Here is a 55,781-nt window from a genome sequence, read left to right on the forward strand (position 1 = left end):
GCCTGGGGTATCGCTTCGATTCCTACCGTGATCGTTACCAGGCCATGTTCGCCGTGCTTCGCGAACGCCTGGGCCTGCCGCAAACCGATGTGCAAGCCTGGCTGGAACTAAGCGCTGAAGCACGACGCCCCTGGATCGAGCAGGCCGACCTGCGCGCCAGCGCGGCGCTGCTGTTGGTGGAGCAGGCCGCACTGCGCCGCCACCTGCTGTTGGCTCAGGAAGAACTGAAGAACCGCTACCTGAGCGGCCGCCAACAGGGCGACCAGACGCTGAATAAGGCGGACGAGACCCTGCAGGGCATTCTCGCCAACAGCGGTTATCTGAGTCAGCCAGCGCAATTGCTGGACGGAAGCGGCTACGGGTTGCCGCAGGCCAGCGAATGGCAACGCCTGGAATCTGAAAGCAGCCAACGTCAGGCTCGCCTCAACCAGCTCACCGATGCGCTGAACGCCGAGGTGCGGCTGTTACTCGGCGAAGAGCGGCGGCTGGAGCTTGAGGGCGTCGAAGCCAACCTGGCGCAGATCGGCCAACATCTTCGCGAGCTGCACAGGGCCGGAGGCGGACTGCAGTTGCCTTGACGCAACTATCTGGCGACGCGCAACGCCCATGATCGCGAGCAACTACTGGGTGCCCCTCGCCCGTACAAGAGCAGTGCGGGTCGGCATGACCATTGGGCGCGCCTGGAGCCGTGAGCGTTGAGCAACCGCCTGCAGCGTACCGGCACTTTTCTCAAGGCAAAAAAAACCTCGAACTTCGTTGGGGGAGGGGGAAGTTCGAGGTTTAAATCCGGAACGCCAGAGGCGTATCCAGAGATCTGCCAACACTTAACACAACAAGGAGCATCGAAGGGCTTTTACACCCTTCGTAGCCTATGACCGAGCTTTCTATCCATGAGTTCAATGCCGAACGGAAAATATTTCCATAACGGAGCGTAGCCGCTCTAAGACGGGGCATTTAGCCCAACGACAGTTTCGTCAAACGTTTTCGCCTGCACCCATAACGTGCAGCGCGAACGCCCTTCAGCTACTGATGCAGCGGCGCCCCGGTAAGACAGTCTCCAGCGCAGCCCGCTGGTGCCTGTTCTTAGTGCGCTTCGTCCCAGTTGTTGCCCACCCCGGCTTCGACCAGCAGCGGCACATCCAGCTCAGCGGCCCCGCTCATCAACGGAAGGATCTGCGCGCGCACCTGTTCGAGCAGATCCTCACGAACTTCCAGCACCAGTTCATCGTGGACCTGCAGGATCACACGCGCATCCAATCCGCTCTCCTGCAGCCAGTTATCCACGGCGATCATGGCGCGTTTGATGATGTCCGCCGCGGTGCCCTGCATCGGTGCGTTGATGGCGGTGCGCTCGGCGCCTTTGCGCATGGCGCCGTTCTTCGAATTGATCTCCGGCAAGTACAGCCGACGGCCAAACAGCGTTTCCACAAAACCCTGCTCCGCCGCTTGCGTGCGGGTGCGCTCCATGTAGGCGAGCACGCCAGGGTAGCGAGCAAAATAGCGGTCGATGTAGGCCTGCGCCTCGCCGCGACCGACGTCTATTTGCTTGGCCAGGCCGAAAGCGCTCATGCCGTAGATCAGTCCGAAATTGATCGCCTTGGCGCTACGGCGTTGATCGTTGGTGACCTGATCCAGTTCGACACCGAACACTTCCGCCGCCGTGGCGCGGTGCACGTCCAGGTCATTCTGGAACGCGTGCAAGAGGCCAGCATCCTGGGCCAGGTGCGCCATGATGCGCAATTCGATCTGTGAGTAGTCGGCTGCCAGCAGCTTGTAGCCCGGCGCCGCGATAAAGGCCTGGCGGATACGCCGGCCCTCGGCCGTACGGATCGGAATGTTCTGCAGATTCGGGTCGGACGATGACAACCGCCCGGTGGCCGTCACGGCCTGGTGATAGCTGGTGTGGATACGCCCGGTGCGCGGGTTGATCTGCTGCGGCAGCTTGTCGGTGTAGGTGCCCTTGAGCTTGCTCAAGCTGCGGTGCTGCATGATCACCTTCGGCAGGGGGTAATCCTTTTCAGCGAGCTCGGCCAGCACGCTTTCGGCGGTAGACGGCTGACCGCCTGCGGTCTTCGACAGCACCGGGCAGCCGAGCTTGTCATAGAGAATCGCGCAGAGCTGCTTGGGCGAGCCGAGGTTGAACTCTTCACCCGCGATGTCGAACGCCTCACGCTCCAGCTCGACCAGTTTGTTGCCCAGCTCGACGCTCTGCAGTCCGAGCAGGTTGGCGTCGACCAGCGCGCCGTTGCGCTCGATGCGCGCCAGCACCGGCACCAGTGGCATCTCGATCTCGTTCAGGACCTTGAGCAGCGAAGGCGTGGCCTCCAGCTTGTTCATCAGGGTCTGATGCAGGCGCAGAGTGACATCAGCGTCTTCGGCGGCATAAGGACCAGCCTGCTCGACCGCAATCTGATCGAAGGTCAGCTGTTTGGCGCCCTTGCCGGCGATGTCTTCGAAACGGATGGTGCCGCGGCCAAGGTACTTGAGCGCCAGGCTGTCCATGTCGTGGCGCGTGGCCGTGGCGTCGAGCACATAGGATTCGAGCATGGTATCGAACGTCATGCCGCGCATCTCGATGCCGTAATGCATCAGCACATTCATGTCGTATTTGCCGTGCTGGCAGATCTTGCGCTTGCCCGGGTCTTCGAGCAGCGGCTTGAGCGCGGCCAACACCGCGTCACGATCAAGCTGCTGCGGCACGCCCATGTAGCTGTGGCCGAGCGGCACGTAGGCGGCCTGGCCTGCTTCAATGGCGAAGGAGACGCCGACCAGCTGGGCTTTCTGCGCATCGATACTGGTGGTCTCGGTGTCAAAAGCGAAGCAATCCGCAGCCTTTAGCCGTGCGAGCCAGGCGTCGAATTCGGCCAGATCGAAAAGGGTGCTGTATTCGGCTTCGGCCTGGATCGAGCAGCCCTCGGGCTGCACCTCGCAGTCTTCACCGGCGGCCTTGGCCTCGCGTAGCAAATCGTCGAGCCAGTTCTTGAACTCCAGCTCGCGGTACAGCGCAATCAGCGCTTCGCGGTGCGGCTCGCCCGGCATCAGATCGCCGACCTGAACATCCAGCGGTACGTCGATCTTGATCGTGGCCAGCTCATAGGACATGAACGCCGCGTCGCGATGTTCTTCAAGCTTGGCGGCCAGCGACTTGGCGCCGCGGATCGGCAGGCCAGAGACCTTGTCGAGATTGTCGTAGAGCCCTTTGATGCCGCCTTCGATGCCGTTGAGCAGGCCGCACGCGGTCTTCTCGCCAACCCCGGGCACACCGGGGATGTTGTCGACCTTGTCGCCCATCAGCGCGAGGAAGTCGATGATCAGCTCCGGGCCGACGCCGAACTTGTTCTTCACGCCTTCGATGTCATAGACGCTACCGGTCATGGTGTTGACCAGGGTGACGTGCGGGCAGACCAGCTGGGCCATGTCCTTGTCGCCAGTGGAGATGACCACGTCGCGCTTGAGCGCGGCACACTGTCGCGCCAGTGTTCCAATCACGTCGTCCGCCTCGACGCCTTCAACGCACAGCAGTGGCATACCCAGCGCACGCACACTGGCATGCAGCGGCTCGACCTGGCCACGCAGGTCGTCGGGCATCGGTGGACGATGGGACTTGTATTCAGCGAACAGCGTGTCTCGGAAGGTCGGGCCCTTGGCGTCGAAAACCACCGCGAAGGGGCTGTCCGGATACTGCCGACGCAACGACAACAGCATGTTCAGCACGCCCTTCACGGCGCCGGTGGGCTTGCCGGTAGAGGTGGTCAGCGGAGGCAGGGCGTGGAAGGCGCGGTAGAGGTAGGACGAACCGTCCACCAGAACGAGGGGCGCTTGGCTCATGAGCAGGATCAACCTTTTCGACGGGTCCGCAGCTAAAATGCACAGGACCACTTGACGACAAAGGGACAAGGTTATCATGCGCACATTCAAACCTTTGCTGCTGGCCGGGCTGCTGGCAATGATGCCGCTGAGCGGTTTCGCCCAGGAATCGGTCGATGGCGAGCCTGACGTCACGATTCGCCAGGACGGCGACCGTACGGTCGAGGAGTATCGCGTCAACGGCTTCCTCTATGCGGTGAAGATCACGCCCAAGACCGGCAAGCCGTACTTTCTGGTCCGTGCCGATGGCGACAGCAACTTCATCCGCGCCGACCGCCCGGACATGCTGATCCCGGCCTGGGAAATCTTCAGCTGGTAACCCAGCCTAGACACTAACGGAAGTCATTCATGTCGGTTTTCACGCCCCTGCAACGCGAAGAACTCGAAGCCTTTCTGGCGCCTTACGGGCTGGGGCGCCTGCGTGACTTCGAGGGCATCGCCGCCGGCAGCGAGAACAGCAACTTCTTCGTCAGCCTGGAGCGGGGCGAGTACGTTCTGACGCTGATCGAACGCGGCCCGAGCCAGGACCTGCCGTTCTTCATCGAACTGCTCGACGTGCTGCATCGCGCCGGTCTGCCGGTGCCCTATGCGCTGCGTACGGATCGCGGCGACGCCTTGCGTTCACTGGCCGAGAAGCCGGCGCTGCTGCAGCCCAGGCTGTCGGGCAAGCACATCACCGCACCCAATCCGCACCACTGCGCGGAGGTCGGTCGGATGCTGGCGCGGCTGCATCTGGCCACCCGCGAGCAGATACTGGAACGCCGCAGCGACCGCGGCCTGGACTGGATGCAGCAGGAAGGCCCGAGCCTGGCACTGTCTCTCGGTGAGGATCAGCTGCCGCTGCTGCGCGACGGCCTGGCAGAAATCGCTGAGCTGAAGCCAAAGATTCTGGCCCTGCCGCGGGCCAACCTGCATGCCGACCTGTTTCGTGACAACGTGCTCTTCGATGGTAACCACCTGACCGGCGTGATCGACTTCTACAACGCCTGCTCGGGGCCGATGCTCTACGATCTTGCGATCGCCGTGAACGACTGGTGCTCGCACCCCAACGGTGAACTCGACGAAGAGCGCAGCCAGGCGCTGCTTGCCGCCTACTCCAGCCTGCGCCGCTTCACCCCGGCCGAGGCCGAACTGTGGCGACCGATGCTGCGCGTGGCCTGCGTGCGGTTCTGGCTGTCGCGCCTGATCGCCGCCCAGCGGTTCGCGGGGCAATCGGTTCTGATCAAGGATCCGGACGAATTCGGCAGGCTGCTGCAGGTTCGCCAGCGATGCCACAGCGCTCTGCCGTTTGCCTTTTGACGAACGCAGCAACCTGAAGGCCTTGATGGCGCCCGTCACGGAAAAACCATTTGCTCCGTGTGCAATCAAACAGCCATGCTCGCTGTCAAAACCCCTGATACCTACGACCGTACGGGATGTACGCATGAGCAGAGCCACGCCCCAGGAGGGGCTGTCAGGAACATTTTCACCGTTTGAACGTCAAGTACTGCCCGTCCAGCCGCACCGTTGTGCCTGCATTGATAGCGCCAGCTCCAGCGAGCAGCGTACAACGACGGGTTTAGCCGCTGCGCCCGGTAGCATCCCTGCCCAGTCGCGCAATGCCCGTTCGGACGGCCCTTTCCATATGTCGCTGCCCCGGGCTGCGGCGCTCAACATCCTGATGCACCTGCCCGTCCCGGCCAGGCCGCATTGCTTTCAGGGAAAACAAGCATGACCTCACGCTATGTAATCAATGCCTCGGTTAGCCCGAAAGGTAGCCTGGAGACACTGTCCCAACGGGAAGTCCAGCAACTGAGCGAAGCCGGTTGTGGCAGCACTTACACGCTGTTCCGCCAGTGCGCCCTGGCGATCCTCAATACCGGCACGCGCATCGATAATGCCAAGACCATCCTCGAGGCCTACGACGACTTCGAAGTTCGCATTCATCAGCAGGATCGTGGCGTACGCCTGGAATTGCTCAACGCACCGGCCGATGCCTTCGTCGACGGCGAGATGATCGCCAGCACCCGCGAAATGCTCTTCAGCGCGCTGCGCGACATCGTCTACACCGAAAGCGAGCTGGGCAGCCCGCGCATCGACCTGAGCAGTTCCCAGGGCATCACCGATTACGTCTTCCACCTGTTGCGCAACGCCCGCACCCTGCGTCCTGGCGTCGAGCCCAACATGGTGGTGTGCTGGGGCGGGCACTCGATCAGCACCGAGGAGTACAAGTACAGCAAGCGTGTCGGCCACGAGTTGGGCCTGCGCAACCTGAATATTTGCACCGGCTGCGGCCCTGGCGTGATGAAGGGTCCGATGAAGGGCGCAACCATCGCCCATGCCAAGCAGCGCATCGTCGGCGGCCGGTATCTGGGCCTGACCGAGCCGGGCATCATCGCCGCCGAGGCACCGAACCCGATCGTCAACGAGCTGGTGATCCTGCCGGATATCGAAAAGCGCCTGGAAGCCTTCGTCCGTGTCGGCCACGGCATCATCATTTTCCCCGGCGGGGTCGGTACGGCAGAGGAATTCCTCTACCTGCTGGGCATCCTGCTGCACCCGGACAACCGCGACGTGCCCTTCCCGGTCATCCTCACCGGGCCTGAAAGCGCTGCGCCCTATCTGGAGCAGATTCGCGAATTTGTCGGTGCCACGCTCGGGGAGAAAGCCCAGGGGCTGTACCAGATCATCATCGACAACCCGACCGAGGTGGCCCGGCAGATGTCCGAGGGGCTGAAAGCCGTCAAACAGTTCCGTCGTGAGCGCAACGATGCCTTCCATTTCAACTGGCTGCTTAAGATCGAGGATGGCTTCCAGCACCCCTTCGATCCGACTCACGAGAACATGGCCAGCCTGCAGCTGACGCGCGATGTGCCGCCCCACTTGCTGGCGGCGAACCTGCGCCGCGCCTTCTCCGGGATCGTCGCGGGCAACGTCAAGGACAAGGGCATTCGCCGTATCGAGCAGTTCGGCCGCTACGAGATACACGGCGACCAGTCGATCATGAAGCCGCTGGACGCGCTGTTGCAGGCGTTCGTCGAACAGCATCGGATGAAACTGCCCGGCGGCCGCCCGTACGAGCCCTGCTACCGCGTCGTGACTTGATGAGATGGGTTGAGCCGATGGGCGCGCCCCGCCCGCCGGCTCGATCCTAGCGGCTTAGCCGCACTTGGAATTACCGCAATTCAGGCAGGTAGCGCAGCCATCCATCTGCACCACCGCCTGGGTGTTGCACTTGCTGCACAGCTGCGCGCCGGCTGGAAATCCTTCGCCCGGCTCCACCGTGACCGCACCCTGGCTGGCCTCGTAGGCGGCGCGTTTTTCCGCCAGGTACTTGAGCTGGGTTTCGTCCAGCGCATGCCCTTCGAGCATGCCGATATGGATCAGGTGGCGCTCCAGCACACCGCCGATCTCCGCCACGATGGACGGCATATAGACGCCGCCTTTCTTCAGGTAGCCGCCACGCGGATCGAACACCGCTTTCAGCTCCTCGACGAGAAAGGTGCAATCACCACCCTTGCGGAACACCGCGGACATGATTCGGGTGAGCGCGACGATCCACTGGAAGTGGTCCATGTTCTTCGAGTTGATGAAAATCTCGAACGGCCGGCGCTGCTCGTGGGGCGTGCCGGCGTTGAGCACGACGTCGTTGACGGTGACGTAGAGCGCATGTTCGAACAGCGGCGACTTGATCTTGTAGGTCATCCCGACCAGGGTTTCCGGGCGCTGCAGGCTCTCATCCATCTCCACCACGTTGGCCTTGGCGGTGGGTTGGTCAGCGGTGACGGCAGGCCGCTCGAGGGTCTCGTCGACGACCTTGAAGCCCTTGATGCGCTGAGTGATCTTTACGGTCATTGCGGGTTCTCCATCCGGACGACAGGTGCCGCCCGGCTATCAGTCGGGGCTCAATATTTGCCGTAATAGCCTTCTTTGAGGGCGTCGAACAGGTTGGCGGCGGAATTGACTTCCCCGTCATATTCGACCTCTTCGTTGCCTTTCAGCTCGACCACGCTGCCGTCTTCGAGAATGAAGCGGTACAGGGTCTTTTCCAGATCGGCCTCCTTGACCAGCACGCCCTGGAACGCCGCCGGATTGAAGCGGAAGGTGGTGCAGCCCTTGAGGCCCTGGCGCCAGGCGTAGCGGTAAATGTCCTTGAAGGCCTCGAACGGATAGTCGGTGGGCACGTTGGCGGTCTTGGATATCGACGAGTCGACCCACTTTTGCGCCGCCGCCTGGATGTCCACGTGCTGGGTCGGGGTGACGTCGTCGGCGGTGATGAAATACTCAGGCAGCTGCTCGCCCGGCTCGGTCGAGCCGGGTTTGGCGCGCGAATTGATCAACGTGCGATAGGCCAGCAGTTCGTAGCTGAACACCTCGATCTTTTCCTTGGCCTTGCGCCCGGCGCGGATCAGGTTGCGCGAGTAATGATGCGCGAAGCTCGGCTCGATACCGTTTGAGGCGTTGTTGGCAAGGCTCAGGCTGATGGTGCCGGTGGGCGCGATCGAGCTGTGGTGGGTGAAGCGCGCGCCCTGCTCGGCCAATGCCTCGATCAGCTCCGGCGCGTATTCGGCGAGCTTCTGCATGTAACGGGAGTATTTGGCGTGCAGCACGCGCCCCGGCACCTGGTCGCCGATCTGGTAACCGTCCTTGGCCATTTCCGGGCGCTTGCGCAGCATTTCAGCGGTCACTTCAAAAGTTTCCGCGAGCAGCGGCGCCGGCCCCTTTTCCTTGGACAGATCCAACGCCACTTCCCAGCCAACCAGCGCCATCTCCCGCGCAACCTCTTCGGTGAACACGCAGGCTTCGGCGCTGCCATAGCGCAGCTTGAGCAAGGTCAGTGCCGAGCCGAGCCCGAGGAAACCCATGCCGTGGCGGCGCTTGCTCTCGATTTCGTGACGCTGCTGCGCCAGCGGCAGGCCGTTGATCTCCACCACGTTGTCCAGCATGCGGGTGAACACGCGTACCACTTCACGGTATTTGTCCCAGTCGAAGCGCGCGTCGGCGCCGAAAGGGTCGATGACGAAATGGGTGAGGTTGATCGAGCCCAGCAGGCAGGAGCCATAGGGCGGCAGCGGTTGCTCGCCGCAGGGGTTGGTCGCGCGAATCGCTTCGCACCACCAGTTGTTGTTCAGCTGGTTGACCCGGTCGATAAGGATGAAGCCCGGCTCGGCGTAATCGTAGGTGGAGACCATGATCATGTCCCACAGATGTCGCGCCTTGACTTGCCCGTAGATCTTGCAGGCCACCAGTCCGTCATCGCGCACGATGTAGCCGTCATGGCTCGGCCATTCGCGCCACAGCACCTGATCGGCGTCGGCCAGATCCAGCTCGGCTTCTTCCTTCAGGTGCAGCGGAAAGATCAACGGCCAATCCGCCTCGGCTTCTACCGCCTGCATGAATTCGTCGGTGATCAGCAAGCTGAGGTTGAACTGCCGCAGGCGGCCGTCTTCGCGCTTGGCGCGGATGAATTCGCGCACGTCCGGATGACCGACATCAAAGGTGCCCATTTGCGCACCCCGGCGCCCACCGGCAGAGCTGACGGTAAAGCACATCTTGTCGAAGATATCCATGAACGACAGCGGGCCGCTGGTATGCGCGCCAGCGCCGGACACAAAGGAGCCGCGCGGGCGCAGAGTGCTGAATTCGTAACCGATGCCGCAGCCGGCCTTGAGCGTCAAGCCAGCCTCATGGACCTTGCCGAGAATGTCGTCCATCGAGTCGGCAATGGTGCCGGAAACGGTGCAATTGATCGTCGAGGTGGCCGGTTTGTAGTCCTGCGCGCCAGCGTTGGAGATGATCCGCCCGGCGGGGATGGCGCCATTGCGCAGCGCCCAGAGAAATTGTTGATACCAGAGCTCGCGGGTTTCCGCATGTTCGACATCAGCGAGTGCCCGCGCGACCCGCTGCCAGGTGTCGTCGACGCTGTCGTCGACGGCGCTGCCATCTTTGCGGGTTAGCCGGTATTTCTGCGCCCAGATGTCTTCGGAGGCCACCTGCAGGGCTATTTCAGGGGTGGTTTTCGTCTCTGCCGCGATGGGCCCGTCCGTCTTCGCCATGCGCTGCGCATCCTCGTGTCGATGGAGTGGAAACCAAAGCACGAAGCATAGCCACGGGCGCCAGAAGCACTATGACGCGCATCAAGTCGGCCGACGGACGACCCGCAAAGGCGCCCGCCGGCGCGAGGCCTCTGGGCGCTGCGAGCTGAGGGTCAGAGCGATTCCAGACATTCCGCCAGCGAGCTGCCGAGATCCTCGATCAACTGCTCGTAGCCGCCCGCTGAGGCGTCGATGCCATAACCCAGCGCGTCCAGCTCGGTGACCGTCACTGGTAATCCACGGATCAGGCTATCCGCCAGGCGCGGACGAACCGGAGGCTCGTAGAACACGCAGCTCGGACCGGCCTGCTCCAAGCGCTCACGCATGGCGGCCACATGCCGCGCGCCGGGCTGGGCTTCGCCGCCGGCACTAAAGACGCCGGCGTGTTTGAGCCCATAAGCGGCTTCGAAATAATCGAAGGCCTCGTGAAAGACGAAGAACGGCTTGCTTCGGGTTTCGCTCAGGCGCTGGCTGAGCCGCTTATCGAGCGCATCCAGCCGCTGCTTGAATGCGGACAGGTTGGCTCGGTAGCGCTCGGCGTTGGCCGGATCAGCCTCTACCATGTCCTGCGCCATGCCTTCGGCGATGGTTACCGCATTGGCAGGCAACAACCAGAGGTGCGCGTCCAGGCTGCCGGGACGATGGGCGTGGTCGTGTTCGTCGTGGTCAGCGGTCTGAGCGTGAGTGGCTTCATGAGCGTGATCGTCATGCTCATCATGGCCCTGTTCTGAATGCTCGGCGTGCTCATCGTCGTGCGCATCATATGCATGCTCGTCGTGGGCATCCTCGCTGGCTGCCTCGCCGAAATGGCGCAGGGTCAATCCGGGCAGCGACTGTATCGCCACGCTCGGCCGCTTGCGGCCCTCCAGCACCGGCGCGAGAAAGCCCTCCATGTCCGGACCGATCCAGTAGAACAGGTCGGCGCTGCGAAGCTGCCGTACGTCGGACGGTCGCATCGCATAATGGTGAGGCGAGGCACCCGGCGGCAGCAGAACGGCGGGCTTGCCAACGCCGTCCTGAACGGCAGCAGCGATCAGCTGCAGCGGCTTGATGCTGGTCAGCACCTCGATTTCAGCATGGGCCTGGGCGCTGCTGAAAAGACTGGCGGTCACTAGAAGCGGTATCGAAAAAAGACGAAACACGGGCAACACTCGATTGAACTGAATGGGTAACATAATAACGTCTCTCAGCCACATCGTCTTCGCTCATGCCCAAGTCTCCGCTGGCCTGCACGCCCCACGATCACCACCACTGCGTCAGCAATGCACTGGCCGAAGCCGACCTCCTGTGCGAGCGCTCGGGCGTGCGCCTGACCGCTCTGCGCAAGCGTGTGCTGGAGCTGGTCTGGCAAAGCCACAAGCCGCTCGGCGCCTACGACATCCTCGCCGAGCTGACGGCGCAGGACGGCCGCCGCGCCGCGCCGCCCACGGTATACCGGGCGCTGGATTTTTTGCTCGAGAACGGGCTGGTGCACCGCATCGCTTCGCTCAACGCGTTCATCGGCTGCAATCACCCCGAACACCCGCACCAGGGCCAGTTTCTGATCTGCCGCAACTGCCACACCGCCATTGAGCTTGAACAACCTGCCATCAGCGAGGCCATTGACCAGGCCGCGCGCAGCGTCGGCTTCCAGGTCGAAGGCCAGACGGTCGAGGTGGTCGGCCTCTGCGCATCCTGCAGGAACGCGGCATGAACGAAGCGCTGATCCGCCTGGACGATATTCATGTCCGCTTCGCCAACCAGGCGGTGCTCGAAGGCGCTCAGCTGCAGGTTCATCGTGGCGAGATCGTGACCCTGATCGGCCCCAACGGCGCCGGCAAGACCACCCTGGTGCGTGCCGTGCTCGGCCTGCTCAAGCCGGACAGCGGCACGGTCTGGCGCAAACCCAAACTGCGCGTCGGCTACATGCCGCAGAAGCTGAACGTTGACCCGACCCTGCCGCTGTCAGTGCTGCGCTTCCTGCGCCTGGTGCCGGGTGTGGACCGCGCCGCGGCACTGGCGGCACTCAAGGAAGTGGGCGCCGAGCATGTCATCGACAGTCCGCTGCAATCGGTTTCCGGCGGCGAAATGCAGCGGGTGATGCTGGCCCGTGCGCTGCTGCGTGAGCCGGAGCTGCTGGTGCTGGACGAGCCGGTGCAAGGTGTCGATGTGGCCGGCCAGGCCGAGCTCTACCGACTGATCGGGCGGCTGCGCGAGCGCTACGGTTGCGGCGTATTGATGGTCTCCCATGACCTGCATCTGGTAATGAGCGCCACCGATCAGGTGGTCTGCCTGAATCGCCACGTCTGCTGCTCCGGTCATCCGGAACAGGTCAGCGCTGACCCGGCGTTCGTCGAACTGTTCGGCCAGGATGCGCGCAGCCTGGCCGTCTATCACCATCAGCACGACCACAGCCACGACCTGCACGGCAGCGTGGTTACCGCCAAACCCCATATTCACGGCCCGAACTGCAAGCACTGATGCCTGACTTTCTTCTCAACGCCCTGCTCGCCGGCCTCGCGCTGGCGCTGGTCGCCGGCCCGCTTGGCTCGTTCGTGGTCTGGCGGCGCATGGCCTATTTCGGTGACACCCTGTCGCATTCTGCGCTGCTTGGCGTTGCGCTGGGCTTGATGCTGGAGGTCAACCTGACCCTGGCGGTCATCGTATGCTGCGTGCTGCTGGCGGTACTGCTGGTGACCCTGCAACAGCGCCAGCCACTGGCCTCCGACACGCTGCTGGGCATCCTCGCCCATAGCACGCTGTCGCTCGGACTGGTGTCGCTGAGCTTTATGCAGGATGTGCGCATCGACCTGATGGGCTATCTGTTCGGCGATCTGCTGGCGGTCAGCCCCAGCGACCTGGCCTGGATCGTGGGCGGCAGCGCGCTGGTGCTGCTGGCGCTCATCCCGCTGTGGCGGCCCCTGCTGGCGGTGACGGTGCACGAGGAGCTGGCCAAGGTCGAAGGCCTGCCGGTGGCGGCCATCCGCCTGGCCCTGATGCTGTTGATTGCGATGGTGATTGCCGTGGCGATGAAAATTGTCGGGGTGCTGCTGATCACTTCGCTGCTGATCATCCCGGCCGCGGCGGCCCAGCGCCATGCCCGCACGCCGGAACAGATGGCCCTGGGTGCCAGCCTGATCGGGCTGCTCGCCGTCTGCATGGGCTTGTCATTGTCCTGGTACGAGGACACCCCCGCCGGCCCATCCATCGTGGTCTCGGCCGCGGCGCTGTTCCTGCTCAGCTTTGCCTGGCGGCGCAGGACCTGATCGGATGACGCCTCTGAAATACCTGAGCGGCTACCCCGAGTCGCTGCAGCAGCAGATCCTCCAGCTGATCGCCGAAGGACGCTTGGGCGACTACCTCGAGCGCCGCTACCCGCAACGCCACCAGGTACAAAGCGACAAGGCGCTGTACGGCTATGTGCAGCAGCTGCGCCAGAGCCATCTGAAAAGCGCGCCGAACATCGACAAGGTGCTCTACGACAATCGCCTTGACCTGACCCACCGCGCCCTCGGTCTGCACACCGCGGTGTCGCGGGTGCAAGGCGGCAAGCTCAAGGCCAAAAAAGAAATCCGTGTCGCCGCGCTGTTCAAGGAAGCGGCGCCGGAATTCCTCCAGATGATCGTCGTGCACGAGCTGGCGCATTTACGCGAGAGTGATCACAACCGCGCCTTCTACAAGCTCTGCGAGCACATGATGCCGGGTTACGCGCAGACCGAGTTCGACCTGCGCTGCTACCTGCATTGGCGTGAGCTGAGCTAACAGCACGGCCGACACCCACCGTCCAGACGCAAAGAAGGCGGCCCGGGATCAACCGAGCCGCCTTTTTTAACGCTATTGCGATCAGGCTGGCACTTGCTCCGCAGCCGCCTCGCGCGCCCAGACACGGTGCTGCGAGAGCGCCTGAGCAAAGGCCGAGAACACCGTCGCGACATCGCCGGAGTCACCGGTGACCAGACCGGCATCTTCCGGCAGATTCAGCGCCGTGAGCAGCTGCCGCGCCTCGCCCAGTACGGCAATTGGCTTGAGGTGCTTGTAGGCTTCGAGCAGGTAATGCTTGGCCACGCCGTTCTTGGCCATGGCCTGCACGCTCTGCGCGCCACCGGGCACGAACACTGCGTCGAAGGCAATCGAAGGCATGCCGTCCATTGCCGCGTCAGGCGTGAGCATCTTGCCATCGGCCGTCTTGACCGGCGCCGGTGACGGACCGATCAACTTGGCCATCGCGCCTTCGTCAGCCAGCTTCTGCTTGAACGCCTCGATGGCATCACCGTCGACGCCATTGGCAATGAGGATCGCCACCTTGCGCGACTTGATATTGCCGGACAGGTGATTCATCAGGCTCAGCGCGGGCGAACTGGCTGGTGTCGGCTGTTTCAGGGACATTGTCGGCGCCGTCGGCGGCGTTACGCCGATGTTCTCGGCCACCCGGCGCGCCAGCTCAAGATCGATATTGGCAAGGATCTCGTTGACCTGACGCTCACGGATGAACACCCGCTCGACCTTACCCAGCTCGAAGCTGTAGGCGCCGATGATGTGCTCCTTCTCTGGCGCGCTCATGCTGTTCCAGAACAGCGTGGCCTGGGAGAAGTGATCACCGAACGATGGGCTGCGCGCCCGTACCTTGTGACCTTCCATGCGCTCGGGATAGCTCTCGAAGCCGCCACCGCTGGCAGCTGGCGGGGTTTCTTTCGGCCAGCCGCTGTCGACAGAGTTGGGCTCGTAGTTGGCGCGGCCCTTGTTGATCGTCTGACGGTGGAAGGCATCACGCTGGTTGTTGTGCACCGGCGCAATGGAACGGTTGATCGGAATCTCGTGGAAGTTCGGCCCGCCCAGGCGCAGCAGCTGGGTATCGGTGTAGGAAAACAGCCGGCCCTGCAGCAACGGATCGTTGCTGAAATCGATGCCCGGGACGATATGGCCGATATGGAAGGCAGCCTGCTCGGTCTCGGCAAAGAAGTTGTCGGGGTTGCGGTTGAGGGTCATCTTGCCGAGCTTCTGCACCGGCACCAGTTCTTCGGGAATGATCTTGGTCGGGTCGAGCAGGTCGAAGTCGAACTTGTGCTCGTCGGCCTCTTCCACCACCTGCACGCCGAGCTCCCACTCGAAGTAGTCGCCCATTTCGATGGACTCCCACATGTCACGGCGGTTGAAGTCCGGGTCCTTGCCGGCCAGCTTCAGCGTCTCATCCCAGACCAGCGAGAAGGCACCGGCGACGGGCTTCCAGTGGAATTTGACGAAGCGGCTGGTGCCCTCGGCATTGACCAGGCGGAAGGTGTGCACGCCGAAGCCTTCCATGGCCCGCAGGCTGCGCGGGATGCCGCGGTCGGACATGGCCCAGATGACCATGTGCGCCGACTCCGGCGTCAGCGAGACGAAATCCCAGAAGCTGTCATGCGCCGACTGACCCTGTGGGATTTCATTGTGCGGCTCGGGCTTCACCGCGTGGACAAAGTCGGGAAACTTGATGGCGTCCTGAATAAAGAACACCGGCATGTTGTTGCCGACCAGGTCGAAAATGCCTTCGTCGGTGTAGAACTTGGTGGCGAAACCGCGTACGTCGCGCACGGTATCAGCCGAGCCACGCGAGCCCTGTACGGTGGAGAAACGCGTGAATACCGGCGTCTCCTTGCCCTTGCTCGCGAGAAAAGACGCCTTGGTCAGGGCGCTGTGGTCGTCGTAGCTGACGAACACGCCATGAGCGGCCGAACCACGGGCGTGAACGATACGCTCGGGAATGCGCTCGTGGTCGAAGTGCGTGAGCTTCTCGCGCATGATGAAGTCTTCGAGCAGCGAGGGGCCGCGTTCACCGGCACTCAAAGTGTTCTGGTTATCAGCGATTTTCACGCCCTGGTTGGTGGTCAACGCTTCACCGGTGGCGTCGCTGCGTGCGCCCTCGAGCTGATCGAGCTTGGCGTTGTGGTTCTTGCGGTCGACGGTGTCGGTACCGGCAACTTCGCTGTGTTTTGGATCTTTGTTGTCCGTCATCTTGGGCCTCGGTTGAGCGTATGTGCCTAACCGCGAAGGGACCTGGCCGATCTGGGCCGGATGCATCAATTCACGGCATACCGGTTAGTGACCCTATAAAGCCTCTCAAGGTTGCGCCTTACGTCGATTAGCTCCCGCTATCGCACCGATGGCCTACCCCAATCGCAGCAGTTCCCTACGCCCAGATGCCGCAAACGCGTAGAATGCACGCCTTTCGCCACTACCCAGGCACATACGACCGCACCCACAAGGTTCGCCCGTGATCGAATTTCAGCAAGTCCACAAAACCTATCGGGTTGCCGGCCGGGGCACCGCTCGTGAAGTGCCTGCGCTCAAGCCGACCGAACTGACCATCGGTGCCGGTGAAGTGTTCGGCCTGATCGGCCACTCCGGCGCCGGCAAGAGCACCCTGCTGCGCCTGATCAACCGTCTGGAAGAACCGTCTGGTGGGCGCATCCTGGTCAACGGAGAAGACGTCACCGCGCTCGACGCCAATGGCCTGCGCCGTTTCCGTCAGCGGGTCGGGATGATCTTCCAGCATTTCAATCTTTTGATGTCCAAGACCGTCGCCGACAACGTTGCCATGCCACTGCGGCTGGCCGGCAACCATTCCCGCAGCGAGATCGATAGCCGCGTAGCCGCCCTGCTCGAACGCGTCGGGCTGAAAGACCAGGCGCGCAAATATCCGGCGCAGTTGTCGGGCGGGCAGAAGCAGCGCGTTGGTATTGCCCGCGCGCTGGCGACAGAACCGGACATCCTGCTCTGCGACGAAGCCACCAGTGCCCTCGACCCGCAAACCACCGCCTCGGTGCTGCAGTTGCTCGCTGAGATCAATGCCGAGCTAAAGCTGACCATCGTGTTGATCACCCACGAGATGGACGTGATTCGCCGCGTGTGCGACCGCGTCGCGGTGATGGACGGCGGCGCCATCGTCGAGCAGGGCCCGGTGACGGACGTATTCCTGCACCCGAAGCACCCCACCACCCAACGCTTCGTGCTTGAAGACGAAGCGGTCGACGAAGGTGAGCAGCACGACGATTTCGCCCATGTGCCCGGCCGGATTCTGCGCCTGACCTTTCAGGGTGATGCCACCTACAAACCGCTGCTCGGCACGGTCGCACGGGAAACCGGTGTGGATTTCAGCATCCTCTCGGGGCGCATCGACCGTATCAAGGACACGCCCTACGGCCAGCTGACCCTGGCCCTGGTGGGCGGCGACATGGCCGCGGCCCTGGCCCAGCTGGATGCCGCTGACGTTCACGTGGAGGTACTGCGCTGATGGACGCCTTGTTCAGCTCTTTATTGGGGAATGTCGACTGGTACGAGATCTGGCTGGCGACCCTGGACACCTTGCTGATGCTCGGCGGATCGCTGCTGTTCACCATCATCCTCGGCCTGCCGCTGGGCGTGCTGCTGTTTCTCACCGGCCCGCGCCAACTGTTCGAGAACGGCCCGCTGTACGGCTTTCTGTCCTTTGTGGTGAACGTGCTGCGCTCGTTGCCGTTCATCATTCTGCTGATCGTGATGATCCCCTTCACGGTGCTGGTTACCGGCACCTCGCTGGGGGTGGCCGGGGCGATCCCGCCGCTGGTGGTGGGCGCGGCGCCGTTCTTTGCGCGACTGGTGGAAACCGCGCTGCGCGAGGTAGATCGGGGCATCATCGAGGCCACCCAGGCCATGGGCGCCACTACCCGGCAGATCATCTTCAACGCCCTGTTGCCGGAGGCTCGTCCAGGCATCATTGCCGCCGTGACCGTCACCGCCATTACCCTGGTGTCCTACACCGCCATGGCCGGCGTGGTGGGTGCGGGCGGACTCGGCGATCTGGCCATCCGCTTCGGCTATCAACGTTTCCAGACCGACGTCATGGTCGTCACCGTGGTGTTGCTGCTGGTCCTGGTTCAGGTACTGCAGAGCGTCGGTGACAAGTTGGTAACGCATTTTTCACGAAAATAACTGCCTAACCGGCACCGCTACAGGAACCCACAAGGAACCCTCCATGAAAAAACTGCTTGCTGCCTTTGCCGCTGTCGCGGCCTTCTCCGCCCAAGCCGCCGACGAACTGAACGTCGCCGCGACGGCTGTTCCACACGCGGAAATCCTCGAATTCGTCAAACCTCAGCTGACCGAACAGGGCGTAGACCTGAACGTGAAAGTCTTCACCGACTACGTGCAGCCGAACATCCAGGTGTCCGAGAAGCGCCTGGACGCCAACTTCTTCCAGCACCAGCCGTACCTGGATGAGTTCAACAAGGGCAAGGGCACCGAACTGGTCAGTGTGGCTGGCGTACACATCGAGCCCTTCGGCGCTTACTCGAGCAAGCACAAGTCGCTGGACGAGCTGCCCAAAGGCGCGACCGTCGTGATCCCCAACGACGCCACCAACGGCGGCCGTGCGCTGCTGCTGCTGCAGAAGGCCGGCGTGATCACGCTGAAGGACGGCGCCGGGATCACTGCCACGCCAAAGGACATCGCCGAGAACCCGAAGAACATCAAGATTCGTGAGCTGGAAGCCGCGACTCTTCCGCGCGTGCTGACCCAGGTCGACCTGGCGCTGATCAACACCAACTACGCCCTCGAAGCCAAGCTCAACCCCACCGAAGACGCCCTGTTCATCGAAGGCAACGACTCGCCGTACGTGAACATCTTGGTTGCCCGCCCGGACAACAAGGACAGCGCCGCCATGCAGAAGCTGATCGAAGCGCTGCACAGCGAAGAGGTGAAGCAGTTCATCAATGAGAAGTACGAAGGCGCAGTGGTTCCGGCGTTCTAATCGCGACGGAAGAGGAGCGGCGTACAGCGTCGCCCCGTTTGCACTTGAGACAGGCCCGCCACGTGCGGGCCTTGTTGTTTCTGTTAGCAGCACACTGGGGCAGCAGCTGAGCTGCGGGTAAATGGTTACTCCAGCGCCAGCACTGCCGGCAGCTGCTCGGCCAGCTTTTCGGTACGCAGCGGCGCACGGACGAAGCCGCGCAGGCGGCCGTCGGGGCCGATCAGGGCGAGGTTGCCGCCGTGGTCGACCGTGTAGTTGTCCTTCGAGGTGTCGGCCGGAATGAAGGGCACACCGGCAGCATTGGCCAAAGTCTGAATGTCGTCCAGCGAGCCGGTCAGGCCGATGAACTCGGCTCCGAAATACTCCAGATACTTTTTCAATTGCGCGGGCGTGTCACGCTCGGGATCGACGCTGACCAGGATCGGCTGCATTCGCTGCCGTGCCGCTTCCGGTAGCTGGCCGCGCAGCTGACGCAGCTCAGCCAGGGTCGCCGGGCAGATATCCGGGCAGAAGGTGTAGCCGAAGAACAGTAGATTCCAGCGTCCTTCAAGGCTCTTCATCGACACGGGCTCGCCGTTCTGATTGGTCAGCGTCAGGTCAGGCACGTCGCGGCCCTGGGGCAGCATGACGATACCGGCATCGAGCAGGTCGGCGGTGTCGAGCTGCTGCTCGGTGTTGAGCACCTTGTAAACCGTTAGGCCGATGACCAGCGCAACCAGCGCTACGAGAATGAATACGGTTTTCTGGATGCGTGTCATGTAGGTCCTTGTCGGCCGGCTTAAAAGGTCAGCGGCAAATAATGATCAACCAGCAAGGCGATGAACAGCGCGAACAAGTACCAGATGCTGAATTTGAAGGTCTTGATGGCGGCATGAGGGCGGCTGTCGCGATAGAGCACGACTGTCCAGAACAGGAAGCGTGCGCCCAGCAGCACGGCGGCAGCGAGGTACAGCGGGCCACTCATGTGGATGGCAAAGGGCATGACGCTGACCGCCAGCAACATCGCGGTATAGAGCAAGATATGCACCTTGGTGTAGTGCTCGCCGTGGGTCACCGGCAGCATCGGCACGTTGACCTTGGCGTACTCATCCTTGCGGTGGATGGCCAGCGCCCAGAAGTGCGGCGGGGTCCAGGCGAAGATGATCAGCACCAGCAACAGCGGTTCGGCCGTCACCTGACCAGTCACCGCGACCCAGCCCAGCAGCGGCGGCGCAGCGCCGGCCAACCCGCCAATAACGATGTTTTGCGGCGTGGCGCGCTTGAGAAAGCCGGTATAGATCACCGCATAACCGATCAGCGAGGCCAGCGTCAGCCAGGCTGCTAGCGCATTGGTAAAGGTCAGCAGCAGCGCCATCCCGGCAACACTGAGCACTAAGGCGAACAGCAACGCGGCGGCCGGCGCGACTCGGCCTTGTGCCAACGGCCGCTTATGGGTGCGCGCCATTTCCAGGTCGATGCGCCGGTCCACCACATGGTTGATTGCCGCCGCGCCACCGGCACAGAGCGCGATGCCCAGGTTGCCGAATAACAGAACCGTCCACGGCACACCCGAGCGTGTCGCGAGAAACATGCCCACCAATGAAGTGATGAGCATCAGGACCACCACCCTGGGCTTTGTCAGCTCGAGGTAGTCGCGCCAGATGGCCTGGGCGCCGCGTTCGCTGATGAGAGTGGCCATGGGATTCTCCTTATGCGCGAGGCAGGTCGAGCCTGCTCGTCGTGTTCGAATTCAGATGTGGCTGATGAGCCGCTGCGGTGGCAACCGTCGGGTGTAGACGCAGGCGATGGTTGATCAGCACGGTGACCAGCAGCAGCAGCGCACCGCCGCCGTTGTGAGCGACTGCAACCGCCAGCGGGAGATTGAGCAGCACGTTGCTGATGCCCAGCCCGATCTGCAGGGCCAGCGCGGCGACAAGCAGCGCGGCCAGCCGCGACAGGCCGTTGCGCCAGAGCTGCCAGGCCAGCACCAGCAGAATCAGCGTCACCGTGAGCGCGCCCAGCCGATGAGTCAGGTGAATGGCGGTACGCGCTTCGCCATAGAGCATGCCGCCGAGGTAGTTGGGGCCGATGTCGTGATGGGTCAGGTTGAAGGCGTTGGCGAAATCCATCTGCGGCCACCACTGGCCGTGGCAGGTCGGAAAATCGGTGCAGGCCACCGCCGCGTAATTGCTGCTGACCCAGCCGCCCAGCGCCACCTGGACGATCACTGCGAGCATGCCGATCAGCGCGAACGTTCTGAGCTTGCCCGGCACGCTCGGAATCAACGGCCGCCGACCGGACAGGCGCAGCGTCAGCAGGAACAGGAGACTCAAGGTGGTGAAGCCACCCAGCAGATGCGCCGTGACCACCTGCGGCCAGAGTTGCAGGGTCACCGTCCACATGCCGAATGCCGCCTGGGCGATGACGACCGCGAGCAGCAGCAAGGGAAGTTTGAGCGGCTGTCCCGGCTCGTTGCGTCGGCGAAGCGCCTGCACCGCAAGCCCGAGAATGACCAGCCCCAGCGCACCGGCGAAGTAGCGATGCACCATTTCGTTCCAGCCCTTGTGCACCTCCAGCGGCGCATCGGGGAAGCGCATCGCCGCGAGGCTCTGCTTGTCCTCGCTCATGGGTACGCTAAGAAAGCCGTAGCAGCCGGGCCAGTCCGGGCAACCGAGGCCGGCATGAGTCAGCCGTGTATAGGCGCCGAGCAACACCACCACGACAGCCAATAGCGTGGCGACAAAGGCGAGGCGGTAGCCGGGTTTTGCCATCTGCTTCTCCTTGAACGACCTCTTTGGGACTCCAGCGAGGCGGCTGAGTGCCTTGGATCAACCGATCTGGGAGATTTTCAGCAGGTGTTTGAGGTCATCGAGGATCGCCTTTCCGTTGGCCTTGCCGTCATAACGCAGCACCAGATTGCCGTGGGGATCGACGATCCACAGCTGCGCACCCTGCGGTAAATCAGGATTGGCGCCGTAAACGTCAGGGTTCAGGGCGTAGCGCTGCAGCTGCGGATACTCTTGCTGCAGGCGCTGGTCGTACTCGGCAGCCAAAGGCTGCGCACTGGCGAGGACATGGCTGGCCCGGCCTGCTTCGCGGGCCAGGCCGATGTTGATCTGGCGGGCCAGGTAGACCAGCTGCTGACAGTCCTCAGCGCAACCCTGCGGTGCGGTGACCAGCAATTCCCAGCGCGGCTCGGCAGCCACCGGCGCGGTGACACCCAGAGCATCGCGGCCCTGGCCGGTGGCAACCAGCGCACCGTCGTAGGTACGGGTTTCGGGCACCCAGAAACCGAAGCGGTACATGGCGCTCGCCAGCAGCATGGGGCCGATCACCACCGCAAGGATCAGCAGCAATTGCAAACGTCCCCGGCGCCGTTGTGCCGGTGCAGCCTTGAAGGTCGGATTCATCGCGGTCACTGCTTGCTCCCCCGTGCCTGATGCACGCCGAAGTAGATGAACAACGCCAGCAGTGCCGCTGCCAGCGCAAACCATTGCACGGCATAGCCGACATGTTGCTGCGGCTGCATGAAGGTCACCGGCCAGTCGGCGCGATAAGCCGCGGGGCCCGGGTCCAGCCGCAGCTGATATTTGATGCCGTCGCGGTCGAGCAACTGCCAGATATCTTTCACGTCGACGTGGTTGATCAGACGCGGCCAGCCTTCTGCCATCCGCCGGTTGAGAATGAACGGGTCGCCGGAGGGCGCGTAGATCCAGGCGGACAGCTTCAGCGGGCGATCCGGGGTGTCGAATTTCGGGGGGATGCGCCGGTCCGGCCAGGGCAACCAGCCGCGGTTGACCAGCACCCAACGGCCGCTGGGCTGATCCTGAAACGGCTGCAGCAACTCGACACCAACGCGACCATCGCGGGTGCGGCTGTCCAACAGGAAGCTGTGCTCGGCGTCGAAGCTGCCCTGCAGGTTAACGCGTGTATAGGCCGGCTCCTGGAGCGTGTCGATCTGCTCCGGGCCGATGGGAGCAGCGGCCTCGCGCGCTTCCTGACGAGCCAGCATGTCGCGCTTCTGCTCACCGCGCTCCAGCTGCCAGAAACCCAGCCAGACCAGTAACGGCAACAGACACAGCACCACAAGCGTGGGTATGACACCCGGCTTGAAGCCGTTCATACCCTGCCCCGCGGCGTATTGATCGGGCTGGCTATACTGCACCCCCACTTCTCCCAGTTCCCCTGTTACGGCGGACCGCTCATGCTCAAGGCGGCAATTGTTCTGTTATTAGTAGCCACACTGGTCAGTCTGTTCAGTGGTCTGTTTTTTCTGGTCAAGGACGAAGGCCGAACCTCACGCGTGCTCACCGCCCTCTTCGTTCGTGTCTCCCTCACGGCATTGACGGTCGCCCTGATTGCATGGGGCTTCTATAGCGGGCAGCTGCAACCCGGTTTCGGCGCCTGATCGGCTTAAATCACGTAGACGAATACGAACAAGCCAATCCACACCACATCCACGAAGTGCCAATACCAGGCCGCCGCCTCGAAGCCGAAATGCTGCTCAGCCGTGAAGTGACCGCGGAAGCTGCGCACCAGCATCACCGTCAGGATGATTGCGCCCATGGTCACGTGGGCGCCGTGGAAGCCCGTGAGCATAAAGAAGGTCGCGCCGTAGATGCCCGAGCCCAGAGTCAGGCCCAGCTCGGTGTAGGCGTGTATGTACTCTTCGATCTGCAATGTCAGGAAGGCGATGCCCAGCAGCACGGTGATTCCCAGCCCCAACTTGAGCTGCTTGCGGTGTGCCTTGCGCAGCGCGTGGTGCGCCCAGGTCAGGGTGAAGCTGGAGGTCACCAGCAGGATGGTGTTGATCAGTGGCAGGCCCCACGGGCTGATGGTGCCCTCCGGCGCGGGATAGACACCCGGGTCGGGGTTGTTCAGCAGCGGCCAGCTGTACTCGAAGTTCGGCCAGAGCATGGCGCTGACGCCCTTGTCGCCTTCACCGTCTAGCCAGGGGCCTACCCAGTAGCGGATGTAGAACAGCACGCCGAAAAAGGCGAGAAAGAACATCACCTCGGAAAAGATGAACCAGCTCATGCCCCAGCGGAACGAGCGGTCCATCTGCGCGCTGTACAGTCCCGCGCGGCCCTCACGGACCACCGCCCCGAACCAGCCGAACATCATGTAAGCGATCAGCAATGCGCCGATAAAAAAGATGATCGGACCGCTGATCTCGTCGCGGCCGGCCTTGAGGTCGTTGAACCAGCTGCCCAGGCCGAAGACGGTAGTCAGCAGCGCCAACGTTCCCACAATCGGCCATTTGCTCTGGGCGGGAACATAGTAGTTCTCGTGCGTGGTGGTCTGTTGGCTCATTGCAGACTCTCCTTGGTCGCCACCAGATGCGCCGGATCAACGAGGGCGACGGGAGGTTGGCGGGACGTGATGTCGAACAGGGTGTAGGCGAGCGTCAGGTGACGCACATCCGCAGGCAGATCACGATCGACGATGAAACGCACCGGCATTTCGATACGCTCACCGGGTTGCAGCACTTGCTGGGTAAAGCAGAAACACTCGGTCTTGTGGAAATAGGCCGCCGCCTTTGAGGGCGACACACTGGGCACGGCCTGCGCCGTCATCGGCTTGTCGGTCGGGTTGTAGGCGATGAAGCGCATCTCGCGGCTGGAGCCGGGATGAACATTGAGCTGGTCTGCCACCGGCTTGAATTCCCAGACCATGCCCGAGGCGTTGGTGGCGAGAAACTGCACCCGCACCTCACGCGCCTCGTCTACGGTCTGCGCCCCTTCATAGGCACCCGCCGTCTTGCCGTTGATGCCGAAGGCCTTGCACATGACGTCGTAGATCGGCACCAGCGCGAAGCCGAAGGCGAACATCGCCACGACCACCAGCAACAGTCGACGTACCAGGCGGCCCAGCGGCAGCTCAGTGTTCATGGCGAGTCCTCAGAGCCGGCAGGCTAGTCATGTTTCGGACCTGTCCGATGCTCGTGCAGCTCCTCCACCGAAGGCGGCACGCTGAAGGTGTGGTACGGCGCAGGTGACGGCACACTCCACTCCAGGCCCTCCGCACCGTCCCAGGGCTTGGCAGCAGCAATCGGGCCGCCACGGATGCACTTGATCACGATGAAGAGGAACAACAGCTGCGTTGCGCCGAACATGAAGGCCCCGATGCTGGAGACCATGTTGAAGTTGGCGAACATCATGTTGTAGTCCGGGATCCGTCGCGGCATGCCGGCGAGCCCGACAAAGTGCATCGGGAAGAACGCCAGGTTCATGCCGACGAAACTCATCCAGAAATGCAGCTTGGCGAGGGTTTCGTCATACATGTGGCCGGTCCACTTCGGCAGCCAGTAGTAGGCCGAGGCGAAGATGCCGAAGATCGCCCCCGGCACCAGCACATAGTGGAAATGCGCCACCACGAAGTAGGTGTCGTGGTACTGGAAATCCGCAGGGGCGATGGCCAGCATCAGCCCAGAGAAACCGCCAATGGTGAACAGGATGACGAAGGCCACGGCGAACAACATTGGCGCCTCGAAGGTCAGCGAGCCGCGCCACATGGTCGACACCCAGTTGAATACCTTCACCCCGGTGGGCACCGCGATCAGCATGGTGGCGTACATGAAGAACAGCTCGCCGGTCAGCGGGATGCCGACGGTGAACATGTGGTGCGACCAGACAATGAACGACAGGAAGGCGATCGCGCCGGTGGCGTAGACCATCGAGGTGTAGCCGAACAGCGGCTTGCGGCTGAAGGCTGGAATGATCGAGCTGACCGCGCCGAACGCCGGCAGAATCATGATGTAGACCTCCGGATGCCCGAAGAACCAGAACACATGCTGGAACAGCACCGGGTCGCCGCCGCCGGCCGCGCTGAAGAAGCTGGTGCCGAAGTGGATGTCCATCAGCATCATGGTCACCACGCCGGCCAGCACCGGCATCACCGCGATCAGCAGAAAGGCGGTGATCAGCCAGGTCCAGACGAACAGGGGCATTTTCATCAGCGTCATGCCCGGCGCACGCAGGTTGAGCACGGTGGCGACCACGTTGATCGCCCCCATGATCGAACTGATGCCCATCAGGTGAATGGCGAAGATAAAGAAGGTCACCGATTCCGGCGCGTAGGTTGTCGACAGCGGCGCATAGAAGGTCCAACCGAAGTTCGGCCCACCGCCCTCCATGAACAAGGTGGAGACCAGCAACCCGAACGCTGCCGGCAGCAGCCAGAAGCTGAAGTTGTTCATCCGCGGCAAGGCCATGTCCGGCGCGCCGATCATCAACGGGATCATCCAGTTGGCCAGCCCGACGAAGGCCGGCATCACCGCGCCGAACACCATGATCAGCCCGTGCATGGTGGTCATCTGGTTGAAGAATTCCGGCTGCACGATCTGCAAGCCCGGCTGGAACAGCTCGGCGCGGATCACCATCGCCATCGAACCGCCCAGCAGAAACGCGCAGAAGCTGAACCACAGGTACATCGAACCGATGTCCTTGTGGTTGGTGGTCAGCAGCCAGCGTGAGAGGCCCTTGGCCGGGCCGTGGTGATGGTCATGCCCGGCATGACCATGATCGTCGATCACTGCACTCATCACCTGATCCTCTTACTGGGTGGCTTCTTCGGCCTGTTTGAAGATGAGCACGTCTCTCGGCGTGACCATGTCGCCGGTGTCGTTACCCCAGGCGTGACGCTCGTAGGTCACTACTGCAGCGATATCGACTTCCGAGAGTTGCGGGCCGAAGGCAGGCATCGATGTGCCGGGAGAGCCCTTTACGACGATGCTGATATGGTTTTCCGCATCCCCCGTCGCTATCGGCGAGCCCTTGAGTGCCGGGAACATAGGCGGCAGCCCTTCGCCCGAAGCCTGGTGACAGGCCGCGCAGTTGGTTTGGTAGACCTTTTCACCCCGAGCGGTCAGCTCTTCGAGCGTCCATTCCTTGCTAGTCAGTTCGGCCAGCTTGGCGGCTTCAGCCTTCTTCTCGCCGAGCCAGGTGGCATAGTCCTCCTGGGATTTCACCTCGACCACCACCGGCATGAAGCCGTGGTCCTTGCCGCACAGCTCGGTGCACTGGCCGCGGTAAATGCCGGGCTGCTCGACGCGAGTCCAGGATTCGTTGATAAAGCCGGGGATGGCGTCCTTCTTCACCGCCAGATCCGGTACCCACCAGGAATGGATGACGTCCGCAGCAGTGATCAGGAAGCGCACCTTGGCACCTACGGGAATCACCAGCGGCTCGTCTACCTCCAGCAGGTAGTGCTCGCCCTTGGGGGCCAGGTTGTTGATCTGATCGCGGGGGGTGGTGAGGTTGCTGAAGAACTCGACGTCCTCACCCAGGTATTTGTAGTGCCATTTCCACTGATAGCCGGTGATCTGGATGTCCACGTCCGATTCGGTGGGATCGTAGATATGGATGAGCGTGCGGGTGGCGGGCACGGCCATACCGACCAGAATCAGCAGCGGAATGATGGTCCAGAGCACCTCGACCTTGGTGTTCTCGTGGAAATGTGCCGAATCCAGCCGCTTGGAGCGGCGGTGGGCGAACATCGACCAGAACATCACCGCGAACACCAGCACGCCGATGATTACGCAGATCCAGAAGATGGTCATGTGCAGATCGAATACGGAGCGACTGACGTCCGTGGCGCCGGCGCGCATGTTCACGTCCCAGGCTGCCTGGGCCTGACCGAACAGCGACCACAGCCCCATCCCCATCCAGACTCGTGGATGTCGCGACATTGCGGGTTCCCCTTATGGTTCTTGTTATCCCGCCGACTACCTGTCCGGCCGCAGAGCGGAGCGAAACGCTCGCTAGGACGGCCTGACTACGCTCTGATCTGGCTCCCCCCAATGCCTGGTTGCCAGTCCTCGCTTTGCACGCGCAGTCGGATTCAATCGGTACGCTTACGATCGGAGTATAGACAGCGATGCAAGACTGGCAATTTCGTCAGGATCAGGCGCTGGCTTCTGCCGTGTGGTCGTTCTTTTTCACGCCGCGGATGTTCATCAACGCCAGACACACCTGCAGCGTGATCAGCGCCCAGGCTTCGGCGGACCAGCCCCAGATGACCCAGAGCAGGTTGCTGAGCAGGAAGCACCAGAAGCCCACCGTTCGCCGTTGCGGTTTGAGCGAGCCAATCAGCCACGCCGCCAGAACCGTGACCACCATTGCCGGCCATTGCAGAAGATCGATCCAGTCCACCTTGCCTCCAGAAACGAATGCGCACCGGACCATACCGGCGCCGCAGCGATACCTGGATTGGTGCGCCGAGCGCTTCGTATAGTTCCGGTGATCCGCCCTGCGGGCCCGGGCATGACTAGAGCAGGTTCATCTGCTGCCCGGGCGGCGCGAAGCAAGTGCAATCGAGTCCGTAATTCTGGTCGCGGCGGTTGTAGCCCAACCGCTTGCAGGCCAGCTGGAAGCGCTGCGCCAAGAGCTGGGCGAACTGCCCTTCGCCGCGCATGCGGCTGCCGAAGCGGCTGTCGTAATCCTTGCCACCGCGCGACTGCCGTACCAGGCTCATGACATGCGCGGCACGCTGGGGGAAATGCTCCTGCAGCCACTCATCGAACAGAGTCGCCACTTCGTGCGGCAGGCGAAGCAGCACATAACCGGCCGAGCGCGCGCCGGCTTCCCGGGCGGCTTCGAGCATGCGCTCCAGCTCCATGTCGTTGATCATCGGAATCATCGGCGCACACATCACGCTGACCGGCACACCCGCCTCATGCAGGGTCCGCAACACCCGCAGCCGTGCCGAGGGGGACGCGGTACGAGGCTCCATGATGCGTTTGAGCTCGTCGTCCAGGCTGGTCAGGCTGACCGAGACGCTGACCAGCCGTTGCTCGGCCAGCGGCACCAACAGATCCAGATCGCGCAGCACCAGCGAGCCCTTGGTGATGATGTGCACCGGATGCTTGAAGCGCAGCAGAATCTCCAGCGCCTGGCGTGTCAGCTGTTGTTCGCGTTCCAGCGGCTGATAGGCATCGGTGTTGACCCCCAGCGCAATGGGTTGCGGCACGTAGCCGGGCTTGCTCAGCTCCTGCTCCAGGCGCTCGGCAAGGTTGGTCTTGGCGATCAACCGTGTCTCGAAATCAATCCCTGGCGACATGTCCCAATAGGCATGGCTGGGCCGCGCGAAGCAGTAGATGCAGCCATGTTCACAGCCGCGATAGGGGTTTACCGAACGATCGAAGCCGACATCCGGTGACTGGTTGCGGGTGAGCACGATCTTGGCTGTTTCGAAGCGTACCTCGGTGGCGCGCGTCGGTGGCACATCCTGTTCCCAGCCGTCGTCATATGCCTCGCTACGGGTCGGGGCGAAGCGGTTGTCCGGATTGATTGCGGTGCCACGGCCACGCGGCGTGCTTTTCGGCGGGTACATGACAGGCTCCGAGATACTGTATATGAATACAGTATCAGAACTTCCTCAAGCGTCGCTAATGTCGACGAGCCCGCCCGTCGAGTGGGGTGGACCGAGGCAGCCGCAGCCGCGATCTGGCAGCGCTATCTCGTCCAAAGCAATCGGTGAAAGTAAACGCTCCCTACAGAGCTGATCTCGAGGCTCAGCGGCACACATCATGTGTGCTGTGAGCAACCGGAGCCATACGGCTCATGCATGCGACAACTAGCATGTCAGCTGGACCGTCGCACCTGCACCTTGCTGTACTCGGCTTCTGCGACGTCACTGATGAGGCGAATGACGCCGCTTCTCGCCAGCTCCCGTGCGCGCCAGTAAAGGTACAGGTCCGTAGGGAAGAAGCCGTCGCAATGGCCCATGACTTCAGCCATGGCGCGGGCCAGCGGCATCCAGTCGTCGCCGCAGGCGGCGACTAACTCGCCGTCGATCCGTGACTGGTCTTCGCCGACAAACCGACCCTCGACCCAGCGACGTATCGCAGCGCTTTCCCGTACGGTGGCACGCCATTGGCCGGCGAGTTCGACGAGGCGTTCAGGGCCGACGAGGCGCGGTTGATAAAGCGCTGCCAGGGCGTCCGGCGCATTCATGGATACGGCCATGCGACTGCCAACCCGACTGTCGCCGGTGCCGCAGGCCACCTCATGAAGCGCGATTGACGAGCCTTCCAATGCCGCCGCCACACGCGCCAGCATCAGCTGTTCGGAGGCGCTATCGCCATGCCAGACCGTGACTTGCCGTGCCTGCTCAGACAGCCGCGCCAGCCACTCGGCATCGGCGGCAATGCCGGAGAAATCCGGCCGAGGCTCCAGCCCGGCAGGCCAGACGGCTTCCCAGAAGACCATACGCATTCTGCAAGGCGGAGACTCGATATCAGCCAGCGGCCCGACGGCCAGGTCGTCGCGCAGCACCCGCACCTCGCTGCCGTCAGCCAGCAGGGGCCGAACGCTCTCCGCGGCGAGGTCGCCGCAGGTGATGTGCCACATGGCGAGCCTCCCTTGGATCAGTCGGGTTTTTTCTTCAGCTTGGGATTGGGGAAAAACTGCACGGCTTGCACCTGCGGATCGGGGGCCTTGGGCTTGGCCTGGTTGACCCGCGTACCCAACTCCGAGGGCACGGATTGGCCCTGGGCGTTGAGGGTGTCAGCGTAGCCGCACTCAACGCATTCGCGATGTGGAACGCCATCGACGTCCCACATCTTGATGCTGTCGCTGGCGCTGCACGCCGGACATACCGCCCCGGCGATGAAGCGCTTGGTGGTCACCTTCGGCTCGTCGCTCATGCCACTTCCTCGGTCAGACCGAGATGGCGCAGCAGCGCATCGGTAGACGGCTCACGACCACGGAAGTCGACGAACAGCACCATCGGCTCCTGCGAGCCGCCGCGCGCCAGGATGGCCTCGCGGAAGGCGCGCCCGGTGTCGGCGTTGAATACGCCCTCTTCCTCGAAGCGCGAGAAGGCGTCGGAGGACAGCACCTCAGCCCACTTGTAGCTGTAGTAACCCGCCGCGTAACCACCGGAGAAGATGTGCGCGAAGCTGTTGGGGAAGCGGTTGCTGGCTGGCGGACGCATCACCGAGACCTCGTCGCGGATGCTTTCCAGCACCTGGAGCACGCTGCGGCCGTCTCCGTGAGTGGCGTGCAGTTCGAAGTCGAACAGTGAAAACTCCAGCTGACGCACCATCATCAGGCCGGACTGGAAGTTCTTCGCCGCCAGCATCTTGTCGAGCAGATCCTGCGGCAGGGTTTCGCCGGTCTGGTAGTGGCCGGAGATCAGCGCCAGACCTTCGGGCTCCCAGCACCAGTTCTCCATGAACTGACTCGGCAGCTCGACCGCATCCCAGGCCACGCCATTGATGCCTGATGCTCCGGCATGCTCGACCTGGGTCAGCAGGTGATGCAGTCCGTGGCCGAACTCGTGGAACAGCGTGGTGACTTCATCGTGGGTCAGCAGCGCCGGGCGCTCGCCCACCGGCGGGGTGAAGTTGCAAACCAGATTGGCCACCGGCGTTTGCAGCGTGCCGAGGCAGGTGCGGCGCTTGTCGCGTGCGCCATCCATCCAGGCACCACCGCGCTTGTTGGCCCGCGCATAGAGGTCGAAGAAAAATCGCCCGACGTGCTCGCCTTTCTCACGGATTTCAAACAGACGCACGTCCGGATGCCAACCGTCGAAGCTTTCCAGCTCGTGAATCTCGATGCCGTACAGGCGCTTGACGATGGCAAACAGGCCGGACAGCACCTTGTCCACCGGGAAGTAGGCGCGCAGCTCTTCCTGGCTCAGGCTGTAGCGGGCCTGGCGCAGCTTCTCGCCGAAGTAATTGACGTCCCAGCTCTGCAGATCGGAAACGCCCTGCTCGGCGGCAAAGGCGCGCAGCTCCTTCAGGTCGCGTTCGGCAAACGGCTTGCTGCGCTTGGCCAGGTCACGTAGGAAGCCCAGCACCTGATCGGTGCTGTCAGCCATTTTGGTCGCCAGCGACAGCTCGGCGTAGTTGCCGAAGCCCAGCAGCTTCGCCAGCTCCTGACGCAGATCGAGGATCTGCTCCATCACCGGTCCGTTGTCGAACTGGCCGGCATTCGGGCCCTGATCGGAGGCGCGGGTGGAATAGGCGACATACACCTCTTCACGCAGCGTACGGTTGTCGGCGTAGGTCATCACCGCGTAGTAGCTGGGGAATTCGAGGCTGATCAGCCAACCGTCCAGCTCCTTGGCCTTGGCCGCTTCGGCCATCTGCGCCTTGGACGACTCGGTAATGCCGGCCAGCAGGCTTTCGTCGGTGACGTGCTTGGTCCAGGCCTGGGTCGCATCGAGCAGCTGGTTGGAGAAGGTGCTGCCCAGTTCGGCGAGCTTCATGCTGATCGCGCCGAAGCGCTGCTGCTCGGCCGGCGGCAGGTCGATACCGGACAGGCGGAAGTCACGCAACGCGTGTTCGAGAATGGTCTTCTGCGCCACATCGAAGCCGTCGGCCTCGGCGCTCAGCGACAGCGCCTGGTAGGCGGCGAACAGGTCGGCGTTCTGACCCAGCTCGGTGGCGTAGGCGGACAGTTTGGGCAGACAGGCCTCGTAGGCGCTGCGCAATTCGGCATTGTTGCGGACCGCATTGAGGTGGCTGACCGGACCCCAGGCGCGGCTGAGGCGCTCGTTCATTTCGTCGAGGCCTATCACCAGGGTGCCCCAGTCGAGGCTCTCGGCGGGGCGGCTGAGCAATTCCTGCAGGGCGACGCGGTTCTCGCCTAGGACGGTATCGACCGCCGGCTCGACGTGCTCCGGACGAATCTCGGAATACGGCGGCAGGTCGAATTCCCGAAGCAGCGGATTGGTATCGGTCACGGCAGTTGCCCCTTCTGAATAAATGATCACCGGTGCATGTTAAAGACAAATGCCCGACCGCGCAGCTGGGGAACGAAGCGATAGAGCGGCTCTATTCACAACGAAACGGCGCGAGTGACGGGCATCCGTAGCGGTTATTGGACCGCCGTCTGCTCGGGCAATTCGGGGCGTCGCGCATAGCGCTGGGCGAGCACCGTGCAGACCATCAGCTGGATCTGATGAAACAGCATCAGCGGCAGGATGATCATGCCGACCGCACTGGTGGCGAACAGCACCTGCGCCATGGGCACGCCGGTCGCCAGGCTCTTCTTCGAGCCGGCGAAGAGGATGGTGATGCGGTCTTCGAGATTGAAACCAAACACCTTGGCCAGCATGGCCGTCAGCCACAGCACGATGGCCAGCAACAGACAGCAGGCCACCACCAACCCGATCAGGTGCCCAACCGGCACGATCTGCCAGAGGCCATCGACCACCGCACCGCTGAACGCGGTGTAAACCACCAGCAGGATCGAGCTCTGGTCCACGGTTTTCAGCCAGGTCTTGTTGCGCGTCACCCAGGCGCCGATCCAGCGGCGGGCGATCTGCCCGGCGATAAAGGGCACCAGCAGTTGCAGCACGATCTTGCCGATGGAATCCAGCGTCGAGCCGCTCTCGCCTTCGACACCCATCAGCAGCAATACCAGCAGCGGCGTGAGGAAGATGCCGATCAGGCTGGACGCCGCGGCGCTGCAGATGGCCGCGGGCACATTGCCGCGCGCCAGCGAGGTAAAGGCGATGGCCGATTGCACGGTGGCGGGCAGCGCGCAGAGGTAGAGCATGCCCAGGTACAGCTCGTCACCGACCATAGGGGTCAACACCGGCTTGAGCGCCAGGCCCAACAGCGGAAACATGACGAAGGTGCAGGCGAACACCAGCAGGTGCAGGCGCCAATGGCCGGCACCGGCGAGGATCGCTTCGCGCGACAGCTTGGCGCCGTGCATGAAGAACAGCAGCGCGATGGCGGCTGCCGTCAGCCACTCGAAGAACACCGCGCCGCGCCCTTCGCAGGGAAACAGCGTGGCAATGGCAACCACGGCGAGCAGGGCCAGGGTGAAGTTGTCGAAGAGCAGGCGGAGCTTGGCCATATGGATTTCCTTAGGACTTGCAGGCGACAGGGATCGACCTTAACGTGAGCGCCTACTTCCGACTAACGCCAAGCAGGCACGAAATGTCGTCAATCGGACAAGAAGCCGCACTGATTACCCGCCTTGGCGCACTCAAAGCGCTGCCGCGGCCGGTCTATGGTCAGCTCGACTCGCCGCCCAACCTCAAGCTGGGCTACCGCCACAGCCATCCCTGGGTGCAGCTGTCCCATGCGGTGGAAGGCGTGCTCGAAGTGCGCACCGACAATGGCCGCTTCATCGCACCGCCGCTGCGCGCGGTGTGGATTCCGGCAGGGGTGACGCATCAGGTCTTCTGTGCGCCGGACACCTGCATTCGCAGCCTGTATATCGACCGAAGCGTAGCGGGCGATGCGCCCGAGCATTGCCGCGTGCTGCAGGTCAGCCCCCTGCTACGCGAACTGATCCGGCATTTCAGCACCCTGCCAGAAGCCTATGCCGAAGACGGTGCAGAAGGACGACTGGTACAGGTGCTGCTCGATCAACTCGGCTGCGCACCGGAGGTCGAACTGGTGCTGCCGCTGCCCGCCGAGCCACGTCTGCATCGGCTGTGCAAAAGCCTGCAGGCGCAACCGGAGTCGCAGGAAGGTCTGGCCGACTGGAGCCGCACCCTGGGCGTATCGGAACGCACCCTGAGCCGGCTGTTCCTGCGCGAGACCGGCCTGACCTTTCGCGCCTGGCGCCAGCGACTGCGGCTGCTCAGCGCCCTGCCAGCACTGGAGCGCGGCGAGCGGGTAACCGACGTGGCGCTGGGCTGTGGTTATGAGTCCTTGTCGGCCTTTATCGCCGCCTTTCGCGAACAGTTCGGCGCCACGCCAGGCGAATTCTTCCGTCCCGGCAGCAACACACTCGATGGTCGGGTCTATCAGTGACCGGCCACCCACACACATGCGCTTACAGGAGCCACCCATGAGCATCCGAACCTTCCAGGAACACACACCGGCACTTGGCGAGCGCGTCTTCGTCGACCCCAGCGCCGTGCTCATCGGCGATATCGAGATCGGCGAAGACAGCTCCGTCTGGCCACTGACCGTGATCCGCGGCGACATGCACCGCATCCGCATCGGCAAACGCACCAGCATTCAGGACGGCAGCGTGCTGCACATCACCCATGCCGGCCCGTTCAACCCGGACGGTTTTCCGCTCACCATCGGCGACGAAGTCACCGTTGGCCACAAGGTCACGTTGCATGGCTGCACCCTGGGCAGCCGGATTCTGGTGGGCATGGGTTCGATCGTGATGGACGGCGCGGTGGTCGAAGACGAGGTCATCATCGGCGCCGGCAGCCTGGTGCCGCCGGGCAAGACGCTGGAAAGCGGCCACCTCTACGTTGGCAGCCCGGTGAAGCAGGCCCGCCCGCTCACGGAAAAAGAGCGCAGCTTCTTCAGCTACACCGCCGGCAACTACGTGAAGTTGAAGGATCAGCACTTGGCAGAAAAGCCTGAAGCCTGAAGCCTGAAGCAAAAAAATGTGCGCGAGCCGATTGTCGAACCGCGCCCCCACAGGAAATTACCGAGCCCTGCGATGCACCACTCAACCATCCTCTTCGACCTCGACGGCACCCTGACCGACCCACGCGAAGGCATTACCCGCTCGATTCAGCATGCACTGGCGCAGCTCGGCATCGACGAGCCGGATCTGGCCAAGCTGGAACCCTTTATCGGCCCACCGCTGCTGCAAGCGTTCATGGAGTTCTACGGCTTCGACGAAGCGCGGGCCTGGGAAGCGGTCGGCTATTACCGCGAGCGCTTCAAGACGATCGGCCTCTACGAAAACCTGCTGTTCGACGGCGTGCTGGAGATGCTCGAACACTTGCGCGGGCAAGGCCGGACGCTCTATGTGGCGACCTCGAAACCCTCGGTTTTCGCCCGCGAAATCGCGCGGCATTTCGCCTTCGATCAGCACTTCAAGGTCATCTATGGCAGCGAGCTGGACGGCACCCGCACCAATAAGGTCGAGCTGATCGCCCATGTGATCGCCGAAGAAAGGCTCGATCCCGAGCACACGCTGATGATCGGCGACCGCAAGCACGACCTGATCGGCGCGCACAGCAACGGCTTGCAGGCGGTCGGCGTGGGTTACGGCTTCGGCAGTCATGCCGAGCTGATGGCGCAATCGCCGGCCTACTACTACGCCACGCTGCCGGAGCTGCGCGCGGCGTTCGGCTAGCGCGCCGGGTCGCGCTCGGGGGCGAAGCTCACCGGTGGCGACCCATCGGCGTTGATCTGCTGAACCTGCGACGGTCGGCCCTTGGCATCGAGCCGGATGCGACCAATACCCGAGCCGTTCCATAGGCGTTCGCCAGACCGGCTGCGGCTCGGCAGCCACGGCTGCACCCGCACCCGGCGGCGTTTGGTGAACCAGTTCAGGGGCGAGCGCGGCGAATACAGCCAGCGGTTGAGCCGGTCGAACAGGTCGAGCAAGCGCGGCGGAAACTCATTCTTCACGCCGCTGCTGGTGATCTGCCATAACCGCGGCCCCTCGGCACGGCCGCGAATGCGTACCTCATAGGCGAACGAGTAATGCACGTCGCCGGAGAGGATCACGTAGTTACCCGGCGTGCGGGTGTGGCGGAAGATGTTGAGCATGACCTGCGCCGCGCCGCGATGGGCCATCCAGTTTTCGGCGTCGACCAACAGCGACAGGCCGGCCCAGCTGAATACGCGTTGCACAGTCTCGATCAGCTTGACGCCGAACATCGGCGCCGGCGAGACGATGATCACCGAACGATGGTCGAGCAATTCCTGCTGAAAATCCGTCAGCGCTTCCCAATCCATTAGCCCCGAAGGCCGGCTCAGGTTGCGCTCGCTGCGCCAGCGTCGGGTACGAGTATCGAGCACCACCAGCGCCGGCTCGCTGGGTATGACATAGCCCCAGTCGCCGCGCTCCAGCAGCTCGTCAACCACTTGATCATGCAGCGCGCAATCGAGTCGCCCGTCTTCGCCGCTATTGAACAACGCCTCAACCGCGCTCAAGGACGTGACGCTGGCATCCGGCGCGTTGCCCCAGGCCTGGCACAGCAGATAGCCGAGCAAGGCGTTGCCGATGATGCGCCGGGAAAACGGATGGCCGTAGGCGGTCTGCTCCCAGCGGGCGCTGAGGTTCCAGTCATCGGTGATGTCGTGGTCATCGAAGATCATCAGCGACGGCAGGTGCGCCAATGCCCGCGCCACCTGCGGCAGGCCGGCCTGGAAAGCATCGATGCAGCTCCGTTCACGCGCCCAGCGCTTGGCCTGCTCGCCGTCCAGCGCTGGCCGCTGAAGCGCGATCAGGCCCCAGGGCACGGGTGACCAGACCAGCAGGTACATCGCCAGCACCTCGCCCAGCGACACCAGATGGTTGTGCGCGCTGGAGGTGGTGAACACCGGTTTTTCCACGCCGCCAAAGAAGCGCTCACGCAGGTCTTCGTTGGATTTGAACGCAGGCAACAGTTCCGCGCGCCGGTAGTAGGTGGCTGGATGCGCCAGCAGCTCATCGCTGTCGGCGACGGTGGCGCCCTCGAGACATTCGCCATACAGCCCGAGCCGGCGAATCAGCGCATGAATGGCTACCAGAGTGGGCCCGGCCACGTCGTCGGCGTAGATCTGGTCGCCGGTCATCAGCAGCGCGGCGGGCCAGCGCTCGGGGGAGCGGCGGGTCTGGGCCACCAGCGAATCCACAGTGACCAAGCCGTCCGCCGAGGGGTGGTGAGGCTTGCGGCAGGAGCCATGCAGCAGGTCGTCGTAGCGCGAACGGACCACGAATGCCGGACGCTCGAACCCGTTATGGATCAAGTGCGGCGCCCACTCGGCGATGCCTTGTTCTCCGCCGTCGCGCTGGATCAGCAGGTCGTATTCGATCAACCGATCCACCGGCAGCGGCGTTTCCAGCTTGAGATCGATCAGGTGCAGCCAGGCTGAGGTGCCAACGCGCAGCTGACGACAGCATTCGCCGTCCAGGGCCAGCGATACCGGAGCCTCCTCTTCGGGCTGCATGGCCAGGCGCAACTGCAGCGGCTCGCTGGCCACCAGCCAGAGCACCAGCCGCCCCGCCTCGAGCCGGCGCAGCATGGGCCCGGCAAGCACAAGGGGAAGGGATGCAGCGGTGTCGGATGATGCGGGGCTGGGCATGCAACAGCTCGATGGACGGCAATGGAGCATCAGAGTGTAACGAATGGCGCCGGTTCGCCCCGGTTTGTGGGTCTGAGTCGCTCCACGGAACCGGTGGATGAAAAGAGCGTCATCCACCCTGCTCAGTGATGAGGCTCAGCCTTGTAGGGTGGATCGCGCTTCACCGATCCACCGAGCGGTGGCGAATAGCGACTGAACGAAGGGGCACTCGCCCAAAGGCCCGGGCGCCATCAAGCGCGCCGTCTTGACTGGTCGTTGAGCAGCGATTGCAGGCGGTCGAGAAAGACCAGCCCCTCTTCCCAACGATGGTGCCCCGAAGCCACGTTGATGTGTCCGACACCATTGAGCACGCTCACTTCGCTGCCCCAGGCCTTGCCCATGGCACGTGCACGGTCGGCGCTGGCGGCCGGATCATTGTCGGACCCCACCAGCACGCTCGGAAACGGCAGCGGCGCCAAGGGCAACGGCGCGAAGTTGCGCAGCGGCTCAGGGCACCCCGGTCGCTCCACATCCGCTGGCGCGACCAGCAGCGCACCCTGCACCCGCCGCAGCGCTTCGGGCGCTGTCTGTGCCACCCAATGTGCGACAGTCGGGCAGCCGAGGCTGTGCGCGATCAGCACCACCGGTTCTGGCGCGCCGGCGATGCCTCGACTCAGTTCGGCCACCCAGTCAGCACGCTGCGGCTGAAGCCAATCGGCCTGTTCGACGCGCTGGCTGTGAGGCAGGGTGCGCTGCCAGTGGCTTTGCCAATGATCCTCAGGCGAGCCGTGCCAGCCGGGGACGATCAGGTAATGAAACGATCTACGCCGCATGGGATGGCCTCTCGATGGTCACTGAGCCGCGAGTCTATAGCCCGCACGACTGCTACCAGAAAGAATAAGAATTCATTTGCTTATGCACTAAAAGCGTTTAATCAGCCGCCTGCTTGTCGTACCCGCAAAAAAAGACGCGCCCGAAGGCGCGCCAAGGTTTGAAGCGCACGCGGTATTCATTGCACCTGGCTGAGCAGGTCCTTGCGCAGGAGCGACTTGATCTTCACCACATGGTCATCTTCCTGCGCCTTGGCCTTGTGGAAGCCCTTGGCGATGCGCGGGTGACCACCGGCCTCGGCCAGCTCGATCAGCAGCTCCCAGGCGGCGTTGTCCTCAAGTTCGAGGGTCAGCAGTGCGTTGATGCCTTGAGCGATGTTGGTGCGCGGATCGGTGAGCACCTGCATCACCCCCATCGACTTGACCCCTACGACGTCGGCAGATGGCGTCTGCGCGGTAGGGTCGGCGCCTAGCGTTTCGATCGCTTCGGCGACGATGTTCATGTGCTCGAACTCTTCGTCACGGATGTGCTGCAGCACCTGGACCAGGTCCGATTGGGCGGTTTCGAGTCCCTTGGCCTTGGCGATCATGGCGTCGTACATGCGCACGCCGCTGCGCTCGAATGCCAGGCGCTCGCCGAGCTTGTCGACCAGCAGTTCAGGGCTCTTGCCCAGCGCCATGTCGAACGTCGACTTGAGCATGCCCTTGGCAGAGCCGGGAACCGGTACCGAACCAATGCGATCGGCTTCTTCGGCGCGGGTTGCGCGCTCCATCATCAGGCCTTTGGAATCGCCCGGCACGTCCGGATGGATTTCGTTGACGGCGTCGAGCAGGCGCTTGGTGTCCTTCGGAGACATCTGCACGCCGGTGAAGTTGGTGCCCAGTTTTGCTGAATTAGCCATGTCCTTCTCTCCTCAAGAAACCTTGCGCATCTGCATAAGTTCGCCGCCCGGCGCCCACTGGTAACCGGCCGATACGATGTTCGACGCGATGCCTTCGGAATTGAGCTGAGCGCGGTAGTCCAGGGAGTTCTGCGGCTCCTGGCTCTTGTCGACGTACTCGGTGCCGCTGGTGCGCAGGTTGACCTCGGCGGCGAGGACCTGACGGACAAACTCACGCTGGCTCTTGAACTCGATCATCTTCGGCAGCGGACCTCCGAGGATTTCCGCTGGATCACGGCGCTCCAGCTTCTTGAAATACTCGCAAGCGATATTCAAATGGCCCAACTCGTAATCGAGGAAGCGTTCCCACATGGCCTTGATGCGCGGGTTGGTTTCCTGCTCGGCGCAGCTGGCGTAGGCATAGACTTCCATCGCCTCGTGCACCAGCCACTTCTCCATGAAGGATTCCTGCGGGTCGGCCAGCGAGCCGTACTGCGTGACATGCTGCTCTTCGACCAAAGCGATCTCGGCATAGAGCTGACGCGCCAGCGGATCGGCGAACAGCGGGCCGATGTTCATGTAGTAATCATGGGTCTGGTACTCGGCTGCAGTAATCATCGCTGCATGGATCTTGGTGATCAGTGCGGCCTGCTCTTTCTCGTAGCTTTCGCGCAGATCATTGTCCGGATGACGATGATGCTCGGAGGTCTGCCGACCCGGCACGATGTCGGTGTAGCCCTGGAGGATGTTGTTCGCATCCTTGCCTTCGAGGCGATCGAGCATCGCCGAATAGCGGTACAGATGATCGAAATCCTCCAGCAGACCGAAGCGATAGGTCTGCGCCTGATAAGGATCGGGCTCGGTCTGGGCAACCGCGGCTGTCACCTCGATGGCGACCTGCTCGTAGGCGACAGTGGTTTCCAGCGGCGAATGGTCGGCGGAGATCAGCCAGTTGACCATGGTCGCCTGATGCTGCTCGACGCGACGGATCTCGGCGAGCGGGCCGCGCAGCTGGCCGGTGATGCGGGCGATGCCGTGCTTGAGGCGCAGCGCATCGGTTTCGATCCCGTTCATCAGGATGATCCGCACGCGGGTAAAAGCGTCGTCATCCAGCTTGCTGATCGGCTTGCCCGCCATCTCTTTCCAGGTGAACTTTTGCTTCTCAAGGGGCGTGCCCTTGTTATCGAGGATGCCGGTTAGGTTATCCATGGAGCCTCCGTTTAAACGGCTTGTATTGGCTGGACGTACACATTCGTACGGCCAAATCACGGGTCAGGCTGGGCTGACGGTCTAGAAAATGGACGGAGGCAAGCGGAAAACAATTCCGTGAAATCTGGTGCGAACATGCAAGGACTCGACAAGCGGCAGCGCCCAACCCCTTCGAACAGGCTCCGATTCAGCGCAGCGTGAGCAGCCGCGACGCCTTGCCGCATCGCGCTTCAAACGAAGCGGCGAGCGGTTTCAGCGGAGCGCGTCCAGTTGCCGTTTCCGCTCGTCGGCAGGCAGGCGACCCAAGGAGGCCACCGCGGCATAGAAGCGCGACCAATCGCCGCCGACCTGCTCATGTAACGCGGCGAAGGCAGGCACCCATTGGTCGTAGAGGCCAAACGGAACCAGGCTGGCATTGTTCAGCGGCTGGTTCATCCAGCGATCGAAGCGGTCGTCGCCTTTCCACGGGCCGCCGCGCAGCTGCAGATAGGTCTGCCGCATGCGCATGAACTCGTCACGTTTGGCAGCGCGCATTGCGGACTCGCTCAGGTCGGACGCGTAAATCACGGCCAATCGATCGCGGGTCGCCAGGGCCAGTTTGCTGAAGTCGGCGTAATGCTTGCGCGCGGTCTCGTTCGGCGCTGGCAGGCCACGGCTGGCACGCCACTGCCGCAGCCCTTCGCGCTCGACAAAGGAAGCGAAGGACTCGTTGAACGCCGTGTCGTCAGCGACATACAGCTGCTGGTGCGCCAGCTCGTGGAAGATCAACCCGGCCAGGCGATCATCATCCCAGCGCAGCATCGAGCTGAGCAGCGGATCGGCGAACCAACCCAGGGTCGAATAGGCCGGTACGCCGGACACCAGCGTGTCGTAGCCCTCGGCTTGCATCAGCGCCGCGGCGCCGCGAGCGCGGCCCTGCTGGTAGTAGCCGCGATAGGCCACACAACCGGCTATCGGAAAGCACTGGGTCCGCTGCTCCACCGAAAACTCCTCGGCGACGAACAGATTCCACATCACATACGGCCGCTGGATCTCGGCGTAGACCCGATAACTCTGGTTGTCCGGTAGTGCCAGCGCATCGCTGGCGAAGCCTCTGGCCTGCAGGGCAAGGGCCAGTCGCTGGCGCAACTGCGGCGCGCGTTGCGGATCGTCGACGATTGCCACAATGGGCTCGCGCTGGCGCAGCAGCTCGAGCTGACCGACCGCCAGTTGCCCGTAATAGCTGCTGCAACCAGTCAGACCCACCGCCAGCAGCAGGGGAACCCAGCGCAATATTCGGTTGTCGACTGCGGCGATTTTCGGCTTCGACATGAACACACGCTGACCTGTCTGCTGGCCCCACGGGGCGATGCGCTGAGCCTACAACGAGTTCGAAGCCCACCCAAACACCGAACATGCCGGTGCCAAATCGCCAGGCCGCTACCGATCGGAGATCCAGTTACATGCGAATCCTGATGCTTGTTGTTGCGCTATCCAGCCTTGGCGGCTGCGCCTTGTGGATGCCCCAGCCCGATCCGAACCAGGCCTGGATCGAGCTTGATCCCCACGGAGAAACCGAATTGATGGCCGTGGCGGTCGATGAGCGACCGCTGAAGGATGATCGCTACTTTCAGGTCGCCCCCGGCAGCCATCAGCTGGGTATGCGCTATCGCTTCGAAGTCGGCCCGGCCGATGTGGGTCGTGACAGCGAAGCGCTGGCACGTGACTGCCGCCTGACCCTCAGTTATGACAGCTTCAACGCCGGCGCCCGCTATCGACTGGTGGCCGGCGGCTACGGTTTCCGCCCCTGGGCCAAGCTGTACGACCAGCATGACCGCATGCTGGCCAAGGCCACCGAGCGCGGCTGCGGCGGGGTCGCGACCCGCTAGCGTTTCGGTAGTGAACCGTTCTGTCGCGGTGCAGTCGTTGAAAAAGAGCCCCAGGTGGCTCAGGCTCATTGGCTGACCGCGACAGCAGAGGCTGATCCTGCGGTTATCCGGAGGACTCATCATGCGTCTGTTCATCGCTCCATTGCTGGCGCTCGGCCTGATCGGCTGTGCCGGCCCCCTGCCTGCACCTGATCCGGACATGGCCTGGGTCGAGCTGAGCGCTCAACCCAGCGACATCTTCATGTCCGACCAACTGGACGGCGAGCGCACGCCAGACGGTCGCTATTTCCAGGTCAGCCCCGGTGCGCATGAACTCGAGGCACGCTACGAATTCGAAATCAGTAGCGGTGGCTTCGGCGATTTCGGCGATACCCAGTACCTGCGCTGCACCCTGGTGATCAACTACGACGATTTCCAGCCCGGGCGGCGCTATCTGTTCCAGGCCCGCTCGCTGGGCTTCACCCCACAAGGCTGGCTGCGCGACGAAGACCGTAATGTCCTGGCGCGTGCCGAGGCCGAGCACTGCTACTGAGCAGCCGTCAGCACAGAGGTAGACGATGTCCCGTATCGAACACACCCGTTTCTCCACCCTCGACCTCGCGCCGATCCGCGATGACGGCGATGCCGGTCTGGCCCTGCGCAACTCGCTGGCGCTGGCCCAGCACGTGGAGAAGCTAGGCTTCGAGCGCTTCTGGGTCGCCGAGCACCACAACATGGACGGCATCGCCAGCGCCGCCACGTCCGTGCTGATCGGCTATCTGGCGTCCGGCACGTCGCGGATTCGCCTGGGCGCTGGCGGCGTCATGTTGCCCAACCATGCGCCGCTGGTGGTCGCCGAACAGTTCGGCACGCTGGAAGCGCTCTATCCCGGGCGAATCGAGCTGGGTCTGGGTCGCGCGCCGGGCGCCGATCAATTCACCGCACACGCCTTGCGCCGCGACCGCATGGGCAATGCCGATGACTTTCCGGCCGATGTGGAAGAACTGCAGATGCTGCTCGGCCCGCGCCAGCCCAATCAGCGGGTCATCGCCATGCCAGGCATGGGCAGCAACGTGCCGATCTGGTTGCTCGGCTCGAGCCTGTTCAGCGCCCAGCTGGCGGCGGCCAAGGGCTTGCCTTACGCCTTCGCCTCGCATTTCGCGCCGCGCTACATGCATGAGGCGATTCGTCTATATCGCGAGAACTTCCGCCCGTCCGAGGTGCTGGACAAGCCCTACGTGATGCTCGGCGTGCCGCTGATGGCCGCCGATACCGACGAGCAGGCCGAATACCTGGCCACCACCGCCTACCAGCGCATCCTTGCCCTGATCCGTGGCCAGAGCCTGGTGCTGGTGCCACCGGTCACCAGCATGCAGGGCAAGTGGCTGCCCCATGAGCAGGACGCTGTCGGCAGCTTCCTCGGCATGGCCCTGATTGGCGGGCCGGAAAAAATCCGCGCGCGGCTGGAGATCCTTCTGGAGCAGACAAGCGCCGATGAACTGATCTTTACCTGCGACCTCTACGAAACCACCGACCGCCACCGCGCCTTCGACATCCTCGCCGGGTTGCGTTGACCTAAAGAGCGCATCGAGGCGATACCCATCGCTCCGAACACTCTGCGACAACATTCCACAGCAAAGTCTTGTAAGCGCGACGCAAGCGCACAGCTCTGCGACGGCCTCTCAACGAGGCTCGCACCCTGTGTCCTTTGCGCGCCTGGGCCAGCGGCCGCCCCGCTCGACGAACGCAGCTGAACCCCGTCCAGCCGCGTCGATCAAACCAACAGCTTATGCGTACTTCGGCGCGTCACGCTTGTTTGCGGAAGACTGAATGAATTTTCTTGAATGGATGGCCGTGCTCGGCATCCTGCTGTTGATCCTCGCCCTGGCATCGGCCTACCTGCGCTGGCTGCCGGTCACTACCTCATTGATCTATCTGGGCTTCGGTCTGCTCATCGGCCAGCTCGGCGTCGGCTTGTGGGAGATGGAGTTCATTCACATCGCCAGCTGGATGGAGCACCTCACCGAAATCGCGGTGCTGGTGTCCCTGTTCGTCAGCGGTCTCAAACTGCGCATGCCGCTGGGTCATGCGGCCTGGAAAGGCGCCTACATTCTCGCCGGCCCGGTGATGCTCGCCTGCATCGCGGGTGTTGCCGCACTCTGCCATTACCTGCTCGGGCTCAGCTGGGGCATCTCAGTGTTGATCGGTGCCATCCTTGCCCCCACGGACCCCGTGCTCGCCAGCCTGGTGCAGGTGAGCAACTCACGCGACAGTGATCACGTGCGCTATGGCCTGTCCGGCGAAGCCGGGTTCAACGATGGCACGGCCTTCCCTTTCGTAGTGTTCGGTTTGCTGCTGATCGAACAGGAAACCATGGCCACCGGCTGGGTCAGCGAATGGGCGTTGCATCGACTGGTCTGGGCCGTGCCGGCCGGGTTGGGCTTTGGCTATCTGCTCGGGCGGTTGATCGGCAGGCTGGCGATCTTCCTGCGCGCTCGGCACGCTGATACGTCCATGTCGCCGAACGATTCGCTGGCGCTGGCGCTGATCGCCCTGGCCTACGTTGGCGCCGAGCTGATCGGCGCCTGGGGCTTTCTTGCGGTATTCGCGGCCGGGCTGGGGCTGCGCCACGCGGAAAAAGACGCCGCGGACGAATCGGAAACGCCGTCCGAGGAGCTGATCGCCCACGCCGTGCCGCATATGGCAGAGGGCGGCATGATGCCACGCGAACTGCCGCTCGAAAGCGACAAGATCGCCGAGCCCAAGGTCGCGGCCGGGGTCATGGTGGGCGACATTCTGACCTTCGGCGGCCAGCTGGAGCGCAGCCTGGAAGTGCTGCTGGTGACCATTCTCGGCGTGTTGGTCTCGGTGCACTGGGACTGGCGCGCGGTGCCTCTGGCGCTGGCGCTGTTCGTGGTGATCCGGCCGCTCAGTGTGTGGCTGTTGATACCGCACCGCTATCTGGACCGGAACCAGCGCCTGACCGTCGGCTGGTTCGGCATTCGGGGAATCGGCAGCCTGTACTACCTGAGCTACGCGGTCACCCACGGCCTGTTGCCGGAAGAGGCCGAAGCGATCATTCCGCTGGTGATCTCAGTGGTGGTGTTGAGCATCGTCGCGCACGGGCTGAGTACTCAACCATTGCTCCGACGTTACGAACGCAGCCGCGGCCAGTCGCCGACGGATCATGCCTGACACGGCGCGGCAGGCAGGCTCCCAGGCAGCTGGCTGAACAGCCGCTGCCGGGCCGCCTGGACGGCAGATCAGCTGTTCGCGAGGCGGAAGCCGACCTTCATGGTGACCTGGAAATGGCCGACCTTGCCGTTTTCGACGTGGCCGCGAATCTCGCCCACTTCGAACCACTCGACGTTCTGCAGCTTGCTGCTGGCTTCAGCGATACCGTTCTGAATCGCTTCATCGACGCTGTTGCGCGAAGAACCGACGATTTCAATCTTCTTGTACGTGTGATGGTCTGACATGCGTTGTCCCCTTGTGGTCTGTGGAGCCTCCGCTCGGTAATGAAGCGTCCTGTCCAATTGAGGCCCGTGCAGCAGGCCGGAAGTTCAGCGCAACGGCTCAATGGAGCCATCGATAAGCCAATTGGATAGCGTTTCATCGGCGTACCCGTTCGATGAGCGCTTGCGATCTGAAACAAGCGCCGGTTAGAGCGGCGGCTGGACATAGGGTGGGCCTCAGCCCACCCGACAAGCTCAACGACCCGGCAGCCTAAAGCCACGGTTAAAACTGCGCCCGCACTCTCGCGCTCAATCAATGCGCCGATACGGATACTGCTGCGCCTTGAACACCTGGTTGAAATAGCGCCCAAGGGAATCGGCCTCCAGCAACGCCTGCACCACCTCGGCAGGCACCTGCTCGTAGCGGTACTGCGAGCCGTTGTGAAACTCCACCTCCAGCGCTTTCGCATCCAGGTCATAACCCAGCGCGCGCAGACTGGTCGACTTCACCGCGACCCGTTTCATAGCGCCGGATCGGGCTCATGCTTGAAGCCCTCCGCCTGCATCTTCCACAAGGCGTCGAAAGCACCGCCGCGGCTGCGCAGCTCCATCGGTGCGCCGTCTTCGATGATCAGTCCGTTGCGCAGCACGATGATCCGGTCGAAGCCTGCCAGCGTCGACAGCCGGTGCGCGACGGCCACCACGGTGCGGTTGTGCACCAGGCTGTTCAGCGCCGCCTGGATCTCCCCTTCCGACTGGGTATCCAGCGCCGAAGTCGCCTCATCGAGGATGAGAATGGGCGCGTCCTTGAGAAAGGCGCGGGCGATACCCAGCCGCTGGCGCTGCCCACCGGAGAGCATTACGCCGCGCTCGCCGACCAGCGTCTCGTAACCCTGCGGCAGCTCGCGGATGAAGGCATCGCAAAAGGCGTGACGGGCCGCTTCCACCACGTCCTCATCGCTGGCCTCAGGGCGCCCATAGCGAATGTTCTCGCGGATCGACCGGTTGAACAGCGCCGTTTCCTGCGGCACCACGGCGATCCGTTCGCGCAGGCTGTTCTGGCTAACGGAGCGGAGATCCTGACCATCGATGAGGATGCGCCCTGCATGCACATCGTCCAGGCGTTGCAGCAGCTGGATCAGCGTCGATTTGCCCGCACCGGACGGACCGACCACTCCGACCTTCTGCCCCGCCGGAATATGCAGGTTGAGGTGCTCGAAGATCATGCCGCGCTTGGGGTAGCCGAAACTGATGTCGTCGAAGGTGATGTCACCCTCGGCCAGCATCAGCTGGGTTTCCGGATCGTCCAGGCCGTGCGGTTGGACGATGATGCGCAGGGTGTCGTCGATGGCGCCGATCTGCTGAGTGGTGTCCACCAGCGCCAGCGCCAGATCCCGTGAGCCGTGGAGGATGCGGAAGGTCAACGCGCTGACCAGCACCACGTCACCGGCGGTCACCGAACCGTTCACCCACAGGCTGATCGCCCAGACCAGCATGCCCCCGGCCATCAGCGACAGGCAGATGTCGTGGATAACGCGGGCCTTTTCCAGGTACATCCAGCTGCGCCGCTGGGCCTTGGCCTCGTAGCCGATCTCGTTGGCGAGGCGTTCCGCTTCACGGTCACGTGCGGAAAACGCCTTGATGGTCCAGACATTGGAGACCGCATCCACCAGCTCGCCGCCGACCCGTGCCGATTGCGCGGCGAAACGCTGATGCTTGGTGCGGCCACGAATGCCGAAGCCGGTGATCAGTGCCGCGACGATGGCAACGAACAGGACCAACGCAACGGCCATGCGCCAATCGACAGTCAGCAGCACCACCACCGCGCCAATGAAGTCGACGATGGGCGGCACAATCTTCCAGGCCAGACCGCCGTAGATCGCCCCTGCCGCGGCTCCCAGGGCTGAGATACGGTTGCCCAGCGAACCGGCGAAGTGCTCGGTGAAGTAACGCATCGGATGGCCGGTCAGGTGCTTGAACAGGTCGACCCGGATGTCCACCACGCTCGCCACCACCGTGCGGCAACCGAGCCAGCCGCCGAGACGCCAGAAGATGTTTTCAACCACGATCAGGCCGATGAACAGCCCCAGTGGAAACCATACGTCCGCCGCGCCCCGGTTGGCGCTGCCTTGCGCCATGGCGTCGACCAGCAGCTTCATGCCGTACTGCACCGCCACCGCGCAGCTTGCCGCACCGACGATCAGCAGCAACAGTCCGCCGAAATGCCAGGGCCGTACGCAGACGTAGTGCCACAGGAAGGCCACCGGGCGATCCGGCAAGAGCGGCATCCGCGGCGGTGTGCGCAGTGCCGGCGCGTTCATGGCAAGGCGTTGGCGAGGTTTGAAACCGGATTCGAGTGACTGAAGCGCGCCTGCTGCAGCCGCAGCTCATCGGCCAACCCCTCATGCACACGGCGGTTTCCGGCTTCGTCCGGGAAGCCCAGCAGCCCCACCGGGCAGTGGCGGTCGTCGGTCCAGCCTGGGTAATCCAGCACCGGATACAGGCAGATGCCTTCTACCGGCACGCCACGCTGCATCGCCAGGCCGGCCTGCTCGCTGACATAGCGCAACCAGTCGCCGCGCACATCGCCTTCGGCGCCGGTTTCAGCGATCAGAATCGGCCGTTTATAGCGCTGCGAGATCTCACTGAGAATGCCTTTGAAAGGCCGATAGTCGGGGCTGTCCCGGCCGATGGTGTTGCCTTCGCCGTGATACCACTGGTTGTCGGGGTAGTAATTCACGCCGAGCACGTCGAGGTACTCCGGCGCTCCGCCGAGGCCCGGCCAGAGTTCGCCGCAAAGCATGTCCCAGGCTTCGAACTGCGATTGGCGGTAGCGCTCGGCCTCACGCTGCGGACCGGGCCGGTCATTCGGCGCAACGACGTGAATGGCCGGCTCGACCTGAATAAAGCGCGCCCGCGGCTCGACCTCCCGGATCGCCTGCATCGCGGCGATGGTGGCGCGGACCAGCTGGTGCTTCAACTCGAAACCACGGCCGCGCGCCATCGGGTTGAAGTAGGCCTCGTCGCCGCCAGCCCAGGACCAGAACGAGATCTCGTTCAGTGGCGCATAGATCGGCACCGTATCGGTCTCGTCCTTGATCAGCTGCGCCGCCGCGCCCGCATAGTGGGCAAAGCGCTCGACGAACTGCGGCCGCCAGATGTCGATGTCGTCCGGCCAGCCGTAATGACACAGGTCCCAGATCACCTGGAGGCGCTGACGCTCGGCCGCCTGCAGCATCGGCAGAAAGCTCGACCAGTCGTAGCGGCCTGCTGACGTTTCGATCAGGTGCCAGCGCAGGCCGTCCCGCACCGTTTTCAGACCGTGCCGCTGCAGTACGGCGTAATCATGGGCGGCCCAGCGGTCATGCCCCGTGGCGGCCAGCAGGTCGAGGCGTCGCCCATCACTGCGGCGGTGGCTCGAACATTCGAAACCGCCGAGAAAAAAGCTCTGAAACAGGCTTGGCTGATGCATCCGTGTCTTTCTCTCAGAGAGCCTGTTCGGCCAGGGACTGGCTGTGCGCCGACTTGTCGTTAGCGGCAGGGCGAGGCTCGGCTTCCTCGATGCGCTTGTACAGCGCCAGCGCCTGCCCCACCACCTGATCCATGTTGTAGTACTTGTAGGTGCCAAGCCGGCCGACGAAGGTCACGCCGGGCGTCTGGTCCGCCAGCTGCTGGTAACGCTTGTACAGCTCGGCGTTCTCCGGTCGCGGAATTGGATAATAGGGATCGCCCTCGGCCGAGGGGTATTCGTAGGTGATGCTGGTCTTCGGGTGCACCTGACCGGTGAGGTGCTTGTATTCGCTGATGCGCGTGTAAGGCACGTCCTCGCTGGGGTAGTTGACCGTGCCGACCGCCTGGAACTGTTCCTGCTCCAACTGCTTGTGCTCGAACTTCAGCGAGCGGTACGGCAGCTTGCCGAAGCGGTAGTCGAAGTACTCATCGATCGGGCCGCAGAAGATCAGATGGTCATGCTGAATCTCGTCACGGATTTCGCGATAGTCCGTATTGATCATTACCTTGATGTTCGGGTGCGCCAGCATCTTCTCAAACATCTTGGTGTAGCCATGCTTGGGCATCTGCTGGAAGCTGTCGGTGAAGTAGCGGTCGTCATTGTTGGTGCGCGTGGGGATGCGCGCGGTCACTGATTTGTCCAGCTGTGACGGGTCCAGCCCCCACTGCTTGCGGGTGTAACCGCGGAAAAACTTCAGGTACAGCTCGCGGCCGATGCCGTTGATCACCACGTCCTCACTGGTCTGGATGTCGTCCACCGGCTCGGCGCGGCTGGAGAGGAAATCCGCCGCTTCCTGCTCGGTGGTCATGTTTAGGCCGTAGAGCTTGTTCAGCGTGGTCAAGTTGATCGGGATCGGCACCTGCTGCCCGTCCACCTGCGCCAGCACGCGATGCTCGTACGGGCGCCACTCGGTGAACTGCGAGAGGTAATCGACGATGCGCTGGGCATTGGTGTGGAAGATGTGCGGCCCGTAGCGGTGGATCAGCACGCCGGCTTCGTCGTAATGATCGTATGCATTGCCGCCGATGTGCGGGCGCCGGTCGACCACCAGCACACGCTTGTTAAGCCCGGCCGCCAGCCGTTCGGCCAGCACGCTGCCGGCGAAACCGGCGCCGACGATCAGATAGTCGAAGCCGCGCCGACCATTGGTTGAGCCTTCGCTGGCGCCGCCGCCTGCCATCTCTGGGTTGCTGTCTCGCAGGCTTACATCGCGCATTGCATCTTTTCCTTCATCAACGCCCAGGTATGGTCCCAGGACATGTCGCCGAGAATCTCGTCAGCGGTTTTCAGCAGACGGTCGCGGTCCTCGCCATCGGCCAGGGCCTTGTCCACCGCGTCGATGAACGAATCAGGCGTGTCGGCGATATGGACAATCTCGGTATCGCCGTAGGTGCGCACCACGTCCTTGATCGGCGTAGACACCACCGGACAGCCGCCGGCCAGGTATTCGGGCGTCTTGGTCGGGCTGATGAAACGAGTCGACTCGTTCATCGCAAACGGCATGATCGCCACGTCCCAGCCGGACAGATATTTGGGCAACTCGTCGTACGTCTTGCCGCCTAGATAATGGATGTTGTCGCGCTGCGGCAGGTCGGCCGGGTCGATTTTTACCACCGGCCCGACCAGCACGAAATGCCAGTCCGGCCGCTGCTCGGCGACACGGGCGACCAGCTCGATATCGAAGCGCTCATCGATAACGCCGTAGAAGCCCAGCCGTGGATGCGGAATCTCGGCCTGGTCCTCGGGGTCGGCCTGGGTCCGCCGCGCCTCGGCAAAATGTGCCACGTCGACGCTGCTGGGAAAGGCGAAGGCGTTGTCGTGCAACGTGCGCTTGGCTTCCCAGAGGCTGTAGCCACCGGTAAACACCAGATCGGCGCGCTCGAGCAGCTCGCGCTCGCGCTGCACCAGCTCGGGCGGCGCGCCGCGGAAGGCCGAGAGTTCGTCCATGCAGTCATAGACGATGAGCCTGGGCTTCAGGTGGCCGGCATAACCCAGCGCCATCGGCGTGTAGTACCAGAGCATCAACTCATTGACGCCGAGCTTTTCCAGATAACCGTCGAGCAGGTCGCGCTGCACGCGCAACGCCGTCTCGCCCTCGCAGCCCTTGGGCAAACGTGGAATCAGCACCTGAACATCGTTCTCCTCGGGCCGCACCTCCAGCCAGGGCTGGGCGTCCTCGGTGGGCATCGGCTCTTCGGCATACAGCACGTTGAAGTCCCGCGCGAACCGCGACATCAGATGCTGGGGTCGCTGATAGACGAAGCGCCAGCGCAGGTGCGAGAGACACAGCAAGGTTGGCACCTGCTCGTCGAACACGACTTCCGGTGGCGTCGCTTGTTTCTCGGGGGATTTGCCAATTTCGTATTGGTAGGGGCCGGCCCAACTCATGGAAACCTCGTCAAGGGTGGCAATGCCCTCCAGAGTCCTTTCTGCCGCATCGCATTAGCCTGCGCAGCCCGCGCAAAGCAAAACCTGAAGCGCTCAATCGTCGACCATCCTGCAAGCGCTGCCCGCCGGCTATGGACGGCCGCCAATGAGCCAAGGTTCCCGATGCCCGACCGGAGAGGTTGGTCATCGGCTGACTGCCGCTTCGTTGGAACTTGCTCGCAGCTTCACCCGTCCCTATCCCAGGACGCCTGATTCACCCCGGCATCGGTGCTGCGTGCTTCCTGCAGTCAGTACCGCCCGATCCGCCGACCCAACCCTGGAGATGCTTGCAGCGGCCGCGCTCATACGGTCAGCCGTACGTTCCCGTGCGCGTCAGATAATTTGGTTCGAGGTAGAGAGATGATTCTAGTCACGGGTGGTGCGGGTTATATCGGATCCCATGCAGCGCTGGAACTCCTGCAGGCTGGCCATGAAGTGCTGGTCCTGGACGACCTCTGCAACGGCTCGAAGGTGGCGCTCGACCGCGTCGAACAGTTGGCCGGACGGAGCCTGCAATTCGTCAAGGGTGACGTGCGTAACCGCTCGCTGCTCAAGGCGCTGTTTGCCTCGTATCCCATCACATCAGTACTGCACCTGGCCGGTCTCAAGGCCGTCGGCGAAAGCGTGCGCGAGCCGCTGCGCTATTACGAAACCAACGTCAGCGGCAGCATCGCGCTGTGTCAGGCCATGGCCGAAGCCGGCGTCTTCAAGCTGGTGTTCAGCTCATCGGCGACCGTCTACGGTGATTCGCCGAGGATGCCGATTACCGAAAACTGCCCGACCGGCCTGCCCGCCAGCCCTTATGGCCAATCCAAACTGATGGCGGAAAACGTGCTCAAGGGTCTGGCCGAGTCGGACCCGCGCTGGTCGATTGCCCTGTTGCGCTATTTCAACCCGATCGGCGCACACGAATCCGGCCTGATCGGCGAGGACCCCAACGGCATTCCCAATAACCTGCTGCCCTACATGCTGCAGGTCGCCGTGGGTCGTCGAAAGCAACTGAACATCTACGGAGCGGATTACCCAACGCCAGACGGTACGGGTGTGCGCGACTACATCCACGTCGTGGACCTAGCCAAAGGGCATCTCAAGGCCCTGGAGCGCCTGCAACAGGTGCACGGTGTTTCCACGTGGAACCTCGGCACCGGACGAGGCTATACGGTACGTCAGATGATCACCGCGTTTGAAGAAGTGATCGGCCGCCCCCTGCCCCACGTGTTCAAGGCGCGGCGCCCCGGCGACATCGCGCAGTGCTGGTCCGACCCGAGCAAAGCCCGGGATGATCTGGGTTGGGAAGCGGAGCGAGACCTGCTGGCGATGCTGACTGATGCCTGGCGCTGGCAGAGCCGCCACCCGCAGGGCTACGCCGAAGACGCAGCGGCCTCAGCGAAACCTGCGGCTAACACCGAAACGGCCCTGGCCAGCTGAGCACCCGCAGCGCGGATGCCCGTCCGGGTCTCGCTTAGGGTGCGCTGCAGTTCAGCTCGGCGCGGATTTTCGACACATCGAGCCGACGGTTCTGCTGCACTGCGCCCGTGAGCTGAGGGTCGATCACCGCCGTGCGCAGCAATGCCTCTCGAATCTGTGCGGCGGTGGCACAAGGATTCAGCGAGGCATACAGCGCCGCCGCGCCCGTCACATGTGGCGTCGCCATGGAGGTGCCGCTCATGTAGGCATAGCCGGCAGCACCCGTAGAGGTCGGTACCGTCGAGACGATATCGACGCCCGGCGCAGCGATGTGCACGTTGTTCACGCCGTAGTTCGAGAAGCCCGCGCGACGGCCATTCTGGTCGATGGCACCGACAGAAATCACGTTAGGAAGCAGGTAGCTCGCCGGGTAGCTCGGCGTGCTGTCGATGTTGAGTCCGCTGTTACCCGCCGCTGCGATGAACAGGATGTTGGCATTACCGGCCGCCTGGATGGCGTCATACAGCGCCTGCGAGTAGCCGCCGCCGCCCCAGGAGTTGTTGGTCGCCACCAGATTGATCTTCTTCGCCAGCTTCAGCTGTGTCAGGTAGTTGATGGCCTTAACCGCACCCGCGGTAGTGCCGCCGTTGGCACCGAGGAACTTGGCCGAGATCAGCTTGGCGCTTGGGCAGACGCCGAAAACGCCAGCGCCATTGTTCGCCACCGCGCCAACCGTACCGGCGACATGCGTACCGTGATCATCTGCCGGGCCGTCGTAGACGCTGGCGTTGTTGGCGGCAAAGTCCCAGCCATATATGTCGTCGGCGAAACCGTTGCGGTCGTTGTCCTTGCGGTCGGCGCGGCTGCCCTCGCCCGGGTTGATCCAGATATTGGCGCGCAGATCGCCATGGGTGGTCATCACGCCTTCGTCGATGATGCCCACGTGAACCTTGTTCGAGCACAGCGCCCCGGCGTTCCAGTTCGCCAGCGCACCGCTGCCGTAAGGAGAAGCAGGCGAGGTGGTTGCGCCTTGCATGCCCCAGAGGATGCTGAGCCCCGGGTCGTTGGGGTTGGCCAGTTGGGTCTTGTAGATCCAGTTGGGCTCGACGTACTCGACCGCAGGGTCCGCCGCCAGCGATGCGATCAATGCGGCGTCGATCTTCTTGCCCTTGCCCAGTTTCGCCTGAATCAGATCACCTTTGGCATCCTTGCGCGCTGCCTTGTCGAGCAGCTTCTGCGCGGCCTTTGCGCCCCGCTTGCTCAGCGCGGCGGTTTTGGCAGCCTCGGAGGCACCCGCCTTGAATTGCACCAGCAGCTCACCTTCAACGAAAGGCCGACCGGCCTTGAGCGACGCATCCACGGCAGGGTTGGGCTTGGCTGCTAGCTGTTCTGCCCCGGCCGCGAGCAGCGCACACATCAAAATACCGACACGCTTTTTATAGACCACCACTGTTCTCCCGAACGACTACAGACAGCCCCACGAACAGGCAAGACGGCTACTCGGTGGGTGTCTGAACTGTATCGGCAAAGATGATGTCGATTTAGTGGCGCCGGACGAATGGCGCAGCCTTTCGTCGGCAAGCGAGACGCCATCCATAGGCAGCCCCATTTCCGCTCAGCGTTTCGAGCCGCCGCCGTAATCCTGGCAAGGGGCGGCTTTCGAATGACCCGTCAGGCCAGCTGCTGGCGCAACCAGTCTGCCAATCGCTCTGCTCTTCGATCCGTGCGCCGTGAGGGCACCCACAGCGACAGCCGTGCTCGTGTTTCGACAAACCCCCAGGGCGCTAGCAAACGGCCCTGGCGCAGGTCATCGGCCACCAGCTGTTGCGGCGCGATGGCCACGCCAAGCCCGGCCAGCGCGGCTTCCAACAGGAAGTAGAGATGTTCGAAGCCCTGCCCCATGCGCAACGCGGCGGGATCAAGACCAGTAGCCCTTGCCCAGGCCGGCCATGCCTGTGGCCGAGAGGCAGTAAACAGCAGCGCTTCGTTGTACAGCACCGAGGGTGGGGCCTGGCGCAGCGCGGCACAGTTTGGATGGTGCGGGCTGAGCACTGGGCCGATGCATTCGGTGGCCAGCTCGAATACCTGCATATCGGCCGGCCACGGCGGCTCGGCATACACCAGCGTGGCGTCCAGCCCGGGCCTGCGCGGGTCCAGCTCACCTTCGCTGGCGGACAGCTGTAGGTGCAGGTCGGGCAGTTCGCGGTTGAGCCGGTCGAGCCGCGGGATGAACCAGCGCGCCAGCAGGCTGCCGGGACAGCCGAGCACGAACGGCGCATCCACTGTTTGCTGGCGCAGCTCGGTACAGGTGTCCCGTAACCGTTCGAACGCCTCCGCCGCAGCATCGCGCAATCGCAGCCCCGCATCGGTGAGTTTTACGCCACGACCATCCTTGCTGAACAGCGCCACGCCCAGGTCATCCTCAAGCAGACGAATCTGTCGACTGACTGCACCGTGGGTCACGCTGAGTTCCGCCGCCGCTTGGCTTATGCTCTGCAGGCGCGCAGCCGCTTCAAAGGCGCGCAACGCGTTGAGGGGAGGAAGGGCTTGGCTCATTGGTGAGATTTCCTGACAGGTCTAGGCGATCTTATCGCTTTTTATCCGGGCTCGACTC

Annotated in this window: 53 protein-coding genes (1 of these 53 cut by a window edge); 20 read left to right on the forward strand and 33 right to left on the reverse strand. The window is 63.1% G+C overall.

Going from position 1 to position 55,781, the window contains the following annotated elements; all coding sequences use genetic code 11:
* A protein-coding gene (locus ALTERO38_RS19475; RefSeq protein ID WP_159969388.1) for a DUF4105 domain-containing protein crosses the window boundary here: on the forward strand, positions 1-578 show its 3' end. Its footprint begins 1,342 nt before the window's first position; 578 of the gene's 1,920 nt are visible here — the last part of the coding sequence; its start codon lies beyond the left edge, outside the window; it ends in the stop codon at positions 576-578.
* A 505-nt stretch (positions 579-1,083) separates the two neighbouring features.
* Here ALTERO38_RS19475 and polA read toward each other — a convergent pair.
* Entirely contained in the window at positions 1,084-3,828 is a 2,745-nt protein-coding gene (gene polA / locus ALTERO38_RS19480) for a DNA polymerase I (protein ID WP_148925805.1), read from the reverse strand.
* Between the two features lie 76 nt (positions 3,829-3,904).
* On the opposite strand from polA, the gene ALTERO38_RS19485 reads away from it, so the two are divergent.
* From ALTERO38_RS19485 to ppnN, 3 genes are all read left to right on the forward strand, one after another.
* Positions 3,905-4,186: a DUF2782 domain-containing protein gene (locus ALTERO38_RS19485; RefSeq protein ID WP_102837193.1), complete on the forward strand. Its 282-nt coding sequence runs from the start codon at positions 3,905-3,907 to the stop codon at positions 4,184-4,186.
* 29 nt (positions 4,187-4,215) lie between these two features.
* On the forward strand, positions 4,216-5,166 hold the full coding sequence (locus ALTERO38_RS19490) for a homoserine kinase (RefSeq protein ID WP_159969389.1): 951 nt from the start codon (positions 4,216-4,218) through the stop codon (positions 5,164-5,166).
* 411 nt (positions 5,167-5,577) lie between these two features.
* Positions 5,578-6,951, forward strand: coding sequence for a nucleotide 5'-monophosphate nucleosidase PpnN (gene ppnN / locus ALTERO38_RS19495; protein ID WP_148925803.1), 1,374 nt, complete (start codon positions 5,578-5,580; stop codon positions 6,949-6,951).
* 54 nt (positions 6,952-7,005) lie between these two features.
* Here ppnN and ALTERO38_RS19500 read toward each other — a convergent pair whose 3' ends face one another.
* From ALTERO38_RS19500 to ALTERO38_RS19510, 3 genes are all read right to left on the reverse strand, one after another.
* Positions 7,006-7,701 (reverse strand): NrdJb, encoded by a 696-nt coding sequence (locus ALTERO38_RS19500; protein ID WP_102837196.1) that lies wholly within the window; start codon positions 7,699-7,701, stop codon positions 7,006-7,008.
* 50 nt (positions 7,702-7,751) lie between these two features.
* Positions 7,752-9,902 (reverse strand): adenosylcobalamin-dependent ribonucleoside-diphosphate reductase, encoded by a 2,151-nt coding sequence (locus ALTERO38_RS19505; RefSeq protein WP_159969390.1) that lies wholly within the window; start codon positions 9,900-9,902, stop codon positions 7,752-7,754.
* A gap of 152 nt (positions 9,903-10,054) precedes the next feature.
* On the reverse strand, positions 10,055-11,083 hold the full coding sequence (locus tag ALTERO38_RS19510; protein ID WP_159969391.1) for a zinc ABC transporter substrate-binding protein: 1,029 nt from the start codon (positions 11,081-11,083) through the stop codon (positions 10,055-10,057).
* Positions 11,084-11,148: 65 nt separating this feature from the next.
* On the opposite strand from ALTERO38_RS19510, the gene zur reads away from it, so the two are divergent.
* Genes zur through ALTERO38_RS19530 form a run of 4 tightly spaced genes read left to right on the forward strand, consistent with a single transcriptional unit; the run spans position 11,149 to position 13,682 of the window.
* The gene (gene zur / locus ALTERO38_RS19515; protein ID WP_159969392.1) at positions 11,149-11,634 is read left to right on the forward strand and encodes a zinc uptake transcriptional repressor Zur; all 486 of its coding nucleotides are present in this window, start codon (positions 11,149-11,151) and stop codon (positions 11,632-11,634) included.
* Positions 11,631-12,401: a zinc ABC transporter ATP-binding protein ZnuC gene (znuC, locus tag ALTERO38_RS19520; protein ID WP_159969393.1), complete on the forward strand. Its 771-nt coding sequence runs from the start codon at positions 11,631-11,633 to the stop codon at positions 12,399-12,401. Before zur ends, znuC begins: the two co-directional genes overlap by 4 nt.
* Positions 12,401-13,186: a zinc ABC transporter permease subunit ZnuB gene (gene znuB / locus ALTERO38_RS19525; protein WP_159969394.1), complete on the forward strand. Its 786-nt coding sequence runs from the start codon at positions 12,401-12,403 to the stop codon at positions 13,184-13,186. Before znuC ends, znuB begins: the two co-directional genes overlap by 1 nt.
* Before the next feature lie 4 nt (positions 13,187-13,190).
* Positions 13,191-13,682: a M48 family metallopeptidase gene (locus ALTERO38_RS19530; RefSeq protein ID WP_159969395.1), complete on the forward strand. Its 492-nt coding sequence runs from the start codon at positions 13,191-13,193 to the stop codon at positions 13,680-13,682.
* A gap of 81 nt (positions 13,683-13,763) precedes the next feature.
* Here ALTERO38_RS19530 and katE read toward each other — a convergent pair whose 3' ends face one another.
* Entirely contained in the window at positions 13,764-15,908 is a 2,145-nt protein-coding gene (gene katE, locus ALTERO38_RS19535) for a catalase HPII (protein ID WP_159969396.1), read from the reverse strand.
* A gap of 259 nt (positions 15,909-16,167) precedes the next feature.
* Here katE and ALTERO38_RS19540 point away from each other — a divergent pair, with 259 nt between their 5' ends.
* Genes ALTERO38_RS19540 through ALTERO38_RS19550 form a run of 3 tightly spaced genes read left to right on the forward strand, consistent with a single transcriptional unit; the run spans position 16,168 to position 18,681 of the window.
* Positions 16,168-17,187 carry a methionine ABC transporter ATP-binding protein gene (locus ALTERO38_RS19540; RefSeq protein WP_159969397.1) on the forward strand — a complete coding sequence of 340 codons (1,020 nt, stop codon included), beginning with the start codon at positions 16,168-16,170 and terminating at the stop codon, positions 17,185-17,187.
* Complete coding sequence (locus ALTERO38_RS19545; protein WP_045422780.1) at positions 17,187-17,864, forward strand: methionine ABC transporter permease; 678 nt, start codon at positions 17,187-17,189, stop codon at positions 17,862-17,864. The genes ALTERO38_RS19540 and ALTERO38_RS19545 overlap by 1 nt, the downstream gene beginning before the upstream one ends.
* Before the next feature lie 43 nt (positions 17,865-17,907).
* Positions 17,908-18,681 carry a MetQ/NlpA family ABC transporter substrate-binding protein gene (locus ALTERO38_RS19550; protein ID WP_159969398.1) on the forward strand — a complete coding sequence of 258 codons (774 nt, stop codon included), beginning with the start codon at positions 17,908-17,910 and terminating at the stop codon, positions 18,679-18,681.
* A gap of 125 nt (positions 18,682-18,806) precedes the next feature.
* Here ALTERO38_RS19550 and ALTERO38_RS19555 read toward each other — a convergent pair whose 3' ends face one another.
* From ALTERO38_RS19555 to ALTERO38_RS19575, 5 genes are read right to left on the reverse strand one after another with little or no spacing between them, the layout of a single operon-like run.
* Positions 18,807-19,439 (reverse strand): SCO family protein, encoded by a 633-nt coding sequence (locus ALTERO38_RS19555; RefSeq protein ID WP_159969399.1) that lies wholly within the window; start codon positions 19,437-19,439, stop codon positions 18,807-18,809.
* A 20-nt stretch (positions 19,440-19,459) separates the two neighbouring features.
* Positions 19,460-20,359, reverse strand: a complete 900-nt coding sequence (cyoE, locus tag ALTERO38_RS19560; RefSeq protein WP_102837206.1) for a heme o synthase — start codon at positions 20,357-20,359, stop codon at positions 19,460-19,462.
* 10 nt (positions 20,360-20,369) lie between these two features.
* The gene (locus tag ALTERO38_RS19565) at positions 20,370-21,431 is read right to left on the reverse strand and encodes a heme A synthase (protein WP_159969400.1); all 1,062 of its coding nucleotides are present in this window, start codon (positions 21,429-21,431) and stop codon (positions 20,370-20,372) included.
* A 57-nt stretch (positions 21,432-21,488) separates the two neighbouring features.
* Positions 21,489-22,070: a hypothetical protein gene (locus ALTERO38_RS19570; protein ID WP_159969738.1), complete on the reverse strand. Its 582-nt coding sequence runs from the start codon at positions 22,068-22,070 to the stop codon at positions 21,489-21,491.
* Between the two features lie 5 nt (positions 22,071-22,075).
* Entirely contained in the window at positions 22,076-22,783 is a 708-nt protein-coding gene (locus tag ALTERO38_RS19575; RefSeq protein WP_159969739.1) for an SURF1 family protein, read from the reverse strand.
* 81 nt (positions 22,784-22,864) lie between these two features.
* Here ALTERO38_RS19575 and ALTERO38_RS19580 point away from each other — a divergent pair, with 81 nt between their 5' ends.
* Positions 22,865-23,068 (forward strand): twin transmembrane helix small protein, encoded by a 204-nt coding sequence (locus tag ALTERO38_RS19580; protein WP_101152710.1) that lies wholly within the window; start codon positions 22,865-22,867, stop codon positions 23,066-23,068.
* A 5-nt stretch (positions 23,069-23,073) separates the two neighbouring features.
* On the opposite strand, the gene ALTERO38_RS19585 is transcribed toward ALTERO38_RS19580, so the two are convergent.
* The 10 genes from ALTERO38_RS19585 to ALTERO38_RS19630 all read right to left on the reverse strand — a co-directional run bounded on the left by ALTERO38_RS19585 (position 23,074) and on the right by ALTERO38_RS19630 (position 33,476).
* A complete protein-coding gene (locus ALTERO38_RS19585; RefSeq protein ID WP_159969401.1) occupies positions 23,074-23,973 on the reverse strand; it encodes a cytochrome c oxidase subunit 3 in 900 nt (299 codons plus the stop codon).
* A complete protein-coding gene (locus ALTERO38_RS19590) occupies positions 23,970-24,551 on the reverse strand; it encodes a cytochrome c oxidase assembly protein (RefSeq protein ID WP_102837211.1) in 582 nt (193 codons plus the stop codon). The genes ALTERO38_RS19585 and ALTERO38_RS19590 overlap by 4 nt, the downstream gene beginning before the upstream one ends.
* Before the next feature lie 23 nt (positions 24,552-24,574).
* A complete protein-coding gene (ctaD, locus tag ALTERO38_RS19595) occupies positions 24,575-26,203 on the reverse strand; it encodes a cytochrome c oxidase subunit I (protein WP_102837212.1) in 1,629 nt (542 codons plus the stop codon).
* A gap of 12 nt (positions 26,204-26,215) precedes the next feature.
* Positions 26,216-27,349 (reverse strand): cytochrome c oxidase subunit II, encoded by a 1,134-nt coding sequence (gene coxB / locus ALTERO38_RS19600; protein ID WP_159969402.1) that lies wholly within the window; start codon positions 27,347-27,349, stop codon positions 26,216-26,218.
* A 214-nt stretch (positions 27,350-27,563) separates the two neighbouring features.
* Entirely contained in the window at positions 27,564-27,845 is a 282-nt protein-coding gene (locus tag ALTERO38_RS19605) for a hypothetical protein (protein WP_272888494.1), read from the reverse strand.
* A gap of 82 nt (positions 27,846-27,927) precedes the next feature.
* Positions 27,928-28,992 (reverse strand): PA0069 family radical SAM protein, encoded by a 1,065-nt coding sequence (locus ALTERO38_RS19610; RefSeq protein ID WP_159969403.1) that lies wholly within the window; start codon positions 28,990-28,992, stop codon positions 27,928-27,930.
* A gap of 251 nt (positions 28,993-29,243) precedes the next feature.
* On the reverse strand, positions 29,244-30,011 hold the full coding sequence (locus tag ALTERO38_RS19615; protein WP_159969404.1) for a DUF1835 domain-containing protein: 768 nt from the start codon (positions 30,009-30,011) through the stop codon (positions 29,244-29,246).
* Positions 30,012-30,028: 17 nt separating this feature from the next.
* Positions 30,029-30,307, reverse strand: a complete 279-nt coding sequence (locus tag ALTERO38_RS19620) for a YheV family putative zinc ribbon protein (RefSeq protein ID WP_102837217.1) — start codon at positions 30,305-30,307, stop codon at positions 30,029-30,031.
* Entirely contained in the window at positions 30,304-32,352 is a 2,049-nt protein-coding gene (prlC, locus tag ALTERO38_RS19625) for an oligopeptidase A (protein ID WP_159969405.1), read from the reverse strand. Before prlC ends, ALTERO38_RS19620 begins: the two co-directional genes overlap by 4 nt.
* Positions 32,353-32,486: 134 nt before the next feature.
* Entirely contained in the window at positions 32,487-33,476 is a 990-nt protein-coding gene (locus ALTERO38_RS19630; RefSeq protein ID WP_102837219.1) for a bile acid:sodium symporter family protein, read from the reverse strand.
* An 83-nt stretch (positions 33,477-33,559) separates the two neighbouring features.
* Between ALTERO38_RS19630 and ALTERO38_RS19635 the strand changes: the two genes are divergently transcribed.
* The 3 genes from ALTERO38_RS19635 (at position 33,560) to ALTERO38_RS19645 (ending at position 35,681) form a co-directional block, all read left to right on the forward strand.
* Positions 33,560-34,384, forward strand: coding sequence for a helix-turn-helix transcriptional regulator (locus tag ALTERO38_RS19635; protein WP_159969406.1), 825 nt, complete (start codon positions 33,560-33,562; stop codon positions 34,382-34,384).
* Positions 34,385-34,421: 37 nt separating this feature from the next.
* Positions 34,422-34,964: a gamma carbonic anhydrase family protein gene (locus tag ALTERO38_RS19640; RefSeq protein WP_159969407.1), complete on the forward strand. Its 543-nt coding sequence runs from the start codon at positions 34,422-34,424 to the stop codon at positions 34,962-34,964.
* Positions 34,965-35,036: 72 nt separating this feature from the next.
* A complete protein-coding gene (locus ALTERO38_RS19645) occupies positions 35,037-35,681 on the forward strand; it encodes an HAD family hydrolase (RefSeq protein WP_159969408.1) in 645 nt (214 codons plus the stop codon).
* Here ALTERO38_RS19645 and ALTERO38_RS19650 read toward each other — a convergent pair.
* The 5 genes from ALTERO38_RS19650 to ALTERO38_RS19670 form a co-directional block, all read right to left on the reverse strand.
* Entirely contained in the window at positions 35,678-37,621 is a 1,944-nt protein-coding gene (locus tag ALTERO38_RS19650; protein WP_178114609.1) for an alkaline phosphatase D family protein, read from the reverse strand. The two genes, ALTERO38_RS19645 and ALTERO38_RS19650, sit on opposite strands and share 4 nt — an antisense overlap.
* Before the next feature lie 230 nt (positions 37,622-37,851).
* On the reverse strand, positions 37,852-38,433 hold the full coding sequence (locus tag ALTERO38_RS19655; protein WP_159969409.1) for an alpha/beta hydrolase: 582 nt from the start codon (positions 38,431-38,433) through the stop codon (positions 37,852-37,854).
* Positions 38,434-38,609: 176 nt separating this feature from the next.
* Positions 38,610-39,332 (reverse strand): ferritin-like domain-containing protein, encoded by a 723-nt coding sequence (locus tag ALTERO38_RS19660; RefSeq protein WP_159969410.1) that lies wholly within the window; start codon positions 39,330-39,332, stop codon positions 38,610-38,612.
* 12 nt (positions 39,333-39,344) lie between these two features.
* Positions 39,345-40,520 (reverse strand): hypothetical protein, encoded by a 1,176-nt coding sequence (locus ALTERO38_RS19665; RefSeq protein ID WP_159969411.1) that lies wholly within the window; start codon positions 40,518-40,520, stop codon positions 39,345-39,347.
* A gap of 252 nt (positions 40,521-40,772) precedes the next feature.
* Positions 40,773-41,831 carry an aminopeptidase gene (locus ALTERO38_RS19670; protein ID WP_159969412.1) on the reverse strand — a complete coding sequence of 353 codons (1,059 nt, stop codon included), beginning with the start codon at positions 41,829-41,831 and terminating at the stop codon, positions 40,773-40,775.
* A 131-nt stretch (positions 41,832-41,962) separates the two neighbouring features.
* Between ALTERO38_RS19670 and ALTERO38_RS19675 the strand changes: the two genes are divergently transcribed.
* The 4 genes from ALTERO38_RS19675 (at position 41,963) to ALTERO38_RS19690 (ending at position 45,562) form a co-directional block, all read left to right on the forward strand.
* Entirely contained in the window at positions 41,963-42,388 is a 426-nt protein-coding gene (locus ALTERO38_RS19675) for a hypothetical protein (protein ID WP_159969413.1), read from the forward strand.
* 121 nt (positions 42,389-42,509) lie between these two features.
* Positions 42,510-42,920, forward strand: a complete 411-nt coding sequence (locus ALTERO38_RS19680; protein ID WP_159969414.1) for a hypothetical protein — start codon at positions 42,510-42,512, stop codon at positions 42,918-42,920.
* A gap of 25 nt (positions 42,921-42,945) precedes the next feature.
* Complete coding sequence (locus tag ALTERO38_RS19685) at positions 42,946-43,941, forward strand: LLM class flavin-dependent oxidoreductase (RefSeq protein WP_159969415.1); 996 nt, start codon at positions 42,946-42,948, stop codon at positions 43,939-43,941.
* Between the two features lie 256 nt (positions 43,942-44,197).
* Positions 44,198-45,562, forward strand: a complete 1,365-nt coding sequence (locus ALTERO38_RS19690; RefSeq protein WP_159969416.1) for a sodium:proton antiporter — start codon at positions 44,198-44,200, stop codon at positions 45,560-45,562.
* A gap of 68 nt (positions 45,563-45,630) precedes the next feature.
* Here the strand turns inward: ALTERO38_RS19690 and ALTERO38_RS19695 are convergent, their stop codons facing one another.
* From ALTERO38_RS19695 to ALTERO38_RS19720, 6 genes are all read right to left on the reverse strand, one after another.
* The gene (locus tag ALTERO38_RS19695) at positions 45,631-45,846 is read right to left on the reverse strand and encodes a dodecin (RefSeq protein ID WP_019341430.1); all 216 of its coding nucleotides are present in this window, start codon (positions 45,844-45,846) and stop codon (positions 45,631-45,633) included.
* A gap of 285 nt (positions 45,847-46,131) precedes the next feature.
* Positions 46,132-46,347 (reverse strand): KTSC domain-containing protein, encoded by a 216-nt coding sequence (locus ALTERO38_RS19700; protein ID WP_159969417.1) that lies wholly within the window; start codon positions 46,345-46,347, stop codon positions 46,132-46,134.
* A complete protein-coding gene (locus tag ALTERO38_RS19705) occupies positions 46,344-48,143 on the reverse strand; it encodes an ABC transporter ATP-binding protein (protein WP_159969418.1) in 1,800 nt (599 codons plus the stop codon). The genes ALTERO38_RS19700 and ALTERO38_RS19705 overlap by 4 nt, the downstream gene beginning before the upstream one ends.
* Positions 48,140-49,294 (reverse strand): beta-glucosidase, encoded by a 1,155-nt coding sequence (locus ALTERO38_RS19710; RefSeq protein WP_159969419.1) that lies wholly within the window; start codon positions 49,292-49,294, stop codon positions 48,140-48,142. The genes ALTERO38_RS19705 and ALTERO38_RS19710 overlap by 4 nt, the downstream gene beginning before the upstream one ends.
* Positions 49,295-49,307: 13 nt before the next feature.
* A complete protein-coding gene (glf, locus tag ALTERO38_RS19715; RefSeq protein WP_159969420.1) occupies positions 49,308-50,549 on the reverse strand; it encodes a UDP-galactopyranose mutase in 1,242 nt (413 codons plus the stop codon).
* Positions 50,537-51,721 (reverse strand): glycosyltransferase family 1 protein, encoded by a 1,185-nt coding sequence (locus ALTERO38_RS19720; RefSeq protein ID WP_159969421.1) that lies wholly within the window; start codon positions 51,719-51,721, stop codon positions 50,537-50,539. Before ALTERO38_RS19720 ends, glf begins: the two co-directional genes overlap by 13 nt.
* A 399-nt stretch (positions 51,722-52,120) precedes the next feature.
* Here ALTERO38_RS19720 and galE point away from each other — a divergent pair, with 399 nt between their 5' ends.
* Positions 52,121-53,188, forward strand: a complete 1,068-nt coding sequence (gene galE / locus ALTERO38_RS19725) for a UDP-glucose 4-epimerase GalE (protein WP_159969422.1) — start codon at positions 52,121-52,123, stop codon at positions 53,186-53,188.
* 34 nt (positions 53,189-53,222) lie between these two features.
* Here the strand turns inward: galE and ALTERO38_RS19730 are convergent, their stop codons facing one another.
* Together ALTERO38_RS19730 and ALTERO38_RS19735 are read right to left on the reverse strand one after the other, a co-directional pair.
* Positions 53,223-54,614: a S8 family peptidase gene (locus ALTERO38_RS19730; RefSeq protein ID WP_159969423.1), complete on the reverse strand. Its 1,392-nt coding sequence runs from the start codon at positions 54,612-54,614 to the stop codon at positions 53,223-53,225.
* A 224-nt stretch (positions 54,615-54,838) separates the two neighbouring features.
* A complete protein-coding gene (locus ALTERO38_RS19735) occupies positions 54,839-55,723 on the reverse strand; it encodes a LysR family transcriptional regulator (RefSeq protein WP_159969424.1) in 885 nt (294 codons plus the stop codon).
* Positions 55,724-55,781: the final 58 nt, after the last annotated feature.

The sequence above is a fragment of the Pseudomonas sp. 9Ag genome, from assembly GCF_902506445.1.
GTDB classification, from domain to species: domain Bacteria; phylum Pseudomonadota; class Gammaproteobacteria; order Pseudomonadales; family Pseudomonadaceae; genus Stutzerimonas; species Stutzerimonas stutzeri_AB.

Bases quoted from the DNA above. Each gene is read 5' to 3' on its own strand.
- ALTERO38_RS19720 (WP_159969421.1), bottom strand. From the start codon at position 51,721: ATGAGTTGGGCCGGCCCCTACCAATACGAAATTGGCAAATCCCCCGAG.
- ALTERO38_RS19620 (WP_102837217.1), bottom strand. From the start codon at position 30,307: ATGAGCGACGAGCCGAAGGTGACCACCAAGCGCTTCATCGCCGGGGCG.
- ALTERO38_RS19655 (WP_159969409.1), bottom strand. From the start codon at position 38,433: ATGCGGCGTAGATCGTTTCATTACCTGATCGTCCCCGGCTGGCACGGC.
- ALTERO38_RS19485 (WP_102837193.1), top strand. From the start codon at position 3,905: ATGCGCACATTCAAACCTTTGCTGCTGGCCGGGCTGCTGGCAATGATG.
- ALTERO38_RS19660 (WP_159969410.1), bottom strand. From the start codon at position 39,332: ATGGCTAATTCAGCAAAACTGGGCACCAACTTCACCGGCGTGCAGATG.
- ALTERO38_RS19565 (WP_159969400.1), bottom strand. From the start codon at position 21,431: ATGGCAAAACCCGGCTACCGCCTCGCCTTTGTCGCCACGCTATTGGCT.
- ALTERO38_RS19615 (WP_159969404.1), bottom strand. From the start codon at position 30,011: ATGTGGCACATCACCTGCGGCGACCTCGCCGCGGAGAGCGTTCGGCCC.
- ALTERO38_RS19585 (WP_159969401.1), bottom strand. From the start codon at position 23,973: ATGAGCCAACAGACCACCACGCACGAGAACTACTATGTTCCCGCCCAG.
- zur (WP_159969392.1), top strand. From the start codon at position 11,149: ATGCCCAAGTCTCCGCTGGCCTGCACGCCCCACGATCACCACCACTGC.
- ALTERO38_RS19570 (WP_159969738.1), bottom strand. From the start codon at position 22,070: ATGAATCCGACCTTCAAGGCTGCACCGGCACAACGGCGCCGGGGACGT.
- ALTERO38_RS19650 (WP_178114609.1), bottom strand. From the start codon at position 37,621: ATGCCCAGCCCCGCATCATCCGACACCGCTGCATCCCTTCCCCTTGTG.
- cyoE (WP_102837206.1), bottom strand. From the start codon at position 20,359: ATGGCCACTCTCATCAGCGAACGCGGCGCCCAGGCCATCTGGCGCGAC.
- ALTERO38_RS19550 (WP_159969398.1), top strand. From the start codon at position 17,908: ATGAAAAAACTGCTTGCTGCCTTTGCCGCTGTCGCGGCCTTCTCCGCC.
- znuC (WP_159969393.1), top strand. From the start codon at position 11,631: ATGAACGAAGCGCTGATCCGCCTGGACGATATTCATGTCCGCTTCGCC.
- ALTERO38_RS19610 (WP_159969403.1), bottom strand. From the start codon at position 28,992: ATGTACCCGCCGAAAAGCACGCCGCGTGGCCGTGGCACCGCAATCAAT.
- ALTERO38_RS19555 (WP_159969399.1), bottom strand. From the start codon at position 19,439: ATGACACGCATCCAGAAAACCGTATTCATTCTCGTAGCGCTGGTTGCG.
- znuB (WP_159969394.1), top strand. From the start codon at position 12,401: ATGCCTGACTTTCTTCTCAACGCCCTGCTCGCCGGCCTCGCGCTGGCG.
- ppnN (WP_148925803.1), top strand. From the start codon at position 5,578: ATGACCTCACGCTATGTAATCAATGCCTCGGTTAGCCCGAAAGGTAGC.
- coxB (WP_159969402.1), bottom strand. From the start codon at position 27,349: ATGTCGCGACATCCACGAGTCTGGATGGGGATGGGGCTGTGGTCGCTG.
- ALTERO38_RS19580 (WP_101152710.1), top strand. From the start codon at position 22,865: ATGCTCAAGGCGGCAATTGTTCTGTTATTAGTAGCCACACTGGTCAGT.
- galE (WP_159969422.1), top strand. From the start codon at position 52,121: ATGATTCTAGTCACGGGTGGTGCGGGTTATATCGGATCCCATGCAGCG.
- ALTERO38_RS19705 (WP_159969418.1), bottom strand. From the start codon at position 48,143: ATGAACGCGCCGGCACTGCGCACACCGCCGCGGATGCCGCTCTTGCCG.
- katE (WP_159969396.1), bottom strand. From the start codon at position 15,908: ATGACGGACAACAAAGATCCAAAACACAGCGAAGTTGCCGGTACCGAC.
- ALTERO38_RS19685 (WP_159969415.1), top strand. From the start codon at position 42,946: ATGTCCCGTATCGAACACACCCGTTTCTCCACCCTCGACCTCGCGCCG.
- ALTERO38_RS19700 (WP_159969417.1), bottom strand. From the start codon at position 46,347: ATGAAACGGGTCGCGGTGAAGTCGACCAGTCTGCGCGCGCTGGGTTAT.
- ctaD (WP_102837212.1), bottom strand. From the start codon at position 26,203: ATGAGTGCAGTGATCGACGATCATGGTCATGCCGGGCATGACCATCAC.
- ALTERO38_RS19530 (WP_159969395.1), top strand. From the start codon at position 13,191: ATGACGCCTCTGAAATACCTGAGCGGCTACCCCGAGTCGCTGCAGCAG.
- ALTERO38_RS19680 (WP_159969414.1), top strand. From the start codon at position 42,510: ATGCGTCTGTTCATCGCTCCATTGCTGGCGCTCGGCCTGATCGGCTGT.
- ALTERO38_RS19675 (WP_159969413.1), top strand. From the start codon at position 41,963: ATGCGAATCCTGATGCTTGTTGTTGCGCTATCCAGCCTTGGCGGCTGC.
- ALTERO38_RS19505 (WP_159969390.1), bottom strand. From the start codon at position 9,902: ATGGCGAAGACGGACGGGCCCATCGCGGCAGAGACGAAAACCACCCCT.
- ALTERO38_RS19690 (WP_159969416.1), top strand. From the start codon at position 44,198: ATGAATTTTCTTGAATGGATGGCCGTGCTCGGCATCCTGCTGTTGATC.
- ALTERO38_RS19605 (WP_272888494.1), bottom strand. From the start codon at position 27,845: ATGGTCCGGTGCGCATTCGTTTCTGGAGGCAAGGTGGACTGGATCGAT.
- glf (WP_159969420.1), bottom strand. From the start codon at position 50,549: ATGCGCGATGTAAGCCTGCGAGACAGCAACCCAGAGATGGCAGGCGGC.
- ALTERO38_RS19500 (WP_102837196.1), bottom strand. From the start codon at position 7,701: ATGACCGTAAAGATCACTCAGCGCATCAAGGGCTTCAAGGTCGTCGAC.
- ALTERO38_RS19545 (WP_045422780.1), top strand. From the start codon at position 17,187: ATGGACGCCTTGTTCAGCTCTTTATTGGGGAATGTCGACTGGTACGAG.
- ALTERO38_RS19590 (WP_102837211.1), bottom strand. From the start codon at position 24,551: ATGAACACTGAGCTGCCGCTGGGCCGCCTGGTACGTCGACTGTTGCTG.
- ALTERO38_RS19635 (WP_159969406.1), top strand. From the start codon at position 33,560: ATGTCGTCAATCGGACAAGAAGCCGCACTGATTACCCGCCTTGGCGCA.
- ALTERO38_RS19645 (WP_159969408.1), top strand. From the start codon at position 35,037: ATGCACCACTCAACCATCCTCTTCGACCTCGACGGCACCCTGACCGAC.
- ALTERO38_RS19735 (WP_159969424.1), bottom strand. From the start codon at position 55,723: ATGAGCCAAGCCCTTCCTCCCCTCAACGCGTTGCGCGCCTTTGAAGCG.
- ALTERO38_RS19710 (WP_159969419.1), bottom strand. From the start codon at position 49,294: ATGCATCAGCCAAGCCTGTTTCAGAGCTTTTTTCTCGGCGGTTTCGAA.
- ALTERO38_RS19665 (WP_159969411.1), bottom strand. From the start codon at position 40,520: ATGGATAACCTAACCGGCATCCTCGATAACAAGGGCACGCCCCTTGAG.
- ALTERO38_RS19490 (WP_159969389.1), top strand. From the start codon at position 4,216: ATGTCGGTTTTCACGCCCCTGCAACGCGAAGAACTCGAAGCCTTTCTG.
- ALTERO38_RS19695 (WP_019341430.1), bottom strand. From the start codon at position 45,846: ATGTCAGACCATCACACGTACAAGAAGATTGAAATCGTCGGTTCTTCG.
- ALTERO38_RS19670 (WP_159969412.1), bottom strand. From the start codon at position 41,831: ATGTCGAAGCCGAAAATCGCCGCAGTCGACAACCGAATATTGCGCTGG.
- polA (WP_148925805.1), bottom strand. From the start codon at position 3,828: ATGAGCCAAGCGCCCCTCGTTCTGGTGGACGGTTCGTCCTACCTCTAC.
- ALTERO38_RS19630 (WP_102837219.1), bottom strand. From the start codon at position 33,476: ATGGCCAAGCTCCGCCTGCTCTTCGACAACTTCACCCTGGCCCTGCTC.
- ALTERO38_RS19575 (WP_159969739.1), bottom strand. From the start codon at position 22,783: ATGAACGGCTTCAAGCCGGGTGTCATACCCACGCTTGTGGTGCTGTGT.
- ALTERO38_RS19640 (WP_159969407.1), top strand. From the start codon at position 34,422: ATGAGCATCCGAACCTTCCAGGAACACACACCGGCACTTGGCGAGCGC.